Raw genomic sequence first — 51,456 nt, 5'->3', positions numbered from 1 at the left:
GGAAGCCGAGGTCGCCGCGCGATGACCACGGCATTCAGCCGGGCGTGGGCCCGGATCGCCGCGCTGCTGCCCGGCCGGGACGATCTGGCGGAGATGCGCCGTGACCCGCGCCGGGACCTCCTCGCGGGTCTGACCGTCGCGATCGTCGCCCTGCCGCTCGCGCTCGGTTTCGGTGTCTCCTCCGGACTGGGCGCGGAGGCGGGTCTGGCGACCGCCGTTGTGGCGGGTGCGCTCGCCGCGGTCTTCGGTGGCTCGAATCTGCAGGTGTCCGGGCCGACCGGCGCGATGACCGTGGTACTGGTGCCCATCGTTGCGGAGCACGGGCCGTCCGGGGTGCTCACCGTCGGTTTGATGGCGGGCCTCATGCTCGTCGCGCTCGCCCTGCTCCGAGCCGGCAAGTACATGCAGTACGTGCCCGCGCCCGTCGTCGAGGGCTTCACCCTCGGCATCGCCTGCGTGATCGGCCTCCAGCAGATCCCCAACGCCCTCGGCGTGCCCAAGCCCGAGGGCGACCGGGTGCTGGTGATGACCTGGCGGGCCTTGGAGGAGTTCGCCAAGGCCCCGAACTGGACGGCCCTCGGTTTCGCGGTCGCGGTGGCCGCCGTCATGTTGCTCGGTGCCCGGTGGCGGCCGACCGTTCCGTTCTCCATCCTCGCGGTGATCGCGGCCACCGTGGTGGCGCAGCTCGCGGACCTGGACGCCGCCAAGCCCATCGGCGATCTGCCGTCCGGGCTCCCGGCCCCCTCGCTGTCCTTCCTCGACCCCGGGGCGTTCGGCTCCCTGCTGGCCCCGGCTGTCGCGGTGGCGGCCCTGGCCGCCCTGGAGTCTCTGCTGTCTGCCTCGGTCGCCGATGGCATGACGGTGGGCCAGAAGCACGACCCGGACCGCGAGCTGTTCGGGCAAGGACTGGCCAACATCGCGGCCCCGCTGTTCGGCGGGGTGCCCGCGACCGGTGCCATCGCGCGTACGGCGGTCAATGTCCGTACCGGGGCCGGATCCCGGCTGGCCGCGCTCACCCACGCCGCGATCCTCGCGGTGATCGTCTTCGCCGCCGCTCCACTCGTCTCCAGGATCCCGCTCGCCGCGCTGGCCGGTGTGCTACTGGCCACTGCAGTCCGCATGGTCGAGGTCGGCTCCCTGCGGGCCATGGCCAGGGCCACCCGTTCCGACGCCCTGATTCTGGTGCTGACCGCCGTGGCGACCCTCGCACTCGACCTCGTGTACGCCGTGATCATCGGTTTGGTGGTCGCGGGCGCGCTCGCCCTGCGCGCCGTCGCCAAGCAGGCCCGCCTGGACCAGGTGCCGCTCGACCGCGGTGATCACAGTGCCGAGGAGCACGCGCTGCTCGCGGAGCACATCGTCGCCTACCGCATCGACGGGCCGCTGTTCTTCGCCGCCGCCCACCGTTTCCTCCTCGAGCTGGCGGAGGTCGCCGATGTCCGTGTGGTGATCCTGCGCATGTCGCGGGTGACCACCATCGACGCCACCGGCGCCCTCGTCCTGAAGGACGTGGTGGAGAAGCTGAACCGGCGCGGCATCGTGGTGATGACGTCTGGCATACGCCCGGGCCAGCGCCAGGTCCTCGATTCCGTTGGCGCGCTGGATCTGCTGCGTCTGGAAGGGCGCGAGTACGCCACCACACCCGAGGCGATCCAGGGCGCCCGCACCTACCTGGAGTGCGCCGGCGTCATGCCTCCGCTGCCCGTCCAGACGTCCCGGCCCATCAGCGAGGAAACAGAGGAATCCGTCGGATGAGCACTCCGCCCGCAACGTTGCGCATGGTCGAGGTCTCCGGCGCCGAGGCCCTGTGGCTGCTGGAAGGCAGCGCACTGGGGCGGCTGGTGTACACGCAGCGCGACCTGACCGTCATCCGGCCCGGCCGGCACACGTGGGAGTACGGCCGCCTGGTGGTGCGCACGCCCGCGCCGGCCGCCGCGGTTCCCGCCACCGCGACATACCAGGTGGACGAGATCCGCGCGGCGACCGGCACCGGCTGGAGCGTCACCGTGGCCGGACCCGTCGACGTGATCACCGACCCTGACGAGGCCGCCCACTACCAGCGCACCCTCACAGGCTGGACCCATGGGCCGCACGACACCCTGCTGCGCCTGCACCCCAAGACGGTGAGCGGATTCCGCCTCGCCCGCGCGGAGGCGTGATGAGCACCCGACTCGAGGCGCTGCCCCACCGGCATGTGCTGACACTGCCCAGCGAGCCGTCCGCGGTCCGAACAGCCCGGGAAACCGCCGAGCTGGCCCTCGTCGAGTGGGGCATAAACCCGCGCCATCCCATCATCGGCCCGGCCCTGCTGATCCTCAGCGAGCTGGTCACCAACAGCGTCCGGCACGCCGCGGTGTTCTCCCCGCAGGTGACCGTCATCTACGCGGCGGGCGATGGCTGCCTGGCCTTCGGCGTGCACGACCGCCACCCCTACCAGCCGCCGCTGTACGCATCGGTCACCGATTCCGGCACCGGGGCGGGCGGCCTGGCCACCGTCATGGAGCTCACCCTCGGTCTGGGCGGCAGCGCGGTGGTCCGGGGCGACGCCGACGGCAAGGGCAAGAGCATCTGGATCACCCTCCCCCTTTGAGTCCCTCCGCCGACTGAGCAGGCTGACCGCGCAAGGAAGTTGAGCATCATGACCATCGAGTGGCGCTACACAGTCGAGCAGGACCTCGGAGTCCTGTCCGTCTCCGGATACCTGGGCCCGGATGCCGTCCGCCGCTTCGCTGGTGCGGTCGGCTGGGTGGTGGGACGCGGGAGCGGGCCGGTCATTGTCGACCTGACCGGACTGCGCAGCTGGTCGGCGGAGGGTCAGTTGGCGATCATCGAGGCCGCGCGGCGTCTCGCCGCAGCGGGCCGCGGCCTGGAACTGGCCGCGATCCCCGCCGACGGCTCCCTGGTCCCCGGTGGGGACTGCCCGCCCATTCCGGTGCACGCCGACCTGGCCGGCGCGCTTGCGGCACACAGCAGCCGGCGCGGCGAGACGCCGGAGGGCCGCCACGAGTGGCGGACGACAGGGTGGCCGAGCGGAGACGACGTGGGCGAGTGACCCCGCCGGGTTCATCCGGGGGTGAAGGCGCCGTCGTGGTCCCGGACGGGTACGAGGGCGCAGGTGTCCTCCTCCGTTGCGATGGCCACGTCCTCGACGAAGCCCGTCGCGGCCAGCTCCCGGCCGGAGGCGCACGCGGCGATCGCGCGGGTGAGGTCGGCGGTGCCGTCGTAGGCCGCTTTGGCGGCGGCTGCCTCAACCGACATGGGTCCCGCGCCCTGGGCGTACAGGTCCGAGATGAGGGCGCCTGCGCCGAGCAGGTCTTCCAGTGCGGGGCGCAGGCTGCCGTCCGGCCATCGCTCGCCGGCGGCGATCACGGCTACAGGGTGCTGGGGCGTGCCGTAGCCGTGGGCCGTGAGCCAGCCGCCGACCGCGGTGATGTTGCGCAGGCAGGCGGCGACCACCCGCACGCCGGGCGGAGCTGCGGCCGCGATGGCCGCGCCGTTCGGGGACGGTAGCACCAGGCGCGCGACGAACGGGGCTCGGCGCAGGTGGACCGGGGAGAGGGACCAGGGACTGTCGGGCGTGACGGCGTGGCGCGCGACGGCCAGCCGCGCACCCGACTGCCGTGCGTACACGGCGGCGGCCTCCTCTGCGGCGATCCGCTCGGCCGTGGTGGCGGGGCCGTCCGGCAGCCGGAACGGGAGGACCCGGATACCCGTCTGGACGGCGACGCTCACCGCCGTGGTGAAGGACAGCACATCGACGACAACCAGACAGGCGGCCTCAGAGGCGAGACGCGCCGCTCCGGCGGGCCCCCACTCGAATCGGATCCCGCTGCCGGACTGGACCGCCCAGTCACCCATGACCCACCCTCCTGTGCGGATCGGCGTGCCGTGCGGGGGTCAGCCCCGGTCGCCGTCCGACGTGGACTGGGTGGTCCGGCCGCCGAAGGACAGTTTCAGCATGCGGGTCTCGCCGCAGCGCGGGCAGTGTCCGTCCGGGCCGACGGCGGTGGGCCGGCACTTGAGGCGGCAGGCCGGGCACTTGAACCAGGCGACGGTCGCGCCACGCAGCGGAATGATTCTCACGCAAGCCTCCCTCACATCACGTATGAAGTTGCTAATCTTAGCAATTGTTGAGGTCGGCACCGCTGATTTTGTGCGGTTCGGTTCTCGTGCGCGGATTCGGCTGGCCGCTGCTGCGGGCGAGGATGGGCCGCATGTGTTTGACGAGTGGGTGGATGCGATGCGCCGAGGACCGGCCGGTACGGCCGTGCTGCTCCGCCGGGGAGGGGACGGCACGATGAGTACGCCGCTGTACCAACTGAAGGCCGAGTTCTTCAAGACGCTCGGCCACCCGGCCCGCATCCGGGTCCTTGAACTGCTCAGCGAGCGCGAGCACGCGGTCGCGGAGATGCTGCCCGAGGTCGGCATCGAGCCCGCGCACCTGTCCCAGCAACTGGCCGTGTTGCGCCGCGCGAATCTCGTCGTGACCCGCAAGGAGGGCTCCACGGTCTACTACTCGCTGACCAGCCCGCACGTGGCCGAACTCCTGCGGGTTGCGCGGACCATCCTGTCCGGCGTGCTCGCCGGGCAGGCCGAACTCCTCGCCGACCTGCAGGCCGCCCAGACGCATGCGAAACCGCCGTCGTAGCGACGGCCCACATTCGGCGGCCGCCTCTCGGGAGTTGACAGCGCTCCGTGGTGCGGGGGCGGCCGCCTTCACCCCCGTAGCGACGAAACTCCGGTCGCGGGTGGCCTGTTGGACACCCGCGGACAAGACCTCACCGTGTCAGGGAGGGTTCATGGGCCTGTTGCGCAAGATCCGCGACACCGGGCGGGTGGCCGAGCCCGCCCCGCCCAAGCCGGAGGGGGAACAGCTCTCCGCGGCCAAGGAGTTCGGCGGCTCGGTACAGGTGCGGTGCATCGACGCCGGGTCCTGCAACGGATGCGAGATCGAGATCGCCGCGGCCTTCAACCCGGTCTACGACGCCGAGCGCTACGGCGCCCGGCTGGTGGCCTCGCCCCGGCACGCGGACGTGGCCCTGGTGACCGGCCCGGTGACCCGGAACATGGCCGATCCGCTGCGCCGCACGGTCGCCGCGATGCCCGAGCCGCGCCTGGTGGTCGCGGTCGGCGACTGCGCGATCAACTGCGGGGAGTTCGCGGGCGGGTACGGCGTCGAGGGTGCGGTCTCCGATGCCGTACCGGTGGATCTGGCGGTGCCCGGCTGCCCTCCGCGGCCGGACGAGATCGTGGCGGCGCTGAGGAGAGTGACCGGGCGGTGAGCGTGATCCCGGCCGCCCTCGCGACGGCCACCGCGTTGGGCGTGGCGAGTGCGCCGGCGGGACTGGTCCTGCCGCAGCGGGTGCGCGGCGCGGTGGTGGGTGTGCTGACGGCGGGTGTGGGGGTGGCCGGTGGTACGGCGGGTGTGGCTGCACTGGGCGGAAGCCGCTGGTCGGCCGAGGTGCCCGGGCTACTTCCGCTGGCCGGGACACATCTGGCGGTGGACGCGCTGTCCGGACTGTTCATGGCGGTGGCCGGGGCCGTGGTGGCGGCGGTGGCGGTCTACGGCGTCGGCTACATCGCCGGGCACGGCGCGCACGGACTCGGCTCGCGGGGCGCGCAGGCACTGCTGCCGATGTTCTCGCTGAGCCTGGTTCTGGTACCGGCGGCGGCCTCAATCTCGACGTTCCTGTTGCTGTGGGAGCTGATGGCGCTCACCTCGCTGCTGCTGGTCCTTGCCGAACACCGGGCGCGACCGTCGGTGCGCGAGGCGGCCGTCTGGTATGCGGTCATGACCCACCTGGGGCTCGTCCTGCTTCTGACGGGCCTCATGGTGTACGCGGCGCACGCCGGGGGAGAGACCTTCGCCGCCCTGCGATCCGGAACCGCAGGGATCTCGCCCACCGTGCGCGGGCTCGTCTTCGTGCTGACGGCGGTGGCCTTCACCTCGAAGGCCGGCCTGGTCCCGCTGCACGCCTGGCTGCCCCGCGCACATCCCGAAGCGCCCAGCGCGGTGTCGGCGCTGATGAGCGCCGCCATGGTCAACCTCGGCGTCTACGGGCTGGTGAGGGTCGGCTTCGATCTGCTGGGCGGGGGACCGGCCTGGTGGTGGCTGCTGGTGATGGCCATGGGCGGGCTCTCGGCGGTGTACGGGATCCTGCAGGCCGCGATGGCCTCCGACCTCAAACGGCTGCTGGCGTACTCGACATCCGAGAACATGGGGCTGGTCGTGCTCGGCGTCGGTGCGGCCGGGCTGTTTGCGCATGCCGGTGACGAGGCACTGGCCGGGCTGGCGCTCGCGGCCGCACTGCTGCACGTCGTCAATCACTCCGCTTTCAAGGCCCTGCTGTTCACGGGCGCGGGCTCGGTGCTGCGCGCCACCGGGGAGCGCAACCTGGATCTGCTGGGCGGGCTGCGGGCCCGGATGCCGGCCACGGCGGGGCTGTTCGCGGTCGGCGCGCTGGGCGCGGTGGCGCTGCCGCCGGGCAACGGGTTCATCAGCGAGTGGCTGCTGCTGCAGTCGATGATCCACGGGCTGGCCGTGCCCGGGGTGACCACGGCGATCGTGCTGCCGCTGGCGGTCGCCGTGATCGCCCTGTCCGCGGGGCTGGCGGCGGCGGTGTTCGTCAAGGCGCTGGGCGTGGGCTTCTTCGCCCAACCACGCGCCGCAGGAGCCGCCGCGGCGAAGGAGTCGCGCCCCCTCATGCTGGCCGGGATGGGACTGCTCGCGGCCGGGTGCGCCGGGCTGGCCCTGGTGCCGGGGCTGCTCGGCGACGGCCTGGACCGCGCGGTGGCAGCGGTCGGGTTCACCGGGACGCAGCCGGTCACCGGCGGCGGGCTGCGGGTCCGCCTGAACGAGGTATCCGCCCAGCTGTCCCCGCTGTGGGTGGTGGCGGCGTTGACCGTGGCGCTGGGCGTGGTCATGGCGACGACGAGGTGGGCGGCGCGGCGCCGACAGCGCCGTACACAGGCGAGGTTGTGGGACTGCGGGGGAGGAGCGCCCACCCCGCGCATGGCCTACACGGCCACCTCGTTCGCCGAGCCGCTGCAGCGGGTCTTCGACGATGTGCTCGCTCCGGAGCAGGACGTGGACGTGACTCCGGTGCGCGAGTCCGTGTATCTGGTGGAGCGGGTGAAGTTCCGCAACCGGGTGCCCGACCGGATCGAGCACCGCCTGTACCGGCCGGTCCTCGGCTTCCTCGCCGCCGCCGGGCAGTCGGCGCGACGGCTGGCGGGCGGCAGTGTCCACGCCTATCTCGGCTATGGCTTCTTCGGGCTGGTCACCTTGCTTCTCGTGTTGGTGGTGGGCTGGTGAACACGGTCGGATACACGGCGATCGTCCTCCAGTCGGGCGTGGTGGTGGCGGGCGCGCCCCTGCTGACCGGTCTGATGAGGCAGACCCGGGCCCGGCTGGAGGGCCGGGCCGGCGCCGGGGTGCTGCAGCCGTGGCGGGATGTGCGCAAGCTGCTGCGTAAGGAGCCGATCACGCCGGTCGGCACGGGCCCCGCCTTCCGCTGGGCACCACTGCTCCTGGTTGCCACCTCGCTGGTGCTGGCCGTGCTCGTGCCGCTGGTGTCCACGGTCACGCCGGTACGGGGGCGGGCGGACCTCATCCTGGTGGTGGCGCTGTTGGCGCTCGGCACCCTGGCGCTGGCGCTTGCAGGGCTGGACACCGGTACCGCGTTCGGCGGCATGGGCGCCTCCCGGGAGATGACCATCGCCGCCCTGGTCGAACCGACCATCCTGATGTCGGTGTTCGCGCTGTCGATACCGGCCGGGTCCACCAATTTGCCCGTCATCGTCGCCGGGGCAGCGGACCAGCCTGCCCGGCTGACCTCCCCGGCGGGACTGCTGGCGATCGCCGCGCTTTCGGTCGCGGTACTGGCCGAGAGTGGCCGGCTGCCGGTGGACAACCCCTCCACCCACCTGGAGCTGACCATGGTCCACGAGGCCATGGTCCTCGAATACGCCGGCCCCGACCTGGCCCTGGTCGAATTCGGCGCGCAGCTGCGGCTGACCGTCCTGCTGGGGCTGCTGGCCTCGCTGTTCGCCCCCTGGGGCATCGCCACCAGCGCCTCACTCACCGCCGTCCTGCTCGCCCTGCTCCTGGTCGTACTCAAAGTGGCGGTACTCGGCATGGCGCTGGCGGCGGCCGAGGTCTTCTGGGCCAAGCTGCGGCTCTTCCGCGTGCCCGAACTCCTCGCCGGATCCTTCCTGTTGGCGCTCCTCGCGGTGACCGCCTCCTACTTCCTGGGCGGTGAGCGATGAGCAACAGCCTGTTCACCCAGCTGCTCGATCTCGCCTGCGGGGCGTTCCTGCTGGCCGCCGTGGTGGTGCTGTGGCGCCGCGAACTCGCCGCGATCGTACGGCTCTTCGCCCTGCAGGGGCTCGCGCTCGCGGCGATCGCCCTGCTGCTCGGGCTGCACGAGGACCGCTGGGACCTGATCGTGGTGGCCGCCGGGGTCGGCGCCCTGCGGGCGGGCCTGCTGCCGTACCTGATCCGCCGCGCCCTGGACGCGCTCGTCGCCGATCGGACCCGGGACCAGGACGGGGCGCGGGCGTACGCGCACAGCGAGGAGGTGCGTGAGACGGAGCCGCTGGTGAACGTGGCCGCGTCACTGCTGACCGCCGCCGCCCTCACGCTGCTCGCCTACGCGGTCGCCCGCCCCCTGGTCGAACTGGATCCGACACCCGCCACCCGTGCACTGCCGGTCGGCCTGGCCGTCGTGCTGATCGGCTTCTTCGTGCTGGTGACCAGGCGCCGGGCACTGGCCCAGGTGGTGGGGTTCCTGCTGCTGGACAACGGCATCACCGCGACCGCCTTCCTGGCCGCCTCCGGGGTGCCGCTGATCGTCGAACTCGGCGTCTCCTTCGACGTGCTGCTCGCTGTGCTGGTGCTGCAGTTGCTCACCGTGCGGGTGCGGGAGGCGTTCGGCACCACCGACATCGATGACCTGCGGGAGCTGCACGACTGATGCTGCGTCTTTTTCAAGAGCCCGCACTGACCGCGCTCGTGCTCGTCGCTCCCGCCGCCGCACCACTGGCTGTGGCCGCGGGGTACACCCTCACCGGCCTCGTCACACGCGGAGCTTCTGATGCGGTGTCGCCGGCCGGTCCGGACGAGGTCCGTCGCCCCCAGCCGGTGGAGAAAGCTGCTGCCGGTGCTTCTCATGGAACCGCGCGAGGGGCCATGAGCGTGACAGACGGCAGGGAGGACGCAGGGGACGCCTCCGCGCCCGGTGAGCCGGCTGTCGCTTCCCGTGCGCGCGGGCGTCGTCCGGCCGACTGGGCCGGGCTGCTCTCTCCGGCGGTGATCCTGACCTGCGGTGCGCTCCTGGCCTCCGACGTCATCGACAACGGATCCGTCGCCGCATACTCCGGCCTGCTGCGCGCCGACGCCTTGACCGCCTGGATGCTGCTGGTGGTCGGCGCCGTCGCGCTGATCGCCTGTGCCTCCGCCCCTGCCTACCTGGCGGGCGAGCGGGCCGCCGGGCGGGCGACGGACCGGACCGCATGGCGCTACCACGCCCTCGTCCAGGCGTTCCTGGGCGCGATGTGCCTGGCCGTGGTGACCGCGAACCTCGGCGTCCTGTGGGTGGCGATCGAGGCCACCACCATCGTCACCGCATTCCTCGTCGGCCACCGCCGCACCCGTACGTCGGTGGAGGCGGCCTGGAAGTACGTGGTGATCTGTTCCGCCGGGATCGCGCTGGCCTTCCTCGGCACCGTGCTGATCTACTACGCCGCCCGGCAGGCCGGCATCGCCGAGGCCTGGGCGCTTGACTGGCCCACCCTCATCGCCCACGCAAACCGGCTCGACCCGGCGGTCACCCGGCTCGGCATCACCCTCATCGTCCTCGGCTACGGTGCCAAGGCGGGCCTGATCCCGCTGCACGCCTGGCTGCCCGACGCCCACAGCCAGGCCCCCGCCCCGGTCTCCGCACTGCTGTCCGGCGTGCTGCTGTCCGTCGCCTTCGCCGCGCTCCTGCGCTACCGCGTCATCGCCGACGCCGCCCTCGGCGTCGAATTCACCCGCGTCCTGCTGGCCGGCGTCGCGCTGCTCACCCTCACCCTCGCGGCCGGACTGCTGCTCGCCCAGCGCGACTACAAGCGCATGCTGGCCTACTCCAGCATGGAGCACATGAGCCTGATCGCGCTGGCGGCGGCCGTGGGTAGCCCGCTCGCCCTGTCCGCCGCCCTGCTGCACATCGCCGGCCACGGACTCGCCAAGGCCACCGCGTTCTGCGCCTCCGGGCAGATCCTGCACCTGCGCGGCACGTCCAAGATCGGCCGGGTGCGCGGACTACTGGCCCAATCGCCATGGCTGGGTGCGCTGTTCGGGCTCGCGCTCGTGGCGCTACTGGGCTTCCCGCCGTTCAGCCTCTTCGCCTCCGAACTGGGCATCGCCCGCGCCGGATTCGCCGCTGGAGCAGGGCTGGGCTGGGCGATGGCCGCCGCCCTGCTGTTGGTCCTGATCGCCTTCGCCGCGCTGGTCACCCGCACCGCGCGGATGCTGCTCGGCCCCGGGGAACCGACCGGCGAAAGCCCCGCCGCTCTGTGGCCCCTCGCCCTCGGCCTGGCTGCCTGCGCCACCCTCGGCATCGCCGCCGGCCCGCTGGGCGACCTGCTCTCCCAGGCCGCCGCCGTCCTGGAAAGGGCCTGACCGATGCGCACCGTGCACGACGTCCACACCGCCGAACTGCCCAAGCGGGCCGAGGCGCTGCTGCGCGAGGGGCACCGCCTGGCCCTGGTCGCCGCCCACCACGACGCCGACGCCGTACGGATCGTCTACCTCTTCGTCTCCGGGCCGCCCGACACCCGCATCGAACTCCACGTTCGCCTCGACCCGGCCCGGCCCGAGGTGCCCAGCCTGGCCCATCTCTCCTTCCCCGCCGGCCGGTTCGAACGCGAGATGCACGACCTGCACGGCATCGTGCCCCTCGACCACCCGCTGCCCCGGCGTCTCGTACGCCACTTCCACTGGCCCAAGGGCTGGTATCCGATGCACCCCGAAGCCGGTGACCCGCCCGCCTTCGGCGAACAGGAAGGCCCGTACCCCTTCCTGGAAGTCACAGGCGACGGCGTCTACGAGATCCCCGTCGGCCCGGTCCACGCCGGCCTGATCGAACCCGGCCACTTCCGCTTCTCCGTCGTCGGCGAGACCATCCTCAAACTCAAGGCCCGCCTCTGGTTCGTCCACAAAGGCATCGAGAAACTCTTCCAAGGCCGCTCGATTGCCGCCGGACTCCCGCTCGCCGAGCGCATCAGCGGCGACACCGCCGTCGGCCACGCCCTCGCCTACTGCTTGGCCGTCGAGGAAGCCACCGGCACGGCCGTCCCCGAACAGGCCCAGTGCGCCCGCGCCCTGCTGCTCGAACTCGAACGCCTCCACAATCATGTCGCCGACCTCGGCATGCTCTGCAACGACGTCGGATACGGCATCCTCAACGCCCACGCCCAGCGCGTCCGCGAGCAACTCCTGCGCCTCAACGACACGGTGACCGGACACCGGCTCCTGCGCGGCGGCGTCGTCCCCGGCGGCAGCGCCCTGCGCACCCTCCCCGGCCGCACCCAGCTGGAGGCCATCGGCGAGGACATCCGCGAGATCGTCCGGCTGGCGCTTCGCCACTCCACCGTCCACGACCGCTTCACCGGCACCGCGATCCTGCGCACCGAGGCCGCCCGCGACATCGGCTGCCTCGGCTATGTCGCCCGCGCCAGCGGCCTCGCCCAGGACGCGCGCATCGGCCACCCCCACACCCCACACGGGCACCCCGCGAACGTCCCCATGCACACCAGCGGCGACGTCCTTGCCCGCTTCCTGGTCCGCGCCGAGGAGATCGACGCCTCCCTGGCGCTGATCCGTCAGCTGCGCGACTGCGTCGCCACCGGCGCGGTTCTCGGGCCCCCACCCGCTGCAGGGGCAGGCCCGGGCAGCGGCGTCGGCCTCGTCGAGGGCTGGCGCGGCACCATCGCCACCCGCGTCGAACTCACCGCCGACGGCACCCTCACCCGGGTCAAGCCCGTCGACCCGTCCTTCTTCAACTGGCCCGCGCTCCCGGTCGCCCTGAACGACACGATCGTCCCGGACTTCCCGCTGACCAACAAGAGCTTCAATCTCTCCTACGCCGGCAACGACCTGTAGATGCGTCAGATGTCTCCTTGCACGAGGGAGTGCAGGTGCTCGTCGTGCCACCCGTCCTCGTGCAGCAGAGCGCTGCGCTGGGTGCCCTCGAAGGAGAAGCCGGCCTTCTGAGCCACGCGGCAGGACGCCGGGTTGGCGGTCGAGTGGCAGAGCCGGAGGCGGTGCAGGCCGAGCTCCTCAAGGGCCCACCGGCTGAGGCGCTTCGACGCATCGACGACGACACCGCCGCCTCGTGCGGCGGGCAGGACCCAGTAGACGATCTCGGCGTTGCCGTCGTCGAGGTTGATGTCGCCCCAGCCGATCAGGCCCACGGCCTCGCCTCCGTCCGCCCGGGCGATGGCCCAGATCGCGGCCTGTTCGGCCCGCCAGCGTTCGTGCATGCGCTCGATCCTTCGGCGCGCGTGGTCAGGCGATTCCACCATCAGGCGGTTCCACTTCCGGATGGCAGGGTCCTGGCCGGCGGTCACGAGGACGTCGGCGTCCCGAGTGTGCCACGGTCGCAACTCCAGGCCCCTCGGCAGACCGAGCACGGGCTGAGGGGTCCTGGCCATCCGGCCGGCGGGAACGACCGGGGGTATGGGTGAGATCGAAGCCATCCCGAGATCCTGCCAGTGCCCTGGGGACATACGAAAACCCTTGTCCGGTGCGTCAGACGCGAGCCGGCTCTCGACCCGCCGACTGCACGCCCACGAGCCGTTTCGTCAGGAGCCCGCGTCCCCGCCCACCAGCCGGTACCCGGTCACGATGTCGGCCCTGATCCGCACCACGTGCTGCATCTCCGTGTCCACCCAGGGCGTGAGCTGTGTCAGGTAGCGGGCGAGCTCGGCGAGGTCAGAGACCGGGCCGGCGGCACTGGTGACGACCACGCTCCAGCCGGTGCGGGTGGCCGGGTCGAGGTCGTCGGCCTCGTAGGCCACCACCTCAGACCGTGCCGCACGGCCCAGCAGCGCGTGCGGACGACGATGTCTCCGCTCGCCTCCACGAGATGGTTGACCGGACGGATCGCGGGCAGCGCCTGGTGGGAGAACACCACCCGGCGCTGTGGCGCCTCGGCCGGCAGTTTCAGCGCCTCGTCCCGGCCCGGCTCGACCATCCGAACCCGCGGCGGCGTACCAGCTGTCATGACGGCACCTCTGCGACTCCCGGCACCCGCTCGGCACCGTCCGGCCACAGCACCTCGACGTCGATGCCGTGGCTGCGCGCATAGGCCACCAGGTGCGCGGTGGTGTCCTGGCCGTTGGACGCGGTGCCGTCCCAGATCGCCACCACCCGGGCGCAGGCCCGCAGCAGCCGCTCGTCGGCGCGGACGCAGGCGTCCCGGTCCGCCGGGTCGTACTCCAGCAGCCGTACCTGCTGCGACAGCAGCAGCAATTCGCCGGCCGCCAGCCGGTCCCGCTCCCGCAGCAGGGCGGGGACTCGGTTCAGCGTGGGCACCACCGTCACCAGCGCCAGCCCGGCCTGCTGCGCGGCCCGCCCGAAGGCCACCGGAAGCCCCTGCCCGACGCGGACCAGGCCCGTCCGGCCGGCCTTGGCGCACCGGGCCAGCCGTGCGCGCAGCTCCTCCTCGAGGAGGGCCAGGGTCCAGGGCGCGAGATCCGCGTGCCCCACAACAGCGATCAACCTCGGCAGTCCTTTCGCCCATCCATGCCACCCATGGCAACTAGGTAATTGAAGAAGTCTTCAAGCTGCGTCCAGGGCAACCCGCCGAGGTGGAGACATGGGCGGTGGTGCGCGGGAGCAGAACGGCCGCCCACAGGCTCCGTCGATCCACAGCTTCACTGATGCCTTGGTGGTCGTACAGGGGCCGTTCGGCCCCCCATGCGCGGCGGGCCGAGCTCACTCGTGGGCAGCTGACCCGTCAGCTGCCCGGTCACTTGTGGGCGTGTTCGCCCAGGTAGAAGAGCAGCCACACGAACCCGGCGAACAGATGGGTGCCGAAGATGTAGAAGCCCGCCCGGATCGCGACACCACGCTCGATCCGCCACTCACGGTCCTTGACCTTCCGTTCGCGCTTCTCGCCCGCAGGCTCGTTGACTGCCTGGTCTGTCACCGCGTTGTCTCCCTGTCTCATGAAGCATGGTTCCTACGACGGCATCCGGAATCGCACGAGGACGACCTTGCCGTCATGATCGATGGCCGGTTCCGCGCTGACGTCGCCGTCGTACTCGCCGGCCAGCTCGGCCACCAGCTGCAGCCCCGCCCCCATCGCGCCCGGCTCGAGATCCGGCAGGCGTGGCTCGGCGTCGGCGACGCTGACGACCAGCAGCCCCGCGCCGACCGTTATCCCCACGTCCGCGACCGGGGAGCGTGGCGCGTGCCGCAGCACGTTCACCACCAGCTCGCTGACCACCAGCAACACCGCGTCGGCGAACGCGGAACCCGGCGCCACGCCGACCTCACCGAAGCGTCCGGCCACCGCCACACGGGCCCGCGCCACCGCCTCCGGCCCGAGCGGCACCGAGACGATGTGGCGCCGCACCGGCGACGGTACGTGTTCTATCGCCGCTGCGGGCCGGCGTCTGCGCCAGGGCCGGAACGGGGGCCCGCCCATCACCGCGCCGGCTGCGTACCACGCAGCTCCTCCAGCAACTCCTGACGGCCGGCCAGCAGCACGGACAGGATCCGGCGCGCCGCGGCCAGCAACTCGGCCACATCCCCGCCCGCCAGCTCGTACACCACCGTGGAGCCGGTACGGGTGGCGGTCACGATCCCGGAACGTCGCAGCACCGCCAGCTGCTGCGACAGGTTCGACGGCTCGACCTCGATGGCGGCCAGCAGGTCACGCACCGGCTTCGGCCCGTCCTGCAGCAGCTCCAGCACCCTTATCCGCACCGGGTGCCCGAGCATGCGGAAGAACTCCGCCTTCGCCTCGTACAGCGGAACCGGCATCCCGATCACTCCTCGTCCGCCCCCGCCACCTCGACGTCGAGCCCGTGCCGGCGGGCAAACCGCACGGCGTCGTCCAGCTCGTCCTGCGCCGCCGCCACGGCATACGGGTCGTCGGCCGCCACAGCGGCCGCCAGCCCGGCCCGGGCCGCCCGTACCCGCGCCAGCAGCGCCTCGACGACCTCGCCCACCCCGGCCTCCACACCTTGGATCATCTATCGACCACCGCAACTAACCAATTGAAGAACTCTTCAAGAGTACGCTCCGCTCCCGCCGGAGTCGGCTCGGTATGTGTGGCGGCGCGTATCAGCGACGTGCTGCCCGGGCCGTTGCGCCATCCGCCGATGCGGCGTTGATCGCGGAGGGCGCGATGCGCCGCGCGCCGGCCGGCCACAGCACCTCGACCAGCACCTTGCGGTTGTGGGGCATACGTCACCAGAAGAGCCACGTCCAGCCGGTGGTCGGCCCGGGACTTGCCCATTCAGGCCGGTGCAGTGGCGTCGACTTCTCGTCCAGGCGCTGCCTGTGGGGCCGCGCGACCTTCAGACGGGATGCCGAACATCGATCGGCTTTACGAACCCATTGCGAGCCCAAAAGGTGACGCGGGACGCCGCATCCGTACTCCTGCATACGTGCGGGTTCCGAACCGGACAGGAGACACGGTGCTCGTTTCACGGAAAACGGCGGGAACTCTCTTCGTAGGTGGTGCGCTCGCCACCACCCTCGGTTCGCTCCTCTACCCCGCCATGCTCGGAGTCCAGAAGGTCAGCAACGCGCCCGAGCGGGTCATCGCCACCCCGGCGACGGGACCGCTGACAGAAGCCGACCGGGACTTCGTGGTCAAGGTGCGCGGGGCCGGTCTATGGGAATACCCCGTCGGTCAGATGGCGTTGAGGAAGGGCAGTAGGAAGGCGGTCAAGGCTGGCGCGCGGCACCTGATGGACGGGCTTGCCTTACTGGACGCCGCCTGCCGCAAGGCCGCCGGCCAATTGGACGTCGCGCTGCCCAACCAGCCGTCGCCACAACAGCAGAGCTTCGTGGCGAAGCTGAATGCGGACAGCGACAAGCAGTTCGACACCGACATGGCCACCATCCTGCGCGCGACAGACGGCCAGCTCCTCCCCACGATCGCGAGCGTCCGCACCACCACGAAGAACTCGCTGGTCCGCGCCCTTGCAGACCAGGCCAACCACACCGTCCTGGACCACATCACGGTCATCGAGAAGAGCGGTCTGGTCGACTTCGCAGACCAGGCCAACCACACCGTCCTGGACCACATCACGGTCATCGAGAAGAGCGGTCTGGTCGACTTCGACCAGGTCCTCTTCCAGGAGACCACTCCGCCCAAGCTCCCAACCCAGGACATGACCCCGCCACCCCCGGTCGCGGGCCAGCCGCAGGTCGTCCTCACCCCGCCGGCGAGCCGCACGGTCTCGCCGGGTCCGTCGGCGGGGTGAGGACGCGGGCCGAGCTGCCGGTGCCAGCCAGGCCGTCGTGTCCGGCCCCAGCCTCCTGCCGTCCTCCACTCCGGCGGCGTGCTGCTGACCAGAACCTCTCCGGACGGCAACTCCACCGCTGTACGGGAGAGTTCACAGCGTCTCGTCCACGCCGACGCCGCGGGCGTCAGAAGGCCTCACCGAACGCGCCCTGCCCTCAATGGGCTCGGTCGGGGACTGCGAGGACGCTGATGGAGCCCTTCCAGGCCCGGTCCAGGTGGAGTGCCTCGAGATCTTCCACAACCGGCAACGCAGACACTCAGGTGATCGAACAGGTCGTCGGGTGTGATCCAGCCGCTGTCCTTGATGCGGCCGTTGCGCAGGTCTTCGACGATCTCTCCCGTGAACCGGGATGTGCCCAGCGTTGATCCGGACGGCGCCATCGCCGAGGCGGGCTGCAGCGCGTCGGAGGCGGTGATGAAGTACACGCCGGTCGGCCGCAAGTGGGTGTTGGGCGGCGGTGCCTGCCGGGCGTCGGGTGTGCCCTTGGCGGTCCAACCCTGTGGCGACGGAGCCGCTGGAGCAGCAGTCCAGCAGGACGATCTTGGAGGCGGCGCGGCAGGATTGCAGACTGCCTCCGATCGTCTCTGCAACCCGTCCTAGCAGGTCACAGCCGTTTCGACCTTCGTAAGTCCAGGGCAGAGGGGTGCGACAGAGTTACCGCACGAACGCTGCCGCGTACCCGGCCTGGCAGCGGTGGCTGCGTCGGAACCAGCCCCGCACGCTGGTGCTCTGGGGACGCCACGACGCGTCGTTCCAGGCACAGGAGGCCGACTCCTTCCAGGCCGATCTGCCCGATGCGGAGGTCCATCTGCTCGACGGCGGCCACCTTGTCCTGGACACCTGCGCAGATGAGGCTGCCGGGCTGATCCGGGGCTTTCTGGTGTCGACGGCGAAAGACGACCGAGCTCGGACCGCATGACTCGCGGTCGGCCGCCTGCAGACATGTCAGGCCGGAGATTCTTCCGGCTCCTGCGTTTGCTCAGGCACGACCGTCGCCTTCTCGGCCAGTCGATCCGCGGTGCCCCGGAAGGCCGCCCACGCCAGCAACAGGATCTCGATGCCCGCCGCGATGCCTGCCGCCACGAACTTCCCGGAGCCAGTCGGCCGACCGCCCGTCGACAGCGGGACCTTCCCCTTGGGGTCCACGGTGACGATGATCGTCTGGCCGACCTTCACCTTCTCCCCGTAGACCCTGCCGGGTACCGGCCGCCCCGACGGGTCCTTCAGTTCTGCGACGAACAGCGGGGGATCCGCCCCCTGGTCGACCCAGTAGGTGTCGGTCACGGTCGCCCGTACCTCCTGGCCGCGGGCGTGCATCGCCCGCTGGTCCAGGCCCGAATAGGTCAGGTGCATCACGACCAGTGCGCTGATCGGCAGCACGAGCAGCGCCAGGATGGCCCACCCCTCGGGCTCCTCCATGCTGGGCACCATCACGCCCAGGAGATAGAACGCCAGAAAATAGAGCACTGGATACACCACGAGCGCCACCCAGATGCTCTGCGTCATGTGCAGCAGGATGCCGGCGCCGACCTCGATGCCCAGGCATACCGCCGCGGAGCCCACCAGCAGCAACATGGCCAGACCCGCCTGACGGCCCGGTCTCCGTATTCGCCCGTCCACAGTCCCCCCGTTCACCGAACGCGTCCCCCAACCGGTGGCGAAGACGAGCGATCCGCACCCATTTGCGCTCCGCGACCGAGATCAGTTTGCCCAGGCTGCAGAGCGGCTAACACCGCCGGTTCCCGCCGCATCTTGATTGGCCCGGCTGCGACGGCAAGGTGGTGGGCCACGAAGCCGTGCGCTACGACATCACCATGCTCGGCCAGCTCGGCGTCTTCCCTCCGGCCCCGCCCACCGCGCTGCACATGATCGCCTGGCGCATGACCGGACGAGCCGCATGTGCCGCCGCAGACGTGACCGCGCAAGCCGCTGATGCGGCCGCCCTGCTGCAGGACAACCCGGGCAGGGGTCGCTGACCACAGGGTCCGGGTCCTTTGTGAGCCTCAGCTCCGCCCGAACGGCAGCTCCGCCCACCGGCTGGTCCCGCCCGCGTGCACCTGGACGCCGCACCGGGTCGCCAGTGCGGTGACGATGCCGAGGCCCCGGCCGTGCTCGTCCGGGTCGAGGGCGGAGGCCGGCAGCCCCGCCGGGGTCACCGGCCCCATGTCGGTCACTTCGACGCGTACGGCTCTGCATCTGTCCACCTGGAGGTGGGAGAGGCTCAGTGTCGCCGGGGGCAGGGCGTGGACGATGGCATTGGTGAGCAGTTCCGAGACCACCAGCAGTACGTCTTCGGCGAGGTCTGCGGCCAGGTTCCAGTCGGTGAGGATGCAGCGGACGCGTCGGCGTACGGCCGAGACGGCCCCCGGGGTGTGCGGCAGCGGAAAGACGTGTGCGGCTTCCCCGCGAGGCGCGGCGTCGAGCTGCGCTGCTGTCATGTGTCCTCCTCGGAGAAGCGCCGCCGGCCGCGGGCCGGGCGGGGCGTGATGGCACGCTAAGGAGGGAATTGCGGCGGGTCAATGAACGGGGGTCGGCATTACCGAACGGCAGTCCCAAACCGGAAAAAGTCGGACTACCATCGCTTCATGGCCGGCCCAGTCCAGTCCATAGAGCGAGCGGCGGCGATCCTGCGCCTGCTCGCCGGTGGATCCCGCCGGATGGGGCTGGGCGAGGTGGCGTCGTCGCTGGGACTGGCCAAGGGCACCGCCCATGGAATTCTGCGCACCCTGCAGCACGTGGACTTCGTCGAGCAGGATCCGGCGACCGGAAAATACCAGCTCGGGGCGGCTCTGCTGCACCTCGGCACCAGCTATCTCGACGTGAACGAACTGCGCTCGCGCTCCATCAACTGGGCCGACGCCCTGGCCGCCCGCAGTGGGGAGGCCGTCCGGCTGGGTACACCCCTGGAGGGCAAGGTGCTCGTCATCCACCATGTCTTCCGGCCGGACGACACCCTGCAGACCCTGGACGTCGGCGCACTGCTGCCGTTGCACGCCTCCTCGCTCGGCAAGGTCCTGCTGGCCTTCGGGGTCACGCCCGTCGACGCCATGATGGAGGCCGCACCCGAGTCGTACACCCGGCACACCCTGGTCCACCCGGAGCAGCTCAACCGGGCGCTGGGCGAGATACGGGAACTCGGCTGGGGCGCCGAGGTGCAGGAAATGAGCATGGGCGAAGCCGGTATCGCGGCGCCGATCCGAGGACAGGGCGGTCTGGTGGTGGGCGCGATCGGAGTGTCCGGCGCCGTCGAGCGGATCTGCGACACCAAAGGCCGGCCTCAACCGGCCCTGATCACCGTGCTGCGCGAGGCGGCACGCGCGATCTCCAGAGACCTGGGCGCGGCCCGCTGGTAGGCCCCCAGCACCTCCGCGACACATCGGAAGGCAGGGCCGATCATGGTTGAGCGGTATGTGATGTCCATCGACCAGGGCACCACCTCCACGCGATGCATCCTGTTCGACCACAGCGGGCGGCTCGTGTCGGTCGCCCAGCGGGAGCACCAGCAGTACTTCCCCCGGCCCGGCTGGGTCGAGCACGACGCCGTCGAGATCTGGCGCAATCTCCAGCGCGTCGTACCCGAGGCACTGTCGAACGCCGGTGTGGACGCGGGACAGATCTCGGCCATGGGGATCGCCAACCAGCGCGAGACGACCGTGCTCTGGGACCGGCGGACCGGCGTCCCGCTGGGCAGGGCGATCGTCTGGCAGGACACCCGCACCGCCCCGCTCGTCGAGGAACTGAGGAAACAGCCCGGCGACGAGTTCTTCCTCGAACACTGCTGCCTGCCCCCTTCGACGTACTTCTCCGCGCCCCGCATCCGCTGGCTGTTCGACCACGTCGACGGTCTGGAGCGGCGAGCCGGGGACGGCGAGGTGCTGTTCGGCACGATCGAGAGCTGGCTGATCTGGAACCTCACCGGCGGCCCGGACGGCGGCCTGCACATCACCGACGTCACCAACGCCAGCCGCACGATGCTCATCGACATCCGCAGGCTGACCTGGGACGAGGCGATGATGGACTTCTTCGGGGTGCCGCGCCCGATGCTGCCGGAGATCCGCTCCTCGGCGGAGAGTTACGGCGAGGCCCGCGCCGTGCTCCCGGGCGTGCGCATCACGGCCGCCCTCGGCGACCAGCAGGCGGCTCTGTTCGGACAGACCTGCTTCTCGCCGGGCGAGGCGAAGTGCACCTACGGGACCGGCAGCTTCCTGATGATGAACACCGGCACCGACGTCGTACGGTCCCGGCACGGGCTCCTCACCACCGTCGCCTACAAGATCGGCGACCAGCCCACCGTCTACGCCCTGGAAGGCCCGATGGCCGTCACGGGGTCGCTGGTCCAGTGGTTCCGCGACCGGCTGGGCCTGATCAACAGCGCACCCGAGATCGAGACGCTGGCGCGCACCGTCGAGGACAACGGCGGCTGCTACATCGTCCCCGCCTTCTCCGGCCTGTTCGCACCCCACTGGCGCAGCGACGCCCGGGGCGTCATCGTCGGCCTCACGTCGTACATCACCAAGGGCCACCTGGCCCGAGCCGTCCTGGAGGCCACCGGCTGGCAGACCCGTGAGGTCGTCGACGCCATGAACGCCGACTCCGCGCTCGCCCTGAAGCAACTCAAGGTCGACGGAGGCATGACCTCCGACCACCTGCTCATGCAGATCCTGGCCGACGTGCTCGACGTTCCCGTCGTACGGCCCCTCGTCCACGAGACGGTGTCGCTGGGCGCGGCGTACGCCGCCGGCCTGGCGTCCGGCTACTGGCCCGACCTGGAGGTCCTGCGCCGCAACTGGCACCGGGCCGCCCAGTGGGTGCCGGACATGGACCCCGAACGGCGGGAGTGGGAATACGCCAGCTGGAAGCGGGCCGTCGAGCGGTCCCTGGGGTGGATCCAACCCCCGAACCACTCGTGACCCGTCGGCAGGTCCTCCGGTGCGAGTTCCGGTTGCCGATCATCAGACTGCAGGGTGCAATGAGGCTGTGGCCCGACGGCCGCAGCCGGCGGCGCAGGTGTTTGTCCCGCCCCCGTTCGGCCCCGCTTGAGCCGGGGAGGCAGTGATGACGTTCCCTGATCCCGCGGCCCGCCCCGCGGGGCACACCCGGTGGGCTCGGCTCGGCTTGGTGATGGTGCCGACGCTGGTGGTGTCCGCGCTACTCCTGGTGGCGGTCGGCACGGGCGTCCTCCCCATCTCGCTCGCCGTATCGGCACAGTCCATGGTGATTTCGGGACAGAACCTCAAGATCTCCGCCGACCGGCTGCAGGGCACCGGGTTCACCCAGTACGTCGGGATGGACCAGTCGAAGTCCGAGGCGTACCCGGAGGCCATCGCCGGCATCGATTCGGCCGACCTGTACAACCTGTGCCAGTCAATGGTCCTCAAACTCCCGGTCGTCGGTGATACCACGCTGCGGATCGGCGCCGGCGGGGGCGGCAAGCCGGCGCACGCGGACAATCTCGTCGTCCATACCGACGACCTCGGCGGCGACGCGGTGTTCAGCAACATCGTCATCGGACAGGACGCCTCGACCTTCAAGAACGGTCCCAGTGCCTCGGGAATCTTCGGACAGCAGGCCGACACCGTCCGCATCGATCACCTGCAGCAGTCGACCCGAGAGGTGAGAGCGGCGACCTTCCGGCTCACCGGTCTGCACCTGAGCGTGAAGGCGGGATCCAAGCCCTGCTACTGACGGCCCTCCCCCCTCTCCCTGGGCCGAGCGGGTGAAAGCGTCCGTCCATTGGGGTCCCCGGCCGATTCCCTGAGTCACCAGCGGGTCCCGCCGGAGTTGGCGATGCATACCGCCCGAAACTCGGGTATTTGGGGCTGCTCGGCCCGCTCATGGGCCGGCCCCGATTGTCTGACGGGGAGAGGGATGACAAGCAACGCCGACAGTGCCACCCAGACCGCCGTGAGCACACGTCTCACCGGCCACACCCGATGGAGGCGCCTGGCCGTCGTCATGGTGCCCACTCTGCTGGCGTCCGCAGCACTGAGCACAGCGGTGGCACGTGGCGCCCTGGCCGCGTCCTTCGGAGTGTCACCCAACTCGTTCACGGTCTCCGGCCAGAGCTTCCAGATCTCAGCCAGCACGCTCGACGGGCGCGGGTTCGTCCAGTTCGGTGTGCTGGACCGAGGCGCTCACGCCTCGTACCCCGAAGCACTTTCCGGCATCCGGTCCGCGGACCTGTACGACCTGTGCCAGTCCGTCGTACAGGACGTGCCCGTCCTCGGGCCCGTCACCCTGCGGCTGACCTCGGGCAGCGGAGGGTCTCCCGCGCACGCCGACCGGCTCGTCGCGGACAGCCACGACCTGCAGGGCGACGCGCTCTTCCACAACATCAACATCGGCCAGGACGCCGCCACCGTGCAGGGCGTGCCGGGCGTGCACGGCGAGTCCGGAGGCTTCGGCGAGCAGGCCGACACCGTCCGCATCGACGATCTGCGGCAGCAGACACGGTCGGTGAGTGCGGCGACGTTCCGGCTGCCGGGACTCCACCTGAGCGTGCAGGTCGGCTCGAACCCATGTTTCGATTCCGGTTCGGATCCATCAGACCACCACTCCTCTGACGGGGATCACGCAGACCACCACTCCTCTGATGGGGATCACGTAAGCCACCACACTCCGGGAGATCGACGTGAGTAGTGCGTGGCTGCGCCTCGGAGGCAGGAGGAAGGGAGAGGCCGACGGGCGGCGGCTTGGATGGTGGAACGCCTTCCACGACTGGCGGCGCAGCCGCCCCTTCTGGGCCGGGGTGTGGACGCTGTTGGCCGGGGTCGAGATCTTCTCCATCCCGTTCGCGCCGTTGCCGATCATGATGCATGAAGGCATCGCCGGCGTCGCGGGGTCACTCATGGGGATCTTCATGGTGGTCCTCGCGCTCAGCATGTGGCTGGCACCCGGGCACCGGGTGTTCGCGGGCATCGCGACCCTGGTGCTGGCCATCGCCTCACTCGTGCTCTCCAATTTCGGCGGCTTCCTGATCGGTTTTCTGCTGGGTATCACCGGCGGTGCGATGGCGGTGAGCTGGGTGCCGTATGCGCGGCCTCCGGTCCGGAGAGGGGTCTGGACGGACTGGGGTCGCGGGAACGGCTCCGACAGCCCCGGAGGATCGCCCGGCCCGGAGGGGCCGGGCAGCCCGGAAGGACCGGGCAGTACGGAGGGACCGGGCAGTTCGGGTGGCCCTGGTGGTTCGGACGGCCCCGGTGGACCTGGTGGCTCCGGCGGTTCCGATGAACCGGACGGCGGGGGAGGCGGTGCCGGAGGCCATACGGTCGGCGGCCGGCAAGCCCGCAGCAGCTCGCGCACGACCCGTTTGATCTCGCGCACCAACCGCATGCGGGCGCTCGGTGTCCTTCCGGTCGGCGCTCTGCTGACCGGCGGGCTGCAACCGGCCCCGGCGCACCTCCCCAGGATGGTGCCGAGCTTCGCCGAACCATCCAGCGTGCTCCGGGGCACCGCGGACGACAACGCTCCGCCGCGCCTGAGCGTCTGCTCTCTGCTCGACGGACTGCTGGCCGGGGCGGCACCCACCGCACGCGGCACCGGAAGCCGCACCGCATCGGGTGCCGAGCCGGGCCACGCACCGGACTCCGGGCCCGAGTCCGCTCAGCACCCCACGGACTCAGCCACCGTGCACGGCCCGCTGGGCCTGCACCCGTCCCTCGGCCCGCGTCTGCCGAAGCCGCGTACCGAGGCACACGACAAACGCCGGCCCAGACGCGGCCCCGACTCCGTCGAGCCTGCGCCCGCTCCCAGACATTCATCCGGAGCGGGCCTTCTCGGCTCGGTCGCCGACCTGCTCGGCCTGCACGATTCCCACGACGCACGCGGCGCACACGACAAGGGCACGGCTGCCCGGCGCGACCGTGCGACGCCGCGCCCGACCGGCCCCACGGGCACGCCCCAGCGCAGCAAGCCCGGCCACGCCGCCGGGCCGGGCAGCTCGGACAAGCAGCCGATTCGGTCCGGCGAGGCCGCCGGCAAGGTCGGCTCGCCGTCCCTCCTGACCTTGAACATCCCGCCACTGCCTGCCGACGGGCGGATGGACGGGCCGCTGTCGCTGCTGCCCCTGCACATCAATCTGGGCGGCCACTCAGGCAAGGACGAGCACTCGCGCTGGTGCCTTCCGCAGCCCTTGATCTCGCTCCGCCTCGGTGTCGATGCGGCCGCGTACGGCGTACGCACCGCCGCCCAGCCGTTCCGGGTCCGCAGCCCGCTGATGGTGCTCACCGGCCTGACCTATCACGGCATCACCGAGGTGCCGACGGCGACCGGCCCCGAGCAGGTCCTGGTCTTCACCGTGTCCCGGATCGACATTTCGAGCCTGCGCCAGACGGCGGCTCTCCTTGCCCCCCGCTGTGGCGGCAACCAGCCGCGGCCGCCGCTTCCGCCCTTCCAGGGCCTGCCCGGCCTCCGGCTGCCCCTGCTCGACATGGGCATTCCCGGTATCGGCCGCGTGGACCCGTTCGCCCCCGGCCCCTGGTATCCCTGCCAGGGCACGTTGGAGACGGACGGTACCGCCGGCACGACGGTTGCCACCGGTCAGCCCGTGGTCCTGCTGACCAAGATCCTCAGCGGGAACCTCCTCGGCCTGCTCCCTGTGACGTTCACCCCGAGCATGCCGCCACCGCTTCCGCCGGGGCTCACGCTGCCCATCCCGATCTTCTTTACGGACGTCACCGCGTACAACCAGTACCTCAGCGCTGACGAATTGGACGTACCCGGTCTCCACCAGACGGCGTCGCGCTGACTCTGTCGAACCAGGGAACCGATGGCCCGGCTCTCCACCGCGCGGATGGTCCTCATAGTTCCGGCGCGGCAGACCGGGACGGCTGCCCCAGAGCCCGTGCCTGCCGCCCGATCCCCGACGTCTCGTCAGGATCCCGTAAAGGCCGTCGGGTTCTGGGCATGTGGCCCAGTCGAGGTTGCGCCGTCGCCTACCCATAGGGGCTTGAGGCAGTAGGTGAGCAGGCACAACACCGCTAAGAGCCCGTAACACGATCATGGGCGGACCTTCTTGAGGCGTCTCCGGCAGATGAGGCCGCAGGCGGGTGAGACGAACGCGTCGTGCAGGTCGAGGCGTCTTTCCCAGCGGACGGCCAGGCGCTTGAAGTGGTGCAGGAGCGAGAAGATCTGCTCGACGACGTAGCGGAGCTTGCCGAGGTACTTGATGTTGGGGGCGCCCTTGCGGGAGATCACCGGCAGGATGCGACGCCTGCGCAGCTCGCGCCGGTTGGGGTTGCCGTCGTAGCCCTTGTCGCCCAGAAGTGCGTCTGGGCGCCTGCGCGGACGGCCTGGCTTCCCGGCGACGGACCGGTGGCCTCGCCCCCTTTTTTTTCGTGCGGACGTGGGAGGCACCCACGCAGGCCCGGGTCCATTCCAGGGCGTCAGCCGCGTGCAATTCGGCGAGCAGGATGTGATGCAGCTTCTCGAAGACGTCGGCCTCGTGCCATCGGCCCAGTTGGCGCCAGCAGGTCTGCCCGGAGCCGAACCCCAGCTCCAGCGGCGGCAGTTGCCAGCTGACGTCGTTGTAGAGCACGTACAGGATGGCTTGCAGGCACAACCGGTCATCCACCGGCTTCGGACCGGGAGCCTTCTGTGGCCAGGGCGGCAGCAACGGCTCGATCAACGCCCAGAGGTCATCGTCCACAATCCACGCTCGAACACTCCCACTCCCTCAAACGGCCGAATGATCACACCGGTCACGCACGTCCCGCTGTGGCAGCGGCGCGCGCATCTACGACGGTCAGGGCGACTCATCGGTGGCCGGGACACCTTCCAAAGGGAGACGATCGCGGTGGTACTCCGACTCCAACCAGTCCTCCCTCACGAAGACCGGCCGTGACATCCGCACGCCACCGACCTCCTGTGAGCGCAGAAGAAGCCCCAGATCGGTCAGGGCGAGGGAGTCATCGGGTGTGTACAACAAGCAACTCCCGTGCTTGGCGGCGTAGTCAAGGAGGAACTGGTGCGCCTGCTCCGGATCACGGCCGGCCAGCGCAAAGCCCGCCAGCAAGACCTGCGGACCCGTGACCGCATCCAGGGCAATGCACGCCAACTCGCCCGCGTTGTAGAACACCTTCACCCCGTCGGCGAAGTCTTCCTGCTCGCAGGGACCGCCCACCCGTTTCTGCGGCTCAGAGACCCGGAGCGCGTCGGCGACCTCGGCCGGGCTCATCCCGAACCGCAGTGGCCCCAGCCCGGCTCCGGGCAGCAACTCCCAGTGTTCCCGTCCCTCGCTTGCGCTCACGTGATCCGCCCCTTCAAAGACCATCCCCTGTGGCCCGGCATCGCGTGCGAGACCAGCGCCCAAAGTGCCACCTGAACTGACCGAGCACCAACTGATCCCCCAGGTCGTCTTGTCGCCGAGGGCCAGGACGTCGGCGAGGAGTTGGAGCAGTTCGGGTTCCTCGCTGGCGACGCGCCGCGACAGCAGCCGCTGGCCGCTTTCATCGATCGCGACGCAGTGGTGGCGGGTCTTGCCTGCGTCGATGCCGGCCCAGATCGCGGCCATGTGGTGCCTCCGTGCGGTGCTCTGTTGATGCCTTCCACGGACGACCTCGCTGTCGATTCCCTACGGAGCGATCATTCGCACTTCCCAATCTGGCGGCCGGGTCGTCGTGGGGCGCCGGGCGGCCAAGCCACTGCAGCCACGGACGGCAGCCAACTAAGAGCCACACCCGGCACCCCTGGGCGGCCCAACCCTACGAATGGCTCGACCATCCCGTCCCTGGAACGTAAGGCCAACTAGCTGTAGGAGGCCAGGACGTTGGTGACGTGGTCGGCTAGCCGAGAGGCCGGTGGCTGGCCCCCTGCTCCGCTGTGGGGGCGGTGGTAGTTGTAGTGGACGTTCCAGACGCCGAGGGCTGTACGGCGTTGATCTTCAGATAGCCAGGTGTGGGCGTAGAGGAATTCCTCGGCGATGATCCGGTTGTAGCGCTCTAGCTTGCCGTTGTGTCGCGGGGTGTAGGGCGTGATCCGCTGGTGGCGTGAGCCGAGGAGTGCTCGGGCGAACGCGTTGGCGCGATAGCAGGCTCCGTTGTCGGTGACGATCCGTTCGATGTGGGTGATGCCGTGGGCGGCGAACCATGCTCTCGCCCTGTGCATGAACGCGATGGCGGTTGCTGCTTTCTCGTCGGGCAGAGCCTCGGTGCAGGCGAGTCGGCTGAACCCGTCGACGGCGGAGTGGAGATAGATGTAGCCGCCGCGCCCGCTCTTCTTCTTACGACGCTCGACGTTCTTGGTCTGCTCGCTGCCGCGCCCGTGGGCTGCCGACCTTCTTCACATCGCCGTGGACCATGTGCCCGGGGCGGCGCGCGTTGATCTTCCGTGGCTCCCGGTTCGATTGGCCGTTCGGGTCGATGAACTTGCGGTGGTTCAGCCCGAGCGCGAGCAGGTGCCGTGACACTGTGCGGCGGCTGATCGTGACGCCCCCCCGTCTGGAGCTCGAATGCGATCCGGGACGCCGGCCATTTCTGGCTGCGCCGGAGGTCCTCGATCCGGGCCACGACAGCGGCGTCTGTCGCGGTCGGCTGGCGGCGCGGGGTTGAAGGGAGATCGTGCAAGCCGAGCTCACCGTGGCGGCGGTAGCGGTTGACCCACTTCGACGCGCAGGCGCGGGATACCCCCATCTCCGCTGCGACGTGGGCGATCGGCCGCGTCTTGCATCGCTCGACGAGTCGACGGCGTCCTTCGATGGATAGAGGTGCGTTGGCGTGCGTCACGAGAAGGCTCCTTGAGGCGGCGCAGAACGGGGTCGCGAGCAGCGGCTCGCGACCCCGTTCTGCATGCAGGCCATCACTTGCTCGCCGAAGCCGTTCCGTGTCACGACGGTGCGGCGGCTGGGCAATGGTGAGAAGTGTCAGGCGGTGAGGCGTGCGCCGCCGTCCGTTTCGATGACGGTTCCGGTGATGTTGGGGTTGGTGGCCAGCAGCACGATGGCCTCGGCGACATCCGGGGCGGTGGCTATGCGCTTGGTGGGCAGGGCGTCGGCGGCCTGCTTGAAGAGCGCGGATCGGTCCTCGGCGGCGAGTCCGTCCCACCAGGGCGTGTCGACGTATCCCGGCGAGACGGCGTTGACCCGGATCGGCGCCAGTTCGGCGGCGAGCGGTTGGACGAGCCCTTCGATGGCGGCGTTGAGCGAGCCGATCCCGGCGGTGCCGGGCAGGGCAGCCCTCGCTGTGACGGCTCCGACGAGGGTGATCGAGGCGTCCTCGCTGAGGTGAGCGAGCGAGGCCTGGAGTGCGGTGACGGTGGGCCAGTACTTCTCCTCGAACGCCTGCCGCAGGCCATCGATCGGCAAGTCACCGAGCGGGCCGGCGCCGCCCTTGCCGGCGAGGGTGATGACGAGGTGGCGGATCGGGGCGATCTTCGCCGCGAGCGCCGCGGCCGCCTCCGCGTCGGCGGCGTCGAGAACGTGCCCGTGGACGTCTCCGCCGATGGCCGCGGTTGCCCGGTTGAGCCGCTCTGTGTTTCGTCCGGCGATGTGGACCGCGTGTCCTCGGCTGGTGAGCTGTCGGGCAACCGCCAGGCCGACCCCCGACGTGCCACCGATTACGAGTGCAGTGGTCATGCCCACTCCTTATTTCGAGACGTGACGTCTCGCATGAGCGTAGCACCATTTCTAGACGTGACGTCTCGATAATGGTTAGGCTGACACGCATGACCGGCGCTACGACACCCGCCCGCGGCCGCAAGCGGAGCGAGCAGACGAGGCTGGCGATCCTCACTGCGGCCTACGAGCTCACGACCGAGGTCGGCTTCCCAGACCTCACCATCGAGGGCATCGCCGCCCGCGCCGGGGCAGGCAAGCAGACCGTGTACCGCTGGTGGCCCACAAAGGCGGACGTCCTGCTCGAAGCCCTGGCGCTCAAGGCAGATCTGAAGGTCTCAACCGCGGACCAGGGTTCATTCGACGCGGAGCTGGATGCGTTCCTGCGTGACTCCGCCGCCCTGATGGCCTTCCCAGGGGTGGTCCCCGTCCTGCGCTCCTTGATGGCCGAGGCGCAGCGCGACGCAGACTTCCGGCGCCGCTTCCAGGACGGCTTCCTGGCCAAACGCAGGGCCGCGCTCGAGACCATCGTCGAGCGGGCCGCAGCCCGCGGCGACAAGCCCGCTCACCTGACGGCAGCCTTCGCCGCCGACCTGGTGTTCGGCCTGATCTGGTACCGGGTCCTCGCCACCGAGCGCCTGCTCGGCCAAAACGACATCACCGCCATCCGACGACTGCTGAACGAACACCCCGGCGAGGAGTAGCGCATGCCCGATCGAACCATCGTCATCACTGGAGCAACCGACGGGCTGGGCCGCGCACTCAGCGGCGCCCTCGCACGCCAGCCCGCAACAACACTCATCCTCCACGGACGCAACCAGAGTCGACTCGACGAACTGGCCACCACGCTGGCCGATGCACCGGCCTCGATCCACACGATCCGGGCCGACTTCTCCGAGCTGGCGCAAGTACACCGCCTCGCGGACGAGATCACCGAGTTCACCGATCACATCTCGGTGCTGGTCAACAACGCCGGCATCGGCGGCGGCGAACCCGACGGGACCGACCGCCGACTCACCGTCGACGGGCACGAGCTCCGCTTCGCGGTCAACCATCTCACCCCGTTCGCGCTAACCCAGCACCTGCTGCCGCTGCTCGACCGCGGAGCCCCCGCCCGTATCGTCAACGTCGCTTCGATCGGCCAGGCCCCCATCAACTTCGACGACCCCACCCTCGAACACAGCTACTCGGGCATGCGCGCATACGGCCAGTCCAAACTGGCCATGATCACCACCGGCTTTGCGCTCGCCCGACAACTCGACCCGCACCGGATCACGGTCAACAGCCTGCACCCGGCCACCTACATGCCGACCAAGATGGTCCTGGACTCGGTCGGTTACAGCATCGACTCCCTCGAAACCGGCCTGCAGGCCACCCTGCGCCTCATCCTCGCCCCCGAACTCGACGGGGTGACCGGACAGTTCTACGACAGCACCCGTGCCGCAAAGGCACACGCCGACGCCTACGATCCGAGCATCCAGCAGAAGCTCTGGGACCTCAGCACCAGACTCACCAAGCGCCCCGAATAGCCCTCGAAGATCTAACGGCACTACCCGACACCTGTCGGCGCCATCAACCTCATGACCCGCAACAACTAGCGGACTCAGCGACAACTGAGCGCCCCAATCGCCGGCGCAGCGGGTCAGGTCAAGCGCCATCAATGCGGTCGAGCAGCTCCCGTGCCTCGGAAGTGCGGCGGTGGTCCGGACCAAAAGCGGCCAGACAAGCATCGTGGGCGGCAGCGGCCCGGGTACGGGCCTCGGTACCGCGGCCCAGCCCCAGGAGGGCGGTGGCGACGGCCAGTTCAACGGCGCCGGTCTCTGGGCGGCGCTGCTCCTCGGGCAGGCTGCGGCGCAGCTCGTCGGCCCGCTCCGCCTCGACAAGCGCCTCCTCGTGGCGGGCCTGGCCGTTGAGGCTGCGGGCGAGTCCGAGCCGCAGGACCAGCGTGAAGCGGTCCAGTACGCGATGGGCGACCAGGGCCTCGCAGGCGAGCGCCTCTGCCTCGGGATGGCGGCCCTGTGCGTTAAGGGCGTAGATCAGTCCGTTGCGGGCAGCCGCCGCTATGAGCGGCATCTCCGGCTCTTTACCGCGGGTCGCGGCGCGAGCGACGGCCGCGCACTCTGCCTCGCATTCGGCGTGCCGACCGAGCGCGCTCAGCGCCTGGGCGCGATCCGAGCGCAGTTTCAGGGTCTGCGGGTGTTCGGCGCCGAAGATCCTGCCGAAGACCGGCAGCAGTGCGTCATATCCGGTGACAGCTTCGGCATGGCGGCCTTGGGCGCCCGTCGCGAGCGCAGCGATGCTCAGCGCCAGCGGCGCGTACATGTCGTCGCGCGGGCGGGATCGGGCCGCAGCCACGGCGCGGGCTTCGGCTTCCGCCTCGGCATAGCGCCCCGCCTGGTACAGGGCTGTGGCCTGGGACAAAGGGGATCTCGTCTTCTGCCCGGCGTTGTTTCGGCCACGCGGCCGGAAGAGTTTCATGCCCGGAGCATACGGATGCTACGCACGCCCGTTCGAGGAAGAGGTGAGAGTCGGCGACGGGCCGCGCCGTCCGCGTGGCGAGCGGGCAGTGCAAACTCGCACCACACCGCCGGGACGCGAGGTGTTGAACAACAAGCTGAGCGCCAGAGTGGCCAGCCGAGATGCACTATGGCCAACTGAAGCGCTCGGTCACACCGCGTACCTCAGCAAGATCGTGTTACGAGTTCTAATGGTGACCGCATGCCGCTTCGCGGTGGTCCCGCGCCGTTGGGTGGTGGAGCGGACATTTGCCTGGCTGGGACGGCGTCGGCGCCTGTCGAAGGAATACGAGTACCTGCGCGTCTGCTCGGAGAACGCCATCTGCCTCTCCATGGCCATACTCCTCGCGCCGCCTCGCAAGACCAGCCCGCTGACAGGTCTTTCAGACGTCCTCCAGACCTGGACCTGTGGATCCTTCGAGCTCAAACGAGCGGCGGGCGCTGAGCGGCCGGCACCGGAGTACGGTGGCGGTACCGAGCGCACCTCGCACGCCGTCATCCATTTCGGCGTCGCCCTCGGGGAACGGCAAGGCCGGAGCACATCGCGTCCGGTCGGAAATGAGCCGCCCCACATGAGCCTGATGAGCCTCGCAGTACTCGCCTCCTCCCACAAGGAGAACGAGTTCCGGCTGCCCCTGCACCCCAGCCACCTCGAACGGATCGCCCCGGAGCTGCGCGAGAGGATCTTTCTCGAACAGGGCTACGGCCGACGGTTCGGCGTCCCCGACGACGCGCTGCGCCCCCTCGTGGCGGGCCTGCGCTCGCGCGAGCGACTCCTCGCCGAGTGCGACGTCGTGCTGCTGCCCAAACCGATGCACGACGACATCGCCGCGCTGCACGAGGGCCAGGTGCTGTGGGGATGGCCGCACTGCGTGCAGGACGAGAAAATGACCCAGATCGGCATCGACCGACGGCTGACCCTGATCGCCTGGGAAGCCATGAACCACTGGACCTTCACGGGTGCCTTCAGCGTCCATGTGTTCCACAAGAACAACGAGCTCGCCGGCTACTGCTCGGTGTTGCACGCCCTGCAGCTCGGCGGGCTGACCGGTAGCTACGGGCGCCGCCTGCGGGCGGTGGTCATCAGCTTCGGCGCCACGGCGCGCGGAGCGGTCACGGGCCTGGGCGCCATGGGGGTCACCGACGTCACCGTGCTCACCCAACGCGCCGCGGCGGCGGTGGCATCACCGATGCCCTCGGTAGTGATGGGCCACTTCGAGGAGCAGGAGGACGATCCCTCGCGCCTGCGGGCAATCACCGCGGCCGGTTCCAAGCCGCTGGCGGAGTACCTGGCTGGGTTCGACATCATCGTCAACTGCGTCCTGCAGGACACCGACGCGCCGCTCATGTTCGTCACCCACGAGGAACTCGCCCTCTTCCGGCCGGGAACCTTCTTCATCGACGTCGCCTGCGACGAGGGCATGGGCTTCGCATGGGCCCACCCGACCACCTTCGGCGAGCCCATGCCCTCGGTGGGATCGGGCTGCCACTACTACGCGGTGGATCACAGCCCGTCCCACCTGTGGAACTCCGCCACTTGGGAAATCAGCGAGGCGCTCCTTCCCTACCTGCGCAAGGTCATGAAAGGCCCCGCGGCATGGGACACCGACGTCACGATCAGAAAGGCCATCGAGATCCGCGACGGCGTCGTCCAGAACCCGAAGATCCTTTCCTTCCAGCACCGGTCAGCCGCCTACCCCCACGCTCCCGAAGTCCCGGCGACTCCGCTGAGCTCAGAGGTCTAGTACGCCAGCGCGTTGAGGATCTCCCGCTCCGCACCGGAAAGATCCGTCGAGTAAGAGGTCGCGCGGATAGGCGCGTTGGGGACACCGGCAACAGAACGGGCACAGGTCCCGGTGATCATGGAGTTGCGACGCTCTGTGATCACGGAGGAGACCTGTGCCCGCGCTGCCATCATGGCTCACGGAACCGCTCTGGGACCAATTCGCGGCCCTGCTGCCCGGGCGGGCGGAGTACCACCCGGACCATCCGCTCGGCTGCCACCGTCGGCCCATCAGTGACCGGATCGTCTTCGACAAGATGCTGCAGCTGCTGCGCTTCGGTTGTTCTTACGAGGCCATCGCCGACACGACCTGCTCGGCCACCACGATCCGCAGCCGCCGCGACGAGTGGATACGACTGGGCGTCTTCGCCCGGCTCAAACAGATCGCGCTGGAGTCCTACGACCGGATCGTCGGCCTCGTCCTCGACCAGATCGCCGTGGCCGGCTCCATCACCAAGGCGCCCGGAGGCGGCGAAGTGGCCGGGCGTTCCCCGGTTGACCGCGGCAAACAGGGCCTGAAACGCTCGGGCATGACGGACGGATACGGCATTCCGCTGGGTCGTGTCCTGGCCGGTGCCAACCGGCACGACTCCCCGCTGCTCGCCCCGACCCTGGACCGCTTGGACGACCTGGGGCCGCTGCCCGTCGACGTCACCGTGCACCTGGACGCCGGTTATGACTCGGACAAGACCCGCACTCTGCTCAGCGAACGCGGCCTGCACGGCCGCATCGCACACAAAGGCGAGAAGGCGCCCATCCAGGCCAGTCAGCGTTGGCACGTGGAACGTACCCACGCCTGGCAGAACGCCTTCTACCGGCTCGCCCGCTGCTACGAACGGCGCACCGCCGTCATCGACGAATTCTTCGACCTCGCCGACACGATCATCACCGTGCGCAGCCTGATCCGGCAGGCATGGACGACTCACCGCTGGGACCAACGCCCGAGCCGCCGCCCATGACCTATCCGCACCACCTCCCTAACGGCTCGGTTATCAAGTGACCCTCCGATCGCCGAAGTGGCTTGACCTGCGAAAACGGACTACGGGGTGCGGGATTCCCGCATGAGCGCCTATAGCGGTGCTATAGTCTGTAGCTGTGCTACAGAACATGGTCGGTGACGCCCGCGAGCGAATGCTTGCGGCGGCGTTCGAGATCGCCACGCGCGACCGTGTCGACGCGGTCTCCACGCGCGCGGTCTGCGCCGCCGCGGGTGTACAGGCTCCGTCGCTATACCACCACTTCGGCGACCGGGCGGGACTGATCCGCGCTGTCGTCGATATCGCGTTCGAGGAGTACTTCCACCGCAAGGACGCCGTTATCGCGACGGATGACGCGGATCCACGCACCCGCGTCGCCGCTGGATGGGACGCGCACGTCGCGTTCGCGCTCGCCTACCCGGGTCTCTACCCGGCGATGTACCCGACATCGGGCCCGCTGCCAGGGCAGGTTGAACGAAGCGGTGCACTGCTGCGCGCCGGGTTCGACGAGCTTGAGCAAGTAGGTGCCCTCCGGCCCGGGATCACCGCGGCGCTGGCGACGAACGCGCTCCGCGCGGCCCTACGCGGCGTCGCCCATGCCGTCGCCGCGAACCCTGGAAGCGACGACAACGACTTGACGTCCGTCGTCGTCCGCGACGCTCTCATCAAGGCGCTCGTCGCCGACCCGGCACGCGGCTGACCAATTGGCGATCCGACCCCGGATCGAGTGAGAACCCTTACAACGGAGCAACAACCATGACTGACCTGCTCGCAGGCAAGACCATACTCATCACCGGCGCCTCGTCCGGTATCGGCAGGTCCGCCGCGCTTCTGTTCGCCCGCGAAAGCGCGAACGTCGTCATCACCGCCCGCCGCAAACCTGAACTCGAGCGTGTCGCTAAGGACATCACCGCCGACGGAGGCAACGTCCTCGCCATTCAGGCCGACACCACCAACGCCGAAGAGATACAGCGAGCCGTCGCGGCCGCGGTCGAGGAGTGGGGGCGCCTCGATGGCGCTCTGAACAACGCAGGCCGCAGCCAGGGCGGCGGCCGCCTCGCCGAGGTCACCGACGAGACCTTCGACTCCGTCCTCGAGACCAACTTCAAGGGCGTATGGCTGGCGATGCGCGCCGAACTGCAGGCGATGACCGCGCAGGGGACCGCTGGTGGCTCGATCGTCAACATCAGCAGCATCGGTGGCACCTTCGGCGCCGCCGGGCAGAGCGTGTACGGGGCGACGAAAGCTGCCGTCATCGCCATGAGCCGAGCCGCCGCCGCCGAATACGGCCGCGACGGTGTCCGTGTCAACGCGATCGCGCCCGGCGCCACGATGACCGAGATGATGGTCGCTTGGCAGCAGCGCGACCCAGGCATCGTCGAGCACCTCAGCTCCCTCGCCGCCCTCGGCCGCCCTGGCCAGCCGGACGAGATCGCCGAAGCCGCCGCCTGGCTCCTCAGCGACCGCGCGAGCTACGTCACCGGCATGGCCCTCGGCGTCGACGGCGGCACCGCCCCCTGGCCGCACTGAGCTGAGTCATACTGAGCCGCGCCGCCACCCCATTCGAGCCGTGCGGCACACGCAAGTGTGGCAGCCGGTCGCTGATGCGTCGGCGGTGACAGCCAAGTGGATGGTCAGGGTGGTACTCCGGCCGCTCGGGCAGCAGGCCCTCGAATTGGCCCCAGAGTGATTCAGTCAGCCATGACGGCAGCACGGGCACAGATCTCCCCTTTGATCACAGAGCGTCGCAACTCCACGATCACCGGACCGCGGGTGTTCGAGGGCCAGCGCCTGTGGCGCGTGCCCGTTCTGCTGCCGGTATCCCCCAACCGCGCCTATCCGCGTGACCTCTAACGGGTACGCAGCCCGCACACCTCAGCCCCCGAAAGTGCGCCACCACCCCGCTACCAGGCAACTTGGCCGCTGACAGGCTTTTCAGACGCCCTCTGGGCCGCCCGCCCACGCACCCCATGCAACAGTGAGTGGGCGGACCCACGAACTGCTCGCCTCGGTCTGAAGGTTGGGAAGCGTGCCGGCCGGAGCGAGGAACAGACGCCCGCTTTCCTGAAGGACCGGAACTTCCGGCGGGCGGGCCTAGGGTCCTGTCACCCTCAACGCCCGCTCGTCGGACGACAGTCGCATCACGGCCCGCTGCAGCTCCCCCGCGGCGGGCCGCCATCGTTCCCGGCGCCACCGAGCCGGACTCGGCGGCAAAGGGCTACGCATCTGCCGCGTGCTCCCTCGATGGTGCAGCCGACCCCGTCGGCCTGACACACTGCTCAGGCGAGGAGCCACTCTCCGAACGCGGCCCTGATCAGCGCAAGAATCCCAAGTACAGGATCGCGGCAAGGCCAATGATCACAGGCCAGGCCACCAGCAGAATGCAGCCCTCCGACTCCTTGGCCTCTTTGACGGTCCCTACGACGGCCAGGACCACGAAGACGATGCCCATCCCCCAGAACATGATGTGCACTTGATCCATCGCCAAGTGCATGCGTCCCTCACGGTCACCAGGGGACAGCTTGACTTACGCACCTCAACTGGGCGCTCGGCCGGACGGCGTAGCCGAAGCGCATTTCCAACCCACGCACGTGCGTCCGTAACCCCGCGACGGACGCAACTGTTGCCGTCCAGGCAACGGTTGGACTGGCCACCGTGGATCAGGTGCAAGGGGTGCCGTCAACGAGACCGCAGGTCGACGCGGCTACCGGATCGCGTTACCCACCACTCCGTGGGCCGGAGACCCACGCAGACCCGGCCACGCGCGCCAACCTTGCCCCGAGATGCAACGCGAGAGACGGGAGCGCACGATGAGAGAAGGGCTCCCCCCCCTCCTTGGAGGTGATGAGGATGCGACCCGCCCTCAGCGCAGCCGCGGCCCTGTTTCTCGCCATCGCCCTGGCAGGAAGCCCGGCCGCCGCAGCGCCACATGACACCCCGCAGTCAGTGAATGCCCGGGCCGTCAGTGCAGCCGCATACAAGTTGAACCATCCAAGAACCCTTCCCGCCCAGGGACCGGACGATGTGTGCTACTACACGAACCGCCGCCCTAACCTGCACCGTGGCTCCTCGGGGCGAGCGGTCGCTCAACTCCAGTGCTATCTGAACGCGGCCATTGATGCCGGCCTCGACGAGGACGGCAGTTTCGGCGGCGTCACCCGGGGTGCCGTGAGGGACTTCCAGATTTGCGCGGACATCACTGTCGACGGCCGCGTCGGAGCGCAGACCTGGTCGTTCCTCTCCTTCTGGGCAAACTCCACAGATGCACCTTTCTCATGCTGAGAGCTGTAGCCAGGTGACGACGGTCCGCCGCAGGGATGCTCTCTAGGCCTGCGGCGGAGGTACGCCGTTGACCCGCTGACCGGGCTGGCGCGGTGGAAGCCGGTCCATGCCCGGCCGGTTGGCCGCGTCGGTGTTCCAGCCAGCTCGGAACATGTCGTCGCGCAGGATCGTGACCTCGTCGGCCAGCGCCTCCATCTCCTCGACCGAGGTGGAGGAGACGCGATAGCCCAGGTTCTTCCGCACGGGGTTCATGGCCTCAAGGCCGTTGCCGGTCTCGGCGGGCGTGTAGATGGCGTGGACGATGGTGTTCCTGCGGTCGCGGCACTTCTCCGCACGGACGCGGCAGGCGGAGATCTCAGCGACGTCATCGGGCGCCTGGTGCCCGATATCGAGAGCCGGTTTGCAGAACTCGATGAGCTTGCTGGTGTTCTGGCTGTTGGCGTACAGGAGCAGCGTCGATTCGTGAGCGATCGCACCGAGCAGACCCTTCTGGGCTATATCGAGCTCGGCGCCAGCGACCGTGACACGACCAACAGCCTCGAGAAACGGATTTCGCTCCCGCCCAGGCTCGTTGTTGAGGGTCATGCCGGCCAAGAGTACGGAAAGGGCGGGCCTCGCTGGAGGAACGCCTTCTCGACATCTCTGGCCAGCTTGTCCATGGTCACCGCATTGCCCTCGATCTTGAACAGGAAGTGGTTGTGCACGACCACTCCGCCTCGGGTCCCGTCCATCGGCATACCGGCCCACGTCGGCGTCCCCCTCTCGCCGCAGCCCTGCTGCACGGACATGGCCATTCCGCGTGCCGCGACGAGCGCGTGCTTGCTGCTGCGGGTGATGCCGTGTGCGAAGCCGAGCGCCGTGAAGTCGCCGAGGTCCGGAAAGGCGGCTGCTTCGTTGGCTGCGGGGTGAGGGTCCGGGCCAGAGGACGGCGACGCCGGGCAGTGCCGGCTACTGGAATGCCGGCATGACCTCCTTGATGAACAGTTCCAGCGACTTGCGCTTCTCCTCGTGCGGCAGGCTGGTGTCGATCCAGAAGCTGTACTCGTCGATGCCGAGTTCCTCGTAGGAGCGCAGTCGTTCGATCACTTCGGCAGGGGTGCCGATCATCGCCGTCCTGTGCAGCGACTCCGGTGCGAACTCGGGGCGGTCTGCGAACTTCGACTCGGGGCTGGGGTCGAGGAACCCGTTGCGCGGGGTGGTTTGGTTGCCGAACCAGGCGTCGAAGGTCCGGTAGAAGCGGCCGATCGCCTCGGCGGCCGGCCGCCACCCCTCGGGCTCGTCGGGGGAGTGGACGTGCGTGTGGCGCAGCACCATCAGCTCGGGACGCGGCACCTCGGGGTGGTTGGCGACCGCGGTGTCGAACTTGCGCTTCAGGTCGACGACTTCCTCGTCCCCCTTCATCAGCGGGGTGACCATGACGTTGCAGCCCTGGGCGACGGCGAAGTCGTGCGAGTCGGGGTCGCGGGCGGCGATCCACATGGGCGGGGTGGGCTGCTGCACCGGCTTGGGCACGCTGGTCGACGTCGGGAACTGCCAGACCTCGCCGTCGTGGGCGTAGTCGCCCTGCCACAGCGCCCGCACCGCGGGCACGAGTTCGCGCAGGTGCTTTCCTCCCTCGCGGGCCGACAGCCCGCCCGCCAGCCGGTCGAACTCGAACTGGTAGGCGCCCCGGGCGAGTCCCACCTCCATCCGGCCGTTGCTGATGACGTCGAGCAGTGCGCACTCACCGGCGGCCCGGATCGGGTTCCAGAACGGGGCGACGATGGTCCCGGCGCCCAGGCGGATGGTTGTGGTCTGCGCGGCCAGGTGGGCGAGGAGCGGGATGGGGCTCGGGGAGATGGTGTACTCCATCGAGTGGTGCTCGCCGATCCACACGGTGCCGAACCCGCCGGCCTCGGCCATCAGGGTCAACTCGGTGAGATTCTCGAAGAGTTGGCGGTGGCTGACCTCCTCGTCCCAGCGCTCCATGTGGACGAACAACGAAAACCTCATGACTGCTCCTGCTCTTCGTCTCGCGGGCCGGCGGCGTCCAGCTCGGTGAGGGTGATGTCGCCGGTGGCCCAGTGCGACCGGGGTACCTCGTGAACGACGACACGGATGTATTCGGGCCGGGTGTCGGTGGTGCGCAGGACCGCCGCGTGCACTTCGTGCAGCAGGGCCCGGATCTGGGCCGGGGTGCGGCCCTCGGCGAGGGTGATGGCGACCTGTGGCATGTGGGCTCCGATCAACTGCGCATGGTGAACGGGTCGGCCACCGGCTCGTCGCTGGTGTTGATCCACACGCTCTTGAGGCGTGTGTACTCCTTGATGGACTCGGTGCCGTGCTCGACGCCGACGCCGCTGGTCTTGAAGCCCTGCCGCGGGGACATGGGGGACATGGCCCGGTAGGTGTTGACCCAGACGGTCCCGGCGTCGAGCCGCGCCGCCATGCGGTGCGCGCGGGCGAGGTTGGTCGTCCAGACGCCGGCCGCGAGTCCGTAGTCGGTGTCGTTGGCCAGCCGTACGACCTCGTCCTCGGTGTCGAACGGCATGACGGCCAGGACCGGGCCGAAGATCTCCTCACGTACGACGCGCATGCCGTTGTCGACGTCCACGAGGATGGTGGGTTCGTAGAAGTAGCCGCCGAGCCCGCCGTCGGTGGGCTGCCCGCCGGTCAGCACCCGGGCGCCTTCGCCGCGTGCGAGGTCGACGTATCCGGCCACCTTGTCGCGCTGGGCGGCGAAGGCCAGCGGGCCGAGTTCGGTCTGCGCGTCCAGGGGGTCGCCGATGCGGATGGTCTTGGCGCGTTCGGCGACCCGCTCCAACAGCTCGTCGTAGACCGACCGTTGGGCGAAGACGCGGCTGCCCGCGATGCAGGTCTGTCCGGCGGCCGCGAAGATGCCGGCCACGACGCCCATCGCCGCGTTCGCGACGTTGGCGTCCTCGAAGACGATGTTGGGGGACTTGCCGCCGAGTTCGAGCGTGGAGCCGATGAACCGGCTCGCGGTCGCCGCCGCGATACGGGCCCCGGTGGCGGTGCTGCCGGTGAAGGAGATCTTCGCGAGGTCGCGGTGGTCGACCAGGGCCTGTCCCGCTTCGGCCCCGAACCCGGTGACGACATTCACCGCGCCCGGCGGGAACCCAGCCTCCAGGGCCAGTTCGGCGAGGTTGAGGATGCTCGCCGAGGTGTGTTCGGAGGGCTTGATCACGACGGTGTTGCCGGCGCAGAGAGCCGGGGCCAGCTTGCTGGTGGTCAGCGTCAGCGGGGAGTTCCAGGGCGTGATCGCTCCTACGACGCCCAGCGGCTCCCGGGCCGTGTAGTTCAGCACCTGGCGGTCGGAGGTCGGGATGAAGTCGCCGTGGATCTTGTCGGCGAGACCCGCGTAGTAGTGGTAGTACTCCGGCAGGGTGGCCAGCTGCCCCCGCATCTCGCGCAGCAGCTTGCCGTTGTCCAGCGTCTCCGTCCGGGCGAGGTCCTCGGCGTTCTCGGCGATCAGCTCACCGAGGCGGCGCAGCAGGTGGCCCCGGCGCGTCTGGCTGAGGTCGCGCCAGCGCGGGTCCTCGAAGGCGCTCTTCGCGGCGGCGACGGCCCGGTCCATGTCGGCGGCATTGCCGCGCGCGGCCCGGTAGAGGACCTCGCGGGTGGCCGGGTTGGTGCTCTCGAAGTACTCGCCCGACGCGGGCTCCACCCGCGCCCCGCCGATGAAGTGCTGCAACGTGGTGAGGTCAGACATGAGCACACTCTCCGAGGAAGGTGGTGAGGGAGTCGACCAGCGCCCGGGGACGCTCGACGGGCAGCATGTGACGCGCCTCGGGGACGACCACCGCCCGGCAGTCGGGAAGGGCCGCGGCCAGCCGAAGGGTCATCTCGGGGGTGGAACCAGGGTCGTTCTCCCCGGTCACGGCCAGTGCGGGTACTCCACCCCCGACATCGACGTGATGAAGCAGGTGAACCGGCAGTTCGTCACCGGTGTCACGGTCGTGACCGCGATGGATGGAGAGACCCCCCGAGGGCTGGCCGTCAACGCGTTCTCGAGTATCTCGCTCGACCCTCCCACGGTGATGGTGTGCGTCCAGCACACCTCCTCCACCCATGACTGCCTGTTCCGGGCGGACCACCTCGCGATCAACATCCTGTCCACCGACCAACTCGACGTCGTCGGCACGTTCGCGAGCAAAGCCGCCGACAAGTTCAGGGACCTGGACTGGGAGAGCGGCCCGTTCGGCAGCCCGTTGATCGCCCGCAGCAGCGCGCAGATGGAAGTACAGATTCGCGAGCGGCTGCGGGCCAGTACGCACACGGTCTTCATCTGCCGCGTGGTGCACGCCGCGGTCACCGAGCTCCACCCCATGGTCTACAGCGCGGGCAAGTTCTTCGACGGCGGGGCACTCACGTCTCTGGGATGATCCAGTGGGCGGTGCGGGAGACGGAGGAGCACTCGGTGAATCGCGCGAAGAGCGAACCGGAGAGCGAACCGAAGAACGAACCGAAGAACGGATCGATGCAGGCCACGGTGATCGCCGAAATGCGCAGGCGCATCATCAAGGGCGATATCGAACCCGGAGCCTCGCTCTCGGAGCTCGCTCTCGCGGACGAGTTCGGTGTGAGTCGTACGCCGGTGCGCGAAGCCCTCAAGCAGCTGCAGACCGAAGGGCTCGTCGAAGTCCGGCCCCGCGTCGGGACGTTCGTGACCATCCCCTCCCGCCGTGAGATCACGGAACTCTTCGAGATGAAGGAACTCATCGAGGGCGCGGCCGCGCGCCTCCTCGCCCAGCGCGGCCGTGTCCCGGAGATCGCCTCGCTCGAGCGGAACCTGCGCGAGGCCGATGCGGCGGTGGAGCGCGACGACCGGGAGCGGTACGCGGCGTTGGTGCAGGAGTTTCACGACCTGCTCATAGCCGGCTCCGACAACAGCAAGTTGCAGGCCCACTACCGGATCCTGATGAATCAGCTCGCGTACTCCCGGCTGGTGAACACCTCGCTGAGCCAGCCGGGCCGCGCCACCCAGTCCGACCGCGAGCACCACCTCGTCCTGGAGCTGATCCTGGCAAAGGACGGCGACAGCGCCGAGCGCGTGATGCGCGAGCATGTCAGGGCCAGCCGGCGCGCTCTGCTGGCGAGCCTGCCCATCGGCGGCCGACGCGAGAGGTCGGGCGACGCGGGTTCCTGACCTCGGGCTCGCCCAGCCTGTTCATTGCGTCCAGTCCGGTCGCACCTCCCGCGCATACGGCGCGACGACGATGCGGTCGATCAGCGGCGCGAAGAGCGAGCGGAGCAACACCCCGGGATTGTTCCGATGGAAGCTGCGCGGGAAGCCGACGCGCTGCATCTCGCCGCCGTTGACGGTGATGTCGGCGTGGCGGGCGAGTGGGTCCGGGTTGTAGCGGGTGGCCTCGGACTGCTCCGGGTCGGATTGACTTGCTCCTCGGGCCGAAGCCCGAGGATTCTGGCCTTCTCTCGCTGCTGTGCCGCTGTGCTGCTATGCCGCATGAGCTTTGCGAGGGAATCCGTGGCTTCCTGCTTCGTCGCGCTGTGCCAGAACGGGTTCTGGACTTATCGGCGCTCCACAGGCTGATACCGCTAGTCCGGCGGCCTTCTTCACATTGCGGGCCGAGTTGATGTCCCGGTCGAGGACGGCTCTGCAAACGGGGCAGGTCCATTCCCGGATGTGGAGGGGCTTGGGGCCATCCACATGGGCGCAGTACGCAACTGAGGGCCCGGGGCAACTCTACGGGCTGGCGCTGGCCACGCCGCTTTCGTCGACGGTGAACTGTCCGTTCGCGGCGCCGTTGAAGGTCCCGCTCCTGATCCACTCGATCAGCGCCGCCTTGACCGTGGCATGGGGGCCGGCCCACGGTTCGCCGGGGCGCCCGCCGTAGGGCGTTCCGGACTCCGGTGTGCAGCGTGGGCCGGAGCAGCCCTCCATCTGCATCTGGTGGCTGGCGCACTGGACCTGTACGAGCACCTTGTTCGTCATCGACGCCGGGAGCGCGTTGAAGATGGCGGACGAGTTGGCCGGCGGGGCGGTGGCGTCGTCGAGACCGTGGAGGACCAGCGTGGGCGGGGTCAGCTGCCCCGCGACGGCGGTGTTCCAGCCGTAGTTGGAGAACGTCGGCGAGCGGTCGAGGCCGGTCGGGTTGCCGGGGTCGTCCCCTCCCCAGTTCCGCCCCTCGGTGTCCTGCTCCATGATCTGCTTCCAGAACTGATCCTGGCTGCCGGGGATGACACGCCCGGTGCACGCGGCCTCGCGATCCGGCGGAAGTACCGGCGCCCCCGGGCGGCGGTCAAGCGTCAGCGGGAACGTGACGAAGCCCGTCGGGGGCGTCGTCTCCTCAGTCGGTCCGCCGAAGAGCGACGACAGGAACACGGCACGGTTGACCTTCGCGATGACGGCGGGGCTTCCGGGGAGGACCGGGTTGGCTGCGTACAGCGTCCGCCCGACGCGCGGCCCGCCGAGCGAATAGCCGAGCAGGGTGACCTTGCCGTCCGTCGGCTGCGCGCGCGTGATGGCGTCGTCGATGACCTGGCGGATGTCGCGTACCCAGACGTCCATGCGCGCAAAGCGGTGATTGCTCGAGTGTGCGCGCCTCTCCCCGCCCAGCGGATTGGTCAGGAGCAGGGTCCCCTGCTGATCGAGGGTGAAGATCGGGTTGTGGGTGCGGTCGCACCCCTCGGGGTACGGACAGGTGCCGTCCGCGAGATAGGGCCTGAGGCTCGCGTTGCCGGGATCGTTCAGGCCGTCGTCGAAGCGCGTCGAGTGGCCGTAGCCGAGCAGGCTCGGGGCGAAGGTGTCGATTCCCGCCCGCGCGAGTCCTTCCTGCATGCTGAGCGAGCCGCCTTCCGGGGCGGGGGAGCGCAGGTCGAAGGCGGGCGAGGCGGTGATGGCGCGGCCGTGGATCAGCACTGCGGCCCTGTTGGGCACTCCTGGGCATTTGCCGTTCGCGTACACCGGCTGGACGCGATGCACCTGGATCCTCGCCGGGCGCCCGTCGAACTGAGGGTCCGGCATGAGCCCCGGCGGCACCGTGAACCTCAGCCAGTGATCGCGGGTGGCGACGCCGGTCGGCACCTCGTTGCATTGCTGGGCCGACGGCTGGGTGGCAGCGGCCGTCGATGTCGTGCTGGAGCCGAAGGAACTCAGGATCAGGCAGGCGGACAGCAGGAGCCACCTCGTCCGGGCCCCGGACCTTCGGCGTCCCCCGGTCCGCGCCCGTCGCCCGCGCTCCACCGAGGCCGCCAGTAAGCCCATTCTCCGGAGGATCCCACTGTGTCGTCGAGTCATGCGCGGTGCTGCCATGCCCAAACCTCCTGCCGCTGGACGCAGGTGAAGCCGACTCTCATCAGTGTGACCAGCAGGCACGTAGAGAGCGCCCCGCGCACGGGGTCACAGGTGGCACATCGGCGCGCCTGTGCGCGGGGCGCGTTCACCCTCGCCCCGGGGCGGTGGCCGGCGCCCCATATCCCCGCGCGGTCGCAGAACTTGGAGGCCGGAAGCTCCTGGCGCCACCACGCTCCCTGCGACCCACACGGTGGCACGGCCCCTCAATCACCAAGGAATACGCGACAGTCGATTACGTGAGCTCACCAGTACCGAGGACCGTGTCCTTGATCCCCTCGATCCAGCACGTCCGGGCAGCGCGAGAGGGCGCCGCCACCCTGCGGGCCGCCTCCGAGGCTCATGCGGGCCAACTCGACGGTTGTGACCGCACTTCACTGACAGTCAGGGCAGATGCATTGTTCGTTCCTACGTCCCGGGGGCGATGTCTACGAAGGCGTGGCCAGGTTTCGAGATCTATTGCGGAATCGCGGTCAGAACCGCAGAACCGGCGGGTATGAGCCCTGCCCGGCTCCGCAAAGACCAGGCGATCACAGCGCTCCGCGCCGCGGATGGTGCACACTCCGGGTCTGGCACCGCCGGACCACCAGATGCGGCGACGCCTCGCGTCGTCACCCTCGGATTCGCTTCACCACCGGGCTGACGCGCCCGATGCACTGACGGTCCACCAGCCGTCGGCGGGCAGCGGCGCATACCCGGCGACCTGCGCCTCCGCGCCCCCTCCGCTGCTGGTCACCGCGGTGCGCAGCACGCTGCCGTTGTACGGCCGGGTGAACAGGTACCTGGTGGTGTCGGTGCCGAGGTCGAAGATCCGCTGCCAGGCCGACTTGTCGCCGCTGTACTTCACGCGGGCCGAGACCGTCAAGTCGCTTGCGTCGCCCGGCACTTCGCGGGCAGACGGACATACGCGCCGCCGGAGCCGGGCGCCCCGCCGGGCAGGGCCGGCGCCTTGCCGCCGTCCGTGCCCGCGACGGATGGGGCGGTGGAGGCGTTCACCAGGGTCGCCGTCAGGCCGTTGCCGGAGCTGTCGGTGATCCTGCCGGAGGCGAGGTCGTCCTGGTCGAAGGTGTAGTGGGCGGTGGGTCGGGGCGTATCGGCTGCCTGTGCGGGGACGGCCGGTGCGGCCGGCAGGCCTGCGCCCAGCGCCGGCGCCATGGCGGCCGGGACCCGGTGCCGGGCGGATCTGTCAGCGGATGGCATGGATTGCGTCCTCAATCCTTGTGTATCAGCGCATCGGCGCATCGACATGCGTCGAACCGGTTCGATCACGGCCGCTGCGACCGTGAGGGAGTCCGTCCAGTCGGCAGGTGAAGAGGCCCCGCCTGCCCGGGGAGGGTGCGGAACCGGCCCACGCCCGTCGGGAGGAGTACTTCATCGAACCGGTTCGGGGAAGCTAGCACCGGGAATCCCGGCCAGCAATCCCCTCGACCCGAAGAAATCGGGACCTTCCGACGGATGCGGAAGTGGCGTCAGGGGTGTTGACAGGCGCCCGGTCAGTTCCTACCGTCACTTGACGCGAACCGGTTCGACAATCGGTTCTCGTTCTTCGTTCCACCCCACACCCTCACGGCCGGCGAGTACTCTCTCCACCGAGGAGTCGAACCGGTTCGAGCAAGGAGCCACCCGTGAACATCGGTGAGATCGCCCGGCGAGCCGGTGTCTCGCGGAGCACCGTCTCCTACGCACTGAGCGGCAAGCGCCCCGTCTCGGACGACACCCGCCGGAAGATCCAGCAGGTCATCGACGAGCTGGGCTACCGCCCGAACGCCAGCGCCCGCGCCCTGGCCAACGGCCGGACCAGCACGATCGGCCTGGTCTTCCCGCCCGCCGGCAACCACTACACCGGCATGCAGCTCGACTTCATCGGCAGCGTGGTGGAGGCCGCCGCGGCCTACGACTACGACGTACTCCTCTCCCCGAGTGGCGTGGACAGCGACCGCTCGTTCCAGCGGCTGCTGGGGGAGCGCCGGGTCGACGGCGCGATCCTGATGGAGATCAGACTCGAGGACGACCGGGTCGATCACCTGGCCGCCCTGGACTTCCCCTCCGTGGCCATCGGCCGTACCGCCCACCCGGAGGGCGGCTGGTGGGTCGGCCTGGACCACACCGCGCTGGCGGCGGCCTGCGTCCACCACCTGGCGGATCTCGGCCACCGCCGGGTCGCCTTCGTCAACCGTCCCGAGCAGCTGCTGCGGGCCGGATACGAGTCCGCGCACCGCGGCCTGGACGGCTTCACCAAGGCCGCGGCCGAGCGCGGGCTGACCGTGCGGACGTACTGCTGCGGGGACGACGCCGCGTCCGGCCAGGCCTGCCTGGAACAGATCCTGCACGACGACCCGGCGACCACCGCCCTGGTCACGCTGAACGAGGCCGCGCTCGGCGGCCTCTACCGGGGGCTGGCCCAGGCCGGCCGCCATGTACCGCGCGACTTCTCCGTCACCGGGGTCGTCGCCGGCCGCTGGGCGGAGACGGTGACCCCGCAGCTCACCGCGGCCGACGTACCGGCGGAGGAGATGGGCCGCCGCGCCGTCGACCTGCTGGTCGAGCGACTCGACCACCCCGACGCCCCGCCCCGGCACCACCTCCTCGCGCCCCCGATCTCCCTCCGCGCCAGCACCGGGCCCGCTACGGCTCCCTGACCTCGGTCCCTGACCGCACCCACGTAACCCCTCGCCTCACGTAGGTCCTTTCACCTCACCGGACGCCCGAACCGCTCGACAGCGCTGTTCGCCGTGCCCGTTTTCCCTCACCACCCGTGCCCTCGGCACCCGCATGCCCAAAACAAAGGAACCCTCGCAATGAACAGCTCCTCCAGACAGCGCCGTCTGACCGCCGCAGCCGTGACCGCACTCGCCGTGGCCGTCAGTGCCACCGCCTGCTCCTCCGGCTCGGGCAGCACCGACACCAAGGGCGCCGGCGGCGGGACGTACACCATCTGGGACCCGTACCCGCAGTTCGACAAGACCTCGGACTGGGCGAAGCTGCTGGACCAGTGCGGCACCAAGGCCGGAGTGAAGGTCAAGCGGACCGCCTTCGACACCAGCGACCTGGGCAACAAGACGCTGCTGGCGGCGCAGCAGGGCAACTCGCCGGACGTGCTCATCGTCGACAACCCGGTGGTGTCGACCCTGGCCGAGGCGGGCGTGCTCACCACGACCGACGACAACAAGCTGGACACCTCGAAGGTCGACCCCAACCTGCTCGCGGCCGGTCAGTCGGGCGGCAAGACCTACGGCACGCCGATCGGCGCCAACACCCTTGCCCTGTACTACAACAAGAAGGTGCTGAAGACGGCCGGGGTCGACATCTCCTCGGTCAAGGACTGGAAGTCGCTGACGGCGGCGCTGGCGAAGGTCAAGAAGGCCGGCAAGAAGGGCATCACCTTCTCGGCGATCGGCACGGAGGAGGGCAGCTTCCAATTCCTGCCCTGGTTCTGGGGATCGGGCGCCAAGCTGACCGAACTCGGCTCCTCCCAGGCCGTGTCCGCGCTCTCCCTCTGGAAGGGCTGGCTGAAGCAGGGCTACGCCCCCAACTCGGTGCTCAACAACACCCAGACGACCAGCTGGCAGGAGTTCGCGAGCGGCGACTACGCGTTCAGCGAGAACGGCACCTGGCAGCTCGCCAACGCCAAGAAGGCCGGCCTCGACTACGGGGTACTGCCCATCCCGGCCGCCACGGGCGGCAACGCCGCGGCCCCGACCGGCGGCGAGTTCGTGACCCTCCCGGTCCAGAAGGACACCGGCCGCCTGGCCACCACCCAGAAGCTGGTGACCTGCCTGACCAGCACCGACAACCTCAACACGACCGACACCACCCTGTCCTACGTGGCCCCCACCAGCGAGGTCCAGGCCAAGCAGGTGGCCGCGAACGCCGAGTTGAAGCCGTGGGTGGACGCGGTCAAGGCGGCCAAGGGCCGCACCAGTGACGAACTGGGCACCAAGTACCCCAAGATCTCCGAGCAGATGTGGAAGGCCGTCCAGTCCGCCCTCAGCGGCTCCAAGTCGCCCAAGGACGCGCTGACTTCGGCTCAGTCCGCGGTCAAGTGACATCAGCCCGGTGAACCCCATGAAGCAGACGACACATCCGCCGGACCACCGGCCCGCGGGCGTCCGGAACGGGGCGGCCCCCGCCGCCCCGCCCCCGGCCCGCGGCAGAAAACGCCGCCGGCCCACCTCCACCCAGTGGGCCGCCTGGGGATTCCTCGCCCCGGTGACCCTCTACCTCGCCCTCTTCTACGCCTATCCGCTCTACCGCAACCTCGACCTGAGCCTGCGCAACTACACCGTCCGCTCCTTCGTCCAGGGCGACGCCCCGTTCACCGGCCTGGCGAACTACCGCACCGTCCTCGACGACCCGACCTTCGCCCCGGCCCTGCTCCACACCGCCGTGTTCACCGCCGTGTGCCTGGTCTTCCAGTACGCCATCGGGCTCGCCCTCGCGGTCTTCTTCAACCAGCACTTCCGGCTCTCGGCGACCCTGCGTGCCCTGTTCCTCGTACCGTGGCTGCTGCCGCTGATCGTGTCGGCCTCCACCTGGTCGTGGATGCTCAACACCGACTCCGGCATCGTCAACGCCACCCTGCACGCCGTCGGCCTCGCCCCGGTGAACTGGCTGACCTCGCCGTCCTGGTCGCTGACCTCGGTGATCATCGCGAACATCTGGATCGGCGTCCCGTTCAACCTGGTCGTGCTCTACAGCGGCCTGCAGTCCATCCCGGCCGGCCTGTACGAGGCCGCCGCCCTCGACGGGGCGGGTGCCTGGCGCCGGTTCTGGAGCATCACCTTCCCGCTGCTGCGCCCGGTCTCCGCGATCACCCTGCTGCTGGGGCTGGTCTACACGCTCAAGGTCTTCGACATCATCTGGATCATGACCAAGGGCGGTCCGGCCGACTCGTCCACGACCTTCGCCACCTGGTCCTACCAGCTCGGCTTCGGCAACCTCCTGCCCGCCTTCGGCCCGGGAGCGGCTGTCGGCAACCTCCTCGTGGTCGCCGCCCTGGTCTTCGGCCTGGTCTACGTCCGGGTGCAGAGAAAGCAGGCGCTGTCATGAGCCCAAGCCGCAGGCATACGTGGGTGAAGACCACGATCGGCGTCGTGCTGACCGGGATCATGCTCTTCCCGGTGTACTGGATGCTCAACGTGTCCCTCACCCGCGACCAGGACATGCGCAAGAGCCCGCCGGACCTGTTGCCGCTGCACGGCACCCTGGCCGGCTACCGCACCGTTCTCGACGAGCAGTTGCCCTACCTCGGCACCAGCCTGGTCATCGGCCTGGGCACCGTCCTGCTGACCGTGCTCCTGTCCGCGCCCGCCGGCTACGCCCTGGCCAAGCTGCGCCCGCGCGGCGGCGGCGTCCTGAGCTTCGTCCTGCTGGCAGCGCAGATGATCCCCGGCATCATCATGGCGATGGGCTTCTACGCCATCTACCTCCAACTCGGGCTGCTCCAGTCCGTCCCCGGCCTGATCGTCGCCGACTCGACCCTCGCCGTCCCGTTCGCGGTCCTGATCTTCACTGCGTTCATGTCGGGCATCCCCGGCGAACTGCTCCAGGCCGCGCAGATGGACGGAGCCAGGGCCCTGCGGACCTTCTGGTCCGTCGTGCTGCCGATGAGCCGCAACGCCGTCGTCACGGTGTCCCTGTTCGCCTTCCTGTGGTCCTGGTCCGACTTCGTCTTCGCCAGCACCCTGGTCAACGGCGGCACCCATGAGCCGATCACCCTCGGCATCTACCACTACATCGGCAACAACAACCAGCAGTGGAACGCCATCATGGCCACCGCCGTCGTCGCCTCGCTGCCGGCCGCGGTGATCCTCGTCCTCGCCCAGCGCTACGTCGCCGCCGGCGTGACCGCGGGCGCCGTCAAGGACTGAGCCCCGCCCAACCCGCCACAACGACCGACCAGTTGCCGGTCGGCTGCTGCCCCCTGCCCCAGAAACGAGTCACGCCACCATGACCGCCGCCCCGTCCGGCCCGGCCTTCTCCGTCCACGACATCCCGTTCAGCACCTACGGATCCTGGTTCGACATCTCGCCCGTCGTGGCGGAGAAGACGTACGCCGAGGACCTCCACCTCGTCTCGCACCAGAACGGCATGCACGCCGTGCTGCGCCTGGCCCCCCTGAACACGACGACGGGCGACCGCGCCGAGACCCGCGTCGAGGCGAGACCGGGCCTGCTCAGCTGGATCGGCGAGAGCGGGCGCGTCGACCTCGCCTACGAGTCGTCGGACACCGTACGGCTGCGGGGGAGCGGCCTGGGCATCGGCGTCCTCGCCGCCGCGCAGGCCCTGACCCCGTTCAGCGGCACGTACTTCTTCCACGACCCGGCGGCCGACGCGCACGTGTTCACGTCGTACGAGACCGGACGCCGTTACCGCGTCACCGTGCTGTCCGGCACCCTCGACGAGGCGGCCGGGGCCCAGGCCCTGGGCAGCGGCGGCCGCGGTCTCACCATCACCGAGGAGGGGGACGGCGGCTGGGAGATCGCGGTCGAGGAACTCGACACCGC

The 51,456-nt window shown here is 69.7% G+C and carries 57 protein-coding genes and 6 pseudogenes (1 of these 63 running past the window's edge); 34 read left to right on the top strand and 29 right to left on the bottom strand.

What is annotated here, in order from left to right; all coding sequences use genetic code 11:
- Window positions 1-21 precede the first annotated feature (21 nt).
- Genes ACFY10_RS48660 through ACFY10_RS48645 form a run of 4 tightly spaced genes read left to right on the top strand, consistent with a single transcriptional unit; the run spans window position 22 to window position 3,052 of the window.
- Window positions 22-1,755, top strand: coding sequence for a SulP family inorganic anion transporter (locus ACFY10_RS48660; protein ID WP_390671848.1), 1,734 nt, complete (start codon window positions 22-24; stop codon window positions 1,753-1,755).
- Window positions 1,752-2,159 carry a pyridoxamine 5'-phosphate oxidase family protein gene (locus ACFY10_RS48655; RefSeq protein WP_390671839.1) on the top strand — a complete coding sequence of 136 codons (408 nt, stop codon included), beginning with the start codon at window positions 1,752-1,754 and terminating at the stop codon, window positions 2,157-2,159. Before ACFY10_RS48660 ends, ACFY10_RS48655 begins: the two co-directional genes overlap by 4 nt.
- Window positions 2,159-2,590 (top strand): ATP-binding protein, encoded by a 432-nt coding sequence (locus ACFY10_RS48650; RefSeq protein WP_390671838.1) that lies wholly within the window; start codon window positions 2,159-2,161, stop codon window positions 2,588-2,590. Before ACFY10_RS48655 ends, ACFY10_RS48650 begins: the two co-directional genes overlap by 1 nt.
- Window positions 2,591-2,638: 48 nt before the next feature.
- The gene (locus ACFY10_RS48645; RefSeq protein WP_390671837.1) at window positions 2,639-3,052 is read left to right on the top strand and encodes an anti-sigma factor antagonist; all 414 of its coding nucleotides are present in this window, start codon (window positions 2,639-2,641) and stop codon (window positions 3,050-3,052) included.
- A gap of 11 nt (window positions 3,053-3,063) precedes the next feature.
- Here ACFY10_RS48645 and ACFY10_RS48640 read toward each other — a convergent pair whose 3' ends face one another.
- Entirely contained in the window at window positions 3,064-3,858 is a 795-nt protein-coding gene (locus ACFY10_RS48640) for a 2-phosphosulfolactate phosphatase (protein ID WP_390671836.1), read from the bottom strand.
- Window positions 3,859-3,897: 39 nt separating this feature from the next.
- A complete protein-coding gene (locus ACFY10_RS48635; RefSeq protein WP_390671835.1) occupies window positions 3,898-4,083 on the bottom strand; it encodes a hypothetical protein in 186 nt (61 codons plus the stop codon).
- Between the two features lie 214 nt (window positions 4,084-4,297).
- Here ACFY10_RS48635 and ACFY10_RS48630 point away from each other — a divergent pair, with 214 nt between their 5' ends.
- The 7 genes from ACFY10_RS48630 to ACFY10_RS48600 all read left to right on the top strand — a co-directional run bounded on the left by ACFY10_RS48630 (window position 4,298) and on the right by ACFY10_RS48600 (window position 12,145).
- Window positions 4,298-4,648 carry an ArsR/SmtB family transcription factor gene (locus ACFY10_RS48630; RefSeq protein ID WP_390671834.1) on the top strand — a complete coding sequence of 117 codons (351 nt, stop codon included), beginning with the start codon at window positions 4,298-4,300 and terminating at the stop codon, window positions 4,646-4,648.
- Between the two features lie 151 nt (window positions 4,649-4,799).
- A complete protein-coding gene (locus tag ACFY10_RS48625; protein WP_390671833.1) occupies window positions 4,800-5,282 on the top strand; it encodes an NADH-quinone oxidoreductase subunit B family protein in 483 nt (160 codons plus the stop codon).
- Window positions 5,279-7,315: a proton-conducting transporter membrane subunit gene (locus ACFY10_RS48620; protein WP_390671832.1), complete on the top strand. Its 2,037-nt coding sequence runs from the start codon at window positions 5,279-5,281 to the stop codon at window positions 7,313-7,315. The genes ACFY10_RS48625 and ACFY10_RS48620 overlap by 4 nt, the downstream gene beginning before the upstream one ends.
- Window positions 7,312-8,268: a respiratory chain complex I subunit 1 family protein gene (locus tag ACFY10_RS48615; RefSeq protein WP_390671831.1), complete on the top strand. Its 957-nt coding sequence runs from the start codon at window positions 7,312-7,314 to the stop codon at window positions 8,266-8,268. The genes ACFY10_RS48620 and ACFY10_RS48615 overlap by 4 nt, the downstream gene beginning before the upstream one ends.
- Window positions 8,265-8,975 carry a hypothetical protein gene (locus tag ACFY10_RS48610; RefSeq protein WP_390671830.1) on the top strand — a complete coding sequence of 237 codons (711 nt, stop codon included), beginning with the start codon at window positions 8,265-8,267 and terminating at the stop codon, window positions 8,973-8,975. Before ACFY10_RS48615 ends, ACFY10_RS48610 begins: the two co-directional genes overlap by 4 nt.
- A gap of 215 nt (window positions 8,976-9,190) precedes the next feature.
- Window positions 9,191-10,663 carry a proton-conducting transporter membrane subunit gene (locus tag ACFY10_RS48605; protein ID WP_390671829.1) on the top strand — a complete coding sequence of 491 codons (1,473 nt, stop codon included), beginning with the start codon at window positions 9,191-9,193 and terminating at the stop codon, window positions 10,661-10,663.
- A 3-nt stretch (window positions 10,664-10,666) separates the two neighbouring features.
- Window positions 10,667-12,145 carry an NADH-quinone oxidoreductase subunit C gene (locus ACFY10_RS48600; protein ID WP_390671828.1) on the top strand — a complete coding sequence of 493 codons (1,479 nt, stop codon included), beginning with the start codon at window positions 10,667-10,669 and terminating at the stop codon, window positions 12,143-12,145.
- Window positions 12,146-12,150: 5 nt separating this feature from the next.
- Here the strand turns inward: ACFY10_RS48600 and ACFY10_RS48595 are convergent, their stop codons facing one another.
- From ACFY10_RS48595 to ACFY10_RS48565, 7 genes are all read right to left on the bottom strand, one after another.
- On the bottom strand, window positions 12,151-12,696 hold the full coding sequence (locus tag ACFY10_RS48595; RefSeq protein WP_390671847.1) for a GNAT family N-acetyltransferase: 546 nt from the start codon (window positions 12,694-12,696) through the stop codon (window positions 12,151-12,153).
- A 150-nt stretch (window positions 12,697-12,846) separates the two neighbouring features.
- Window positions 12,847-13,062 (bottom strand): pyridoxamine 5'-phosphate oxidase family protein, encoded by a 216-nt coding sequence (locus ACFY10_RS48590; protein WP_390671827.1) that lies wholly within the window; start codon window positions 13,060-13,062, stop codon window positions 12,847-12,849.
- A gap of 202 nt (window positions 13,063-13,264) precedes the next feature.
- Window positions 13,265-13,765, bottom strand: coding sequence for a DUF834 domain-containing protein (locus tag ACFY10_RS48585; RefSeq protein ID WP_390671826.1), 501 nt, complete (start codon window positions 13,763-13,765; stop codon window positions 13,265-13,267).
- Window positions 13,766-14,015: 250 nt separating this feature from the next.
- Window positions 14,016-14,195 carry a DUF6126 family protein gene (locus ACFY10_RS48580; RefSeq protein ID WP_390671825.1) on the bottom strand — a complete coding sequence of 60 codons (180 nt, stop codon included), beginning with the start codon at window positions 14,193-14,195 and terminating at the stop codon, window positions 14,016-14,018.
- A 33-nt stretch (window positions 14,196-14,228) separates the two neighbouring features.
- A complete protein-coding gene (locus ACFY10_RS48575; protein WP_390671824.1) occupies window positions 14,229-14,624 on the bottom strand; it encodes an ATP-binding protein in 396 nt (131 codons plus the stop codon).
- 71 nt (window positions 14,625-14,695) lie between these two features.
- Window positions 14,696-15,034 carry an ArsR/SmtB family transcription factor gene (locus ACFY10_RS48570; RefSeq protein WP_390671823.1) on the bottom strand — a complete coding sequence of 113 codons (339 nt, stop codon included), beginning with the start codon at window positions 15,032-15,034 and terminating at the stop codon, window positions 14,696-14,698.
- A gap of 5 nt (window positions 15,035-15,039) precedes the next feature.
- Complete coding sequence (locus ACFY10_RS48565; RefSeq protein ID WP_390671822.1) at window positions 15,040-15,246, bottom strand: hypothetical protein; 207 nt, start codon at window positions 15,244-15,246, stop codon at window positions 15,040-15,042.
- Between the two features lie 447 nt (window positions 15,247-15,693).
- Here ACFY10_RS48565 and ACFY10_RS48560 point away from each other — a divergent pair, with 447 nt between their 5' ends.
- Both ACFY10_RS48560 and ACFY10_RS48555 read left to right on the top strand, forming a co-directional pair.
- The gene (locus tag ACFY10_RS48560; protein WP_390671821.1) at window positions 15,694-16,488 is read left to right on the top strand and encodes a DUF4142 domain-containing protein; all 795 of its coding nucleotides are present in this window, start codon (window positions 15,694-15,696) and stop codon (window positions 16,486-16,488) included.
- A gap of 685 nt (window positions 16,489-17,173) precedes the next feature.
- Complete coding sequence (locus ACFY10_RS48555) at window positions 17,174-17,449, top strand: alpha/beta fold hydrolase (RefSeq protein ID WP_390671820.1); 276 nt, start codon at window positions 17,174-17,176, stop codon at window positions 17,447-17,449.
- Between the two features lie 26 nt (window positions 17,450-17,475).
- On the opposite strand, the gene ACFY10_RS48550 is transcribed toward ACFY10_RS48555, so the two are convergent.
- Window positions 17,476-18,105 (bottom strand): hypothetical protein, encoded by a 630-nt coding sequence (locus ACFY10_RS48550; RefSeq protein WP_390671819.1) that lies wholly within the window; start codon window positions 18,103-18,105, stop codon window positions 17,476-17,478.
- A 206-nt stretch (window positions 18,106-18,311) separates the two neighbouring features.
- On the opposite strand from ACFY10_RS48550, the gene ACFY10_RS48545 reads away from it, so the two are divergent.
- On the top strand, window positions 18,312-18,506 hold the full coding sequence (locus tag ACFY10_RS48545) for a hypothetical protein (RefSeq protein WP_390671818.1): 195 nt from the start codon (window positions 18,312-18,314) through the stop codon (window positions 18,504-18,506).
- A gap of 27 nt (window positions 18,507-18,533) precedes the next feature.
- Here ACFY10_RS48545 and ACFY10_RS48540 read toward each other — a convergent pair whose 3' ends face one another.
- A complete protein-coding gene (locus tag ACFY10_RS48540; protein ID WP_390671817.1) occupies window positions 18,534-18,968 on the bottom strand; it encodes an ATP-binding protein in 435 nt (144 codons plus the stop codon).
- A 147-nt stretch (window positions 18,969-19,115) separates the two neighbouring features.
- Here ACFY10_RS48540 and ACFY10_RS48535 point away from each other — a divergent pair, with 147 nt between their 5' ends.
- From ACFY10_RS48535 to ACFY10_RS48515, 5 genes are all read left to right on the top strand, one after another.
- Window positions 19,116-19,883, top strand: coding sequence for an IclR family transcriptional regulator (locus ACFY10_RS48535; RefSeq protein WP_390671816.1), 768 nt, complete (start codon window positions 19,116-19,118; stop codon window positions 19,881-19,883).
- Window positions 19,884-19,925: 42 nt separating this feature from the next.
- Entirely contained in the window at window positions 19,926-21,440 is a 1,515-nt protein-coding gene (gene glpK / locus ACFY10_RS48530; protein WP_390671815.1) for a glycerol kinase GlpK, read from the top strand.
- A 145-nt stretch (window positions 21,441-21,585) separates the two neighbouring features.
- Entirely contained in the window at window positions 21,586-22,215 is a 630-nt protein-coding gene (locus ACFY10_RS48525) for a DUF6230 family protein (protein WP_390671814.1), read from the top strand.
- Window positions 22,216-22,434: 219 nt separating this feature from the next.
- Complete coding sequence (locus ACFY10_RS48520; protein WP_390671813.1) at window positions 22,435-23,169, top strand: DUF6230 family protein; 735 nt, start codon at window positions 22,435-22,437, stop codon at window positions 23,167-23,169.
- Window positions 23,162-25,276, top strand: a complete 2,115-nt coding sequence (locus tag ACFY10_RS48515) for a DUF6114 domain-containing protein (protein ID WP_390671812.1) — start codon at window positions 23,162-23,164, stop codon at window positions 25,274-25,276. The genes ACFY10_RS48520 and ACFY10_RS48515 overlap by 8 nt, the downstream gene beginning before the upstream one ends.
- Before the next feature lie 251 nt (window positions 25,277-25,527).
- Here ACFY10_RS48515 and ACFY10_RS48510 read toward each other — a convergent pair.
- From ACFY10_RS48510 to ACFY10_RS48495, 4 genes and pseudogenes are all read right to left on the bottom strand, one after another.
- Window positions 25,528-26,179: pseudogene (locus ACFY10_RS48510) on the bottom strand (transposase).
- Between the two features lie 93 nt (window positions 26,180-26,272).
- Window positions 26,273-27,040: a transposase gene (locus tag ACFY10_RS48505; RefSeq protein WP_390671811.1), complete on the bottom strand. Its 768-nt coding sequence runs from the start codon at window positions 27,038-27,040 to the stop codon at window positions 26,273-26,275.
- A 233-nt stretch (window positions 27,041-27,273) separates the two neighbouring features.
- Window positions 27,274-28,250 (bottom strand): annotated as a pseudogene (locus ACFY10_RS48500) (IS481 family transposase).
- A 137-nt stretch (window positions 28,251-28,387) separates the two neighbouring features.
- Window positions 28,388-29,098 carry an SDR family oxidoreductase gene (locus tag ACFY10_RS48495; protein WP_390671810.1) on the bottom strand — a complete coding sequence of 237 codons (711 nt, stop codon included), beginning with the start codon at window positions 29,096-29,098 and terminating at the stop codon, window positions 28,388-28,390.
- Between the two features lie 89 nt (window positions 29,099-29,187).
- Between ACFY10_RS48495 and ACFY10_RS48490 the strand changes: the two genes are divergently transcribed.
- Together ACFY10_RS48490 and ACFY10_RS48485 are read left to right on the top strand one after the other, a co-directional pair.
- Window positions 29,188-29,781, top strand: coding sequence for a TetR/AcrR family transcriptional regulator (locus ACFY10_RS48490; protein ID WP_390671809.1), 594 nt, complete (start codon window positions 29,188-29,190; stop codon window positions 29,779-29,781).
- A gap of 3 nt (window positions 29,782-29,784) precedes the next feature.
- The gene (locus ACFY10_RS48485; protein WP_390671808.1) at window positions 29,785-30,606 is read left to right on the top strand and encodes an SDR family NAD(P)-dependent oxidoreductase; all 822 of its coding nucleotides are present in this window, start codon (window positions 29,785-29,787) and stop codon (window positions 30,604-30,606) included.
- A gap of 118 nt (window positions 30,607-30,724) precedes the next feature.
- Here the strand turns inward: ACFY10_RS48485 and ACFY10_RS48480 are convergent, their stop codons facing one another.
- Window positions 30,725-31,432: a tetratricopeptide repeat protein gene (locus tag ACFY10_RS48480; protein ID WP_390671807.1), complete on the bottom strand. Its 708-nt coding sequence runs from the start codon at window positions 31,430-31,432 to the stop codon at window positions 30,725-30,727.
- A gap of 367 nt (window positions 31,433-31,799) precedes the next feature.
- On the opposite strand from ACFY10_RS48480, the pseudogene ACFY10_RS48475 reads away from it, so the two are divergent.
- Together ACFY10_RS48475 and ACFY10_RS48470 are read left to right on the top strand one after the other, a co-directional pair.
- Window positions 31,800-31,886, top strand: a pseudogene (locus tag ACFY10_RS48475) (IS5/IS1182 family transposase); the annotation flags it as partial.
- Window positions 31,887-32,165: 279 nt separating this feature from the next.
- On the top strand, window positions 32,166-33,338 hold the full coding sequence (locus ACFY10_RS48470; RefSeq protein WP_390671846.1) for a N(5)-(carboxyethyl)ornithine synthase: 1,173 nt from the start codon (window positions 32,166-32,168) through the stop codon (window positions 33,336-33,338).
- Here the strand turns inward: ACFY10_RS48470 and ACFY10_RS48465 are convergent.
- Window positions 33,335-33,481 carry a hypothetical protein gene (locus ACFY10_RS48465; RefSeq protein ID WP_390671806.1) on the bottom strand — a complete coding sequence of 49 codons (147 nt, stop codon included), beginning with the start codon at window positions 33,479-33,481 and terminating at the stop codon, window positions 33,335-33,337. The genes ACFY10_RS48470 and ACFY10_RS48465 overlap by 4 nt on opposite strands.
- A gap of 11 nt (window positions 33,482-33,492) precedes the next feature.
- Between ACFY10_RS48465 and ACFY10_RS48460 the strand changes: the two genes are divergently transcribed.
- The 3 genes from ACFY10_RS48460 to ACFY10_RS48450 all read left to right on the top strand — a co-directional run bounded on the left by ACFY10_RS48460 (window position 33,493) and on the right by ACFY10_RS48450 (window position 35,883).
- Window positions 33,493-34,335: an IS5 family transposase gene (locus ACFY10_RS48460; RefSeq protein ID WP_390671805.1), complete on the top strand. Its 843-nt coding sequence runs from the start codon at window positions 33,493-33,495 to the stop codon at window positions 34,333-34,335.
- Between the two features lie 136 nt (window positions 34,336-34,471).
- A complete protein-coding gene (locus ACFY10_RS48455; protein WP_390671804.1) occupies window positions 34,472-35,053 on the top strand; it encodes a TetR/AcrR family transcriptional regulator in 582 nt (193 codons plus the stop codon).
- Window positions 35,054-35,109: 56 nt separating this feature from the next.
- The gene (locus ACFY10_RS48450; protein WP_390671803.1) at window positions 35,110-35,883 is read left to right on the top strand and encodes an SDR family NAD(P)-dependent oxidoreductase; all 774 of its coding nucleotides are present in this window, start codon (window positions 35,110-35,112) and stop codon (window positions 35,881-35,883) included.
- A gap of 61 nt (window positions 35,884-35,944) precedes the next feature.
- Here ACFY10_RS48450 and ACFY10_RS48445 read toward each other — a convergent pair.
- Both ACFY10_RS48445 and ACFY10_RS48440 read right to left on the bottom strand, forming a co-directional pair.
- A pseudogene (locus ACFY10_RS48445) lies at window positions 35,945-36,073 on the bottom strand (IS5/IS1182 family transposase); the annotation flags it as partial.
- A gap of 594 nt (window positions 36,074-36,667) precedes the next feature.
- Complete coding sequence (locus ACFY10_RS48440; RefSeq protein WP_390671802.1) at window positions 36,668-36,835, bottom strand: hypothetical protein; 168 nt, start codon at window positions 36,833-36,835, stop codon at window positions 36,668-36,670.
- Window positions 36,836-37,203: 368 nt separating this feature from the next.
- On the opposite strand from ACFY10_RS48440, the gene ACFY10_RS48435 reads away from it, so the two are divergent.
- Window positions 37,204-37,635, top strand: a complete 432-nt coding sequence (locus ACFY10_RS48435; RefSeq protein ID WP_390671801.1) for a peptidoglycan-binding protein — start codon at window positions 37,204-37,206, stop codon at window positions 37,633-37,635.
- 42 nt (window positions 37,636-37,677) lie between these two features.
- Here the strand turns inward: ACFY10_RS48435 and ACFY10_RS48430 are convergent, their stop codons facing one another.
- The 5 genes from ACFY10_RS48430 to ACFY10_RS48410 all read right to left on the bottom strand — a co-directional run bounded on the left by ACFY10_RS48430 (window position 37,678) and on the right by ACFY10_RS48410 (window position 41,347).
- Complete coding sequence (locus ACFY10_RS48430; RefSeq protein ID WP_390671800.1) at window positions 37,678-38,220, bottom strand: hypothetical protein; 543 nt, start codon at window positions 38,218-38,220, stop codon at window positions 37,678-37,680.
- Window positions 38,217-38,423, bottom strand: coding sequence for a hypothetical protein (locus ACFY10_RS48425; protein ID WP_390671799.1), 207 nt, complete (start codon window positions 38,421-38,423; stop codon window positions 38,217-38,219). The genes ACFY10_RS48430 and ACFY10_RS48425 overlap by 4 nt, the downstream gene beginning before the upstream one ends.
- Window positions 38,424-38,583: 160 nt before the next feature.
- Window positions 38,584-39,627 (bottom strand): LLM class flavin-dependent oxidoreductase, encoded by a 1,044-nt coding sequence (locus tag ACFY10_RS48420; protein WP_390671798.1) that lies wholly within the window; start codon window positions 39,625-39,627, stop codon window positions 38,584-38,586.
- Complete coding sequence (locus tag ACFY10_RS48415) at window positions 39,624-39,848, bottom strand: 4-oxalocrotonate tautomerase family protein (RefSeq protein WP_390671797.1); 225 nt, start codon at window positions 39,846-39,848, stop codon at window positions 39,624-39,626. The genes ACFY10_RS48420 and ACFY10_RS48415 overlap by 4 nt, the downstream gene beginning before the upstream one ends.
- 11 nt (window positions 39,849-39,859) lie before the next feature.
- Window positions 39,860-41,347: an aldehyde dehydrogenase gene (locus ACFY10_RS48410; protein WP_390671796.1), complete on the bottom strand. Its 1,488-nt coding sequence runs from the start codon at window positions 41,345-41,347 to the stop codon at window positions 39,860-39,862.
- Between ACFY10_RS48410 and ACFY10_RS48405 the strand changes: the two genes are divergently transcribed.
- Together ACFY10_RS48405 and ACFY10_RS48400 are read left to right on the top strand one after the other, a co-directional pair.
- On the top strand, window positions 41,346-42,020 hold the full coding sequence (locus ACFY10_RS48405; RefSeq protein WP_390671795.1) for a flavin reductase family protein: 675 nt from the start codon (window positions 41,346-41,348) through the stop codon (window positions 42,018-42,020). The genes ACFY10_RS48410 and ACFY10_RS48405 overlap by 2 nt on opposite strands.
- 35 nt (window positions 42,021-42,055) lie before the next feature.
- A complete protein-coding gene (locus ACFY10_RS48400; RefSeq protein WP_390671794.1) occupies window positions 42,056-42,784 on the top strand; it encodes a GntR family transcriptional regulator in 729 nt (242 codons plus the stop codon).
- 21 nt (window positions 42,785-42,805) lie between these two features.
- On the opposite strand, the pseudogene ACFY10_RS48395 reads toward ACFY10_RS48400, so the two are convergent.
- The 5 genes and pseudogenes from ACFY10_RS48395 to ACFY10_RS48375 all read right to left on the bottom strand — a co-directional run.
- A pseudogene (locus tag ACFY10_RS48395) lies at window positions 42,806-43,027 on the bottom strand (hypothetical protein); the annotation flags it as partial.
- Between the two features lie 66 nt (window positions 43,028-43,093).
- Window positions 43,094-43,315: pseudogene (locus ACFY10_RS48390) on the bottom strand (zinc ribbon domain-containing protein); the annotation flags it as partial.
- Between the two features lie 27 nt (window positions 43,316-43,342).
- Window positions 43,343-44,863, bottom strand: coding sequence for an alpha/beta fold hydrolase (locus ACFY10_RS48385; RefSeq protein WP_390671793.1), 1,521 nt, complete (start codon window positions 44,861-44,863; stop codon window positions 43,343-43,345).
- Between the two features lie 715 nt (window positions 44,864-45,578).
- Window positions 45,579-45,815, bottom strand: a complete 237-nt coding sequence (locus tag ACFY10_RS48380; RefSeq protein ID WP_390671792.1) for a hypothetical protein — start codon at window positions 45,813-45,815, stop codon at window positions 45,579-45,581.
- Window positions 45,812-46,150 carry a hypothetical protein gene (locus ACFY10_RS48375; RefSeq protein WP_390671791.1) on the bottom strand — a complete coding sequence of 113 codons (339 nt, stop codon included), beginning with the start codon at window positions 46,148-46,150 and terminating at the stop codon, window positions 45,812-45,814. The genes ACFY10_RS48380 and ACFY10_RS48375 overlap by 4 nt, the downstream gene beginning before the upstream one ends.
- 425 nt (window positions 46,151-46,575) lie before the next feature.
- Here ACFY10_RS48375 and ACFY10_RS48370 point away from each other — a divergent pair, with 425 nt between their 5' ends.
- From ACFY10_RS48370 to ACFY10_RS48350, 5 genes are all read left to right on the top strand, one after another.
- Window positions 46,576-47,589, top strand: a complete 1,014-nt coding sequence (locus ACFY10_RS48370; RefSeq protein WP_390671790.1) for a LacI family DNA-binding transcriptional regulator — start codon at window positions 46,576-46,578, stop codon at window positions 47,587-47,589.
- Window positions 47,590-47,748: 159 nt separating this feature from the next.
- Entirely contained in the window at window positions 47,749-48,996 is a 1,248-nt protein-coding gene (locus ACFY10_RS48365; RefSeq protein WP_390671789.1) for an extracellular solute-binding protein, read from the top strand.
- Window positions 48,997-49,015: 19 nt separating this feature from the next.
- Window positions 49,016-49,999, top strand: coding sequence for a carbohydrate ABC transporter permease (locus ACFY10_RS48360; RefSeq protein ID WP_390671788.1), 984 nt, complete (start codon window positions 49,016-49,018; stop codon window positions 49,997-49,999).
- The gene (locus tag ACFY10_RS48355) at window positions 49,996-50,820 is read left to right on the top strand and encodes a carbohydrate ABC transporter permease (RefSeq protein WP_390671787.1); all 825 of its coding nucleotides are present in this window, start codon (window positions 49,996-49,998) and stop codon (window positions 50,818-50,820) included. The genes ACFY10_RS48360 and ACFY10_RS48355 overlap by 4 nt, the downstream gene beginning before the upstream one ends.
- 79 nt (window positions 50,821-50,899) lie before the next feature.
- Window positions 50,900-51,456: the 5' end (the start) of an amylo-alpha-1,6-glucosidase gene (locus ACFY10_RS48350; protein ID WP_390671786.1), read on the top strand. Its footprint extends 1,180 nt past the window's final position; 557 of the gene's 1,737 nt are visible here — the first part of the coding sequence; the start codon lies at window positions 50,900-50,902; its stop codon lies beyond the right edge, outside the window.

It is taken from the genome of Streptomyces sp. NPDC001401 (assembly GCF_042895385.1).
GTDB lineage: Bacteria > Actinomycetota > Actinomycetes > Streptomycetales > Streptomycetaceae > Streptomyces.
The sequence above is the reverse complement of the archived record's forward strand: the minus strand, read 5'-3'. Positions and strand labels throughout refer to the sequence as shown.

Coding starts and splice junctions, on each gene's coding strand:
- ACFY10_RS48505 (WP_390671811.1), bottom strand. CDS start 27,040: ATGGCCGCGATCTGGGCCGGCATCGACGCAGGCAAGACCCGCCACCAC.
- ACFY10_RS48605 (WP_390671829.1), top strand. CDS start 9,191: ATGAGCGTGACAGACGGCAGGGAGGACGCAGGGGACGCCTCCGCGCCC.
- ACFY10_RS48600 (WP_390671828.1), top strand. CDS start 10,667: ATGCGCACCGTGCACGACGTCCACACCGCCGAACTGCCCAAGCGGGCC.
- ACFY10_RS48655 (WP_390671839.1), top strand. CDS start 1,752: ATGAGCACTCCGCCCGCAACGTTGCGCATGGTCGAGGTCTCCGGCGCC.
- ACFY10_RS48485 (WP_390671808.1), top strand. CDS start 29,785: ATGCCCGATCGAACCATCGTCATCACTGGAGCAACCGACGGGCTGGGC.
- ACFY10_RS48355 (WP_390671787.1), top strand. CDS start 49,996: ATGAGCCCAAGCCGCAGGCATACGTGGGTGAAGACCACGATCGGCGTC.
- ACFY10_RS48490 (WP_390671809.1), top strand. CDS start 29,188: ATGACCGGCGCTACGACACCCGCCCGCGGCCGCAAGCGGAGCGAGCAG.
- ACFY10_RS48375 (WP_390671791.1), bottom strand. CDS start 46,150: ATGCCATCCGCTGACAGATCCGCCCGGCACCGGGTCCCGGCCGCCATG.
- ACFY10_RS48365 (WP_390671789.1), top strand. CDS start 47,749: ATGAACAGCTCCTCCAGACAGCGCCGTCTGACCGCCGCAGCCGTGACC.
- ACFY10_RS48645 (WP_390671837.1), top strand. CDS start 2,639: ATGACCATCGAGTGGCGCTACACAGTCGAGCAGGACCTCGGAGTCCTG.
- ACFY10_RS48385 (WP_390671793.1), bottom strand. CDS start 44,863: ATGGGCTTACTGGCGGCCTCGGTGGAGCGCGGGCGACGGGCGCGGACC.
- ACFY10_RS48495 (WP_390671810.1), bottom strand. CDS start 29,098: ATGACCACTGCACTCGTAATCGGTGGCACGTCGGGGGTCGGCCTGGCG.
- ACFY10_RS48405 (WP_390671795.1), top strand. CDS start 41,346: ATGAGCACACTCTCCGAGGAAGGTGGTGAGGGAGTCGACCAGCGCCCG.
- ACFY10_RS48430 (WP_390671800.1), bottom strand. CDS start 38,220: ATGACCCTCAACAACGAGCCTGGGCGGGAGCGAAATCCGTTTCTCGAG.
- ACFY10_RS48425 (WP_390671799.1), bottom strand. CDS start 38,423: ATGTCCGTGCAGCAGGGCTGCGGCGAGAGGGGGACGCCGACGTGGGCC.
- ACFY10_RS48525 (WP_390671814.1), top strand. CDS start 21,586: ATGACGTTCCCTGATCCCGCGGCCCGCCCCGCGGGGCACACCCGGTGG.
- ACFY10_RS48660 (WP_390671848.1), top strand. CDS start 22: ATGACCACGGCATTCAGCCGGGCGTGGGCCCGGATCGCCGCGCTGCTG.
- ACFY10_RS48440 (WP_390671802.1), bottom strand. CDS start 36,835: ATGGATCAAGTGCACATCATGTTCTGGGGGATGGGCATCGTCTTCGTG.
- ACFY10_RS48610 (WP_390671830.1), top strand. CDS start 8,265: ATGAGCAACAGCCTGTTCACCCAGCTGCTCGATCTCGCCTGCGGGGCG.
- ACFY10_RS48535 (WP_390671816.1), top strand. CDS start 19,116: ATGGCCGGCCCAGTCCAGTCCATAGAGCGAGCGGCGGCGATCCTGCGC.
- ACFY10_RS48360 (WP_390671788.1), top strand. CDS start 49,016: ATGAAGCAGACGACACATCCGCCGGACCACCGGCCCGCGGGCGTCCGG.
- ACFY10_RS48640 (WP_390671836.1), bottom strand. CDS start 3,858: ATGGGTGACTGGGCGGTCCAGTCCGGCAGCGGGATCCGATTCGAGTGG.
- ACFY10_RS48565 (WP_390671822.1), bottom strand. CDS start 15,246: ATGATCCAAGGTGTGGAGGCCGGGGTGGGCGAGGTCGTCGAGGCGCTG.
- ACFY10_RS48650 (WP_390671838.1), top strand. CDS start 2,159: ATGAGCACCCGACTCGAGGCGCTGCCCCACCGGCATGTGCTGACACTG.
- ACFY10_RS48450 (WP_390671803.1), top strand. CDS start 35,110: ATGACTGACCTGCTCGCAGGCAAGACCATACTCATCACCGGCGCCTCG.
- ACFY10_RS48570 (WP_390671823.1), bottom strand. CDS start 15,034: ATGCCGGTTCCGCTGTACGAGGCGAAGGCGGAGTTCTTCCGCATGCTC.
- glpK (WP_390671815.1), top strand. CDS start 19,926: ATGGTTGAGCGGTATGTGATGTCCATCGACCAGGGCACCACCTCCACG.
- ACFY10_RS48470 (WP_390671846.1), top strand. CDS start 32,166: ATGAGCCTGATGAGCCTCGCAGTACTCGCCTCCTCCCACAAGGAGAAC.
- ACFY10_RS48410 (WP_390671796.1), bottom strand. CDS start 41,347: ATGTCTGACCTCACCACGTTGCAGCACTTCATCGGCGGGGCGCGGGTG.
- ACFY10_RS48630 (WP_390671834.1), top strand. CDS start 4,298: ATGAGTACGCCGCTGTACCAACTGAAGGCCGAGTTCTTCAAGACGCTC.
- ACFY10_RS48625 (WP_390671833.1), top strand. CDS start 4,800: ATGGGCCTGTTGCGCAAGATCCGCGACACCGGGCGGGTGGCCGAGCCC.
- ACFY10_RS48415 (WP_390671797.1), bottom strand. CDS start 39,848: ATGCCACAGGTCGCCATCACCCTCGCCGAGGGCCGCACCCCGGCCCAG.
- ACFY10_RS48595 (WP_390671847.1), bottom strand. CDS start 12,696: ATGGCCAGGACCCCTCAGCCCGTGCTCGGTCTGCCGAGGGGCCTGGAG.
- ACFY10_RS48540 (WP_390671817.1), bottom strand. CDS start 18,968: ATGACAGCAGCGCAGCTCGACGCCGCGCCTCGCGGGGAAGCCGCACAC.
- ACFY10_RS48550 (WP_390671819.1), bottom strand. CDS start 18,105: ATGTTGCTGCTGGTGGGCTCCGCGGCGGTATGCCTGGGCATCGAGGTC.
- ACFY10_RS48435 (WP_390671801.1), top strand. CDS start 37,204: ATGCGACCCGCCCTCAGCGCAGCCGCGGCCCTGTTTCTCGCCATCGCC.
- ACFY10_RS48420 (WP_390671798.1), bottom strand. CDS start 39,627: ATGAGGTTTTCGTTGTTCGTCCACATGGAGCGCTGGGACGAGGAGGTC.